Genomic DNA, 44,511 nt, shown 5'->3' with positions numbered 1-44,511 from the left:
GTTCACGCGCTTGCCGCACCCCAGTTACGGCGGCGAAGAAATTCCCGCGTACGATGTCGTCAAACATTCGGTGCAAATTATGCGCGGCTGCTTCGGCGGCTGCACGTTTTGCAGCATCACGGCCCACGAAGGGCGCATCATTCAAAGCCGCAGCCAGGAATCGGTGCTGGCCGAAATCGAGCGCATGCGGCAACAGCAGCCCGACTTCACCGGCGTGGTCAGCGACATCGGCGGACCCACGGCCAACATGTACCAAATGAAATGCAGCCGCCCCGAGGTAGAAGCAATGTGTCGCCGGCTGAGCTGCGTGCATCCCACCATTTGCAAACTGCTGGGCACCGATCACGGCCCGCTCATCGACCTGATGAAACAGTCGCGCGAGCTTCCCGGCGTGAAAAAAGTGCTGGTCGCCTCCGGCATTCGTATGGATTTAGCCCGCCGCGATCCGAACTACATGCGCGAACTGGCCCAGCATCACGTGGGCGGGCATCTTAAAGTCGCCCCGGAACACACTGACCCCGGCGTGCTCGACTTAATGAAGAAGCCTTCGAACGATGATTTCGAAAAATTCGGCGACCAGTTTCGACGCCAATCGAAAGCCGCCGGCAAACAGCAGTACCTCATTCCGTATTACATTTCCAGCCACCCGGGCAGCGACTTGAACGCCATGATCGACCTGGCCCTGTTCCTCAAGCGAAACCATTACCGCCCTGACCAGGTGCAAGATTTTATTCCCAGCCCATTCGACATTGCCGCCTGCATGTACCACACCGGGTATGATCCGTTCACGATGAAGCCGGTGTACATTGCCAAGCACCTGCGCGATCGGCGGCTGCAACGGGCACTGCTGCAATTTTTCAAGCCGGAAAATTATTTCGAAGTGCGCAAGGCCCTGGAGCAAGCTGGCCGGCAAGATCTTATTGGCAGCGGCTGCGATTGTTTAATTCCCCAGCGCCCACCAAAAGAAGCCCTCTCCCGCCGCCGCCGTAAAGCGAACGAAAGTTTGAACGACATCTCCGGCGACCACATTCGCGGCGGCGACCAGATCCGCGGCGGCAAGTCATTCAAACGCTCACGCGCGAGAAAATCTTCTCCCCTTGGGAGAGGGCACGGTGAGGGTGCCGATTCTCTCTTGCCCGCTGTGGGAGAGGGCCGGGGTGAGGGGAGCAGCCGAGTCCAGGGCGGTAGCGCCGCTCCTATAGCCCCCAGTTCTACCGGGGGATCGAGCGCCCGACCCGCCCGCAAGCGCAAATCCGCCGCCAACGCCGCCGCCAAGCAAAAAAACAAAGGCGTGGGTTATAGGCCAGGCAGAAAAAAAGGCTGGCGCTCCTAGAGAGCACAAAAAATGATTCGCTTTCCCGTGACTTCAACCTATGACGCTGATTGTGTAGTGGCAGAACGTTCACGTGTCGGCGAGATTTACCACGTCGCAAGAAACAGCGCGGGCGGCGCCACCATGACGCCCGTTGTACGATATTTCGCCTGGCGTCCCGAATTTATCGAAGGCTATCATTCCTATTGGCGAATTGATTGTTTTATTAGGAAGCACAAATTATCTCCAAGTCCAGTAGAGTTAGTCGACGCGATTGCTCAAGCCCTGATTAAGGCTAATCTCTGCGAAGAGCCCATTTGGGTAAGTGCGCACTCAAGCGACGAAATTCACGGCAAAGCTTTCGGGGAAGTATTCGAATTTGATTAAGCCGTGGCATCGAAACATGGACACTACTGCTGGCTAGTGTAGTGCGATCATCCGCGTGCTAAGCCGTCGGCGTTTCCGGTAACCGCCTCGCGCCGTGAATTACGGCCAAGATATCCACGCGCTCCGGCAGCACTCGATAGATAATCCGATACGGATACTCGAGTACCTCGCGAACATCGTCCCGGTCATACTCCGGCACTTTGCCGGCCATAAGGGGAAGCTGCCCGCATTGTTGCGATCGACGTGTGATTCGGTCGATCATGGCTGTGGCGTAACGAGGCGAATCTTGTGCAATATAGTCGTGGATTTGCACAAGTTGACGTAGGGCGGCCTCGGTCCAGACAACATTCATTGTGTTGACAGGTTCATTGTGTCGAGAGTCCGAATTTTGCGCGCACTTGGTCGATGCCGACAACGCGGCCTTGCTCGCTGTCTTTCAGGCCCGATTCAATTGTCTGGCGCACGTAAATTTCGCGCATTAAATCGTCCCAGGTGGCATTGTCGTTCAGCTTATCCACCAGGCGATGCGCTTCCTCTTTGAGATTTTGCTGATTCATATGTTTTTAGCACTGTAAAAGCGTAAGCCGACGTCTGCCACTTATTCTATAACAAATACGGGGAGGCGTCTAAATCAGTTCTCATCTCTTTGCGTCCTTTGCGGTTAATCTTTTCGGATAGAAGTGCATTAACCGCATTCCCCATTCCGCATTCGCCACTCCCCCTTTTGTAATTATCGCTCAGCCGTTTCTCGCTCCGCTGGCGCGTCGCGGCTAAACCATCTTTTCCCATTCCTGCATTCGCTGTTCTTGCTCACCCCATCACCTGCTCGCCTCTACATCCCATCACCCGCTCATTCCCCATTCCCCATTCCACACTCCCCATTCCACATTCTCTCCTCACCGCGATTTCGCAACTGCCGCCTGGGCTGGCCCAAAACAAGGCTTGATTGATCGCGTGAGGGTGTGATAGGCTAAGCCATGAAATGTACATATGAACAGTATTTCTAAATCCAAACTGTGTTCTACCGAGCCGGCCCAATGCACCGGCGGCCCCGATTTGCGCGGCGACCTTGGGGCTTGGCAATGATGCGGCCGCCGCGGTCGACAACAGTTACGAATCAGAGACGAATGATGATGACAACGGCCAACCAAATACGATCAACAATTCGTAAGTTCGGACGGAATTTGCCCGGCATTTGTTCGGCTTTCTTGCCCGACAGACCGCAGATTTTCCGAGCCGGGGCCGCCGCGGGTCGGACAAAACTGCTGAATTTTGTCGGGCGGAAAAAAATTCCGGACCAAACGAACAATATTCAGCGCGGGCGGCGTTTGCGGTTATTGTGCGGGGGGTTTTTCGCCCGATTGGGCCTGTTTCGTAACCTAAACTTGTGGGGCCAATTACGGACGACCCCTTCCCACCTTTCGGCATCAACCCTGGGTTCCATATGAAATCGTTCATTGCTTTTGCGAGCGTCGGATTAATTTGGATCAGCCTGGCCGTAGCGCCAGTTCATGCGCAATTGCCGGCGTATTCCGGCGGGTCGGCCAGCCAGTGGTATTCCGCCAACGACGAAGGCTCCATAAGGGTGGCCACGCTCGTGGCTAAAGCGCTGGCCCAAACCTTGTACGATCCGAATATCGACGTCCGCCAGGCGGCCATTGGCGCGCTGGAAGCCATGGAAGTGAACGCCGCCCCGGTCGTGGCCGACATTGCCCAGCGGCTGCGCGATGTGGATGCCTACCTGCGGGCAGACGCTTCTCGCACGCTCACCAAGCTTAACACCGTGGCGGTGCCCAGCGTGATTGCCGCGTTGCAAGATCGCGATCCTCGGGTGCGCGAATTGGCGGCGCGCACGTTCATCGAAATGAAAACGGTGCCGACTGATGCGATTCATCCGTTAATTCAATTGCTCTGGGATTGCAACACCGATGTGCGGCAAGCGGCAATTGAAGCGCTGGAAGCCATGGGCCCGGCCGCCAAGCCGGCGATGGAAGCGCTGGTGCAGCGAATGCGCGACCCGGACGCTTACTTGCGCAGCGACGCCAGCCGCACACTGGTAAAATTTGGTCCCGATTCATTGACCAGCTTGTTGCCGCTTTTGAACGACGGCGATCCGCGCGTGCGAGAACTTGCGGCCCGCACCGTGGAGGAGATTGAATTCAACGTTACCTCCGGCAATTACGTGACCGCCGACACACGGTAGTGGGTTTGCATCGCTTTCGCAGAAGGTGGTTCATGGAGGCGCACGCCGGTTAAAATTCGGCCACGGAAATTCGGAGCTTTGCCCGTCGCCACACCGGCCGTCGCGGTATAGGCTTCTGATAGAAAGGATGCTGCTATGATTGCTGCCGATGCTGCGACGGAACATGTCGAAACCGGTTGCTGCATTGTCGGTGGCGGCCCGGCCGGAATGATGCTGGGTTATTTGTTGGCTCGGGCTGGCGTCGACGTGATGGTGCTGGAAAAGCACGCCGATTTTCTGCGCGATTTCCGCGGTGACACGGTGCATCCGTCCACGTTGGAGGTGATTTACGAACTGGGCTTGCTCGACGACTTTCTCCAGCGACCGCATCAGGAAGTGCAAGAACTGCACGGCTTCGTCGGTAAATTTGAAACCATCGTTGCCGATTTCCGCTTCCTGCCGACGCAGTGTAAGTTTATCGCCCTGATGCCGCAATGGGATTTCTTGAATTTTTTAGCGGAGCATGCGCGCGGCTTCCCCACGTTTCATTTACGAATGCAGGCGGACGCCAAAGAACTGATCGAAGCTGACGACCGGGTCGTCGGCATCCGCGCTCAAACGCCGGCTGGATCGCTGGAAGTGCGGGCTGGCCTAACCGTCGGCTGCGATGGGCGGCATTCGATCATCCGCCAACGAGCCGGCCTAACGGTGCGCGAATACGGTTCGGCCATTGACGTGCTGTGGATGCGCATTTCCCGCCACGCAGATGATCCGTTTGTTCCGCTCGGTCGCTTCAACAACGGGCAAATTTTTGTGATGCTGTACCGCGACCAGTATTGGCAATGCGCGTATGTGATTCCCAAAGGTGGCTACGACGAAATCCGCCAGCGCGGCTTGGAAGCGTTTCGCCAACAGATTTTGGAAATTTCGCCGTTCCTGGGGGAGCGCGTGAACGAGCTGCGCAGTTGGGACGACATTCGGCTGCTGACCGTGAAAGTTGACCGCCTGGAACGTTGGTACCGGCCGGGCTTGCTGTGCATTGGCGATGCCGCCCATGCCATGTCGCCCATTGGCGGCGTGGGCATCAACATGGCCATACAAGATGCCGTGGCTGCGGCCAATTTGCTGGCCCAACCGCTGCGCGAAAAAGCCCTGAAGAACATCGATTTGCACCGTGTGCAACGGCGGCGCGAGTTTCCCACCTGGGTCACGCAACGGGCACAAGTGTTTGTGCAAGATCGGGTGATGAGCCGGGCGCTATCCGCTCAGCAAGCGCTTAAGCCGCCGCGGATTGTGCGCTGGCTGCGGCGTTGGCCTCGTTTGCGCCGCATTCCCGCTCGGTTAGTTGGCCTGGGCGTACGGCCGGAGCACGTTCACACGCCCGATGCATTTGCGTAACGCTATCAGTCGATCTCGAAATTCACTGCATGAACTGGCGATATTGCTGATCGAGCTGTTCGAACTTCTGGCCGGTCAATCGTTCCAGCGTATCGGGACTAGCACGTCCGGTGTACACGGCCAGCAAATAGTTCATCAGGGCCGGGCGATACCGCGCCCCGTCGGCATGCATGAAAAACAACGCCTGTCCGGCAATTTGGCTGTAAATCGACTTGATTTGGGGCTGGTGCTGAAAATCGAGCATGCTCAGCGAGGCCAGTTCTCGCAGAGGCACGTAAAAACCGTCGTCGACTACATGCACATGTGCCAAGGAAGCCCGACCGGCATCTTTGCCGCCGACGGTGATGTATGATCCATACGATTCGCCTTCCAACAGCCGATGCTCGGCGAACGATTCCATGTACACCGCAATGCTCTCGACTATCCAAAAATTGTTTTTTCTTCCGGGATCGACCGTGGCGGGCGGAGTTTCGCGGAACAATTGATGCGTGGCTTCGTGATACAACGTGCCGGGGTACGGATCGTCGCTGGCAAAAAAGTACGCGGTCCTGGAGTTGTCGGAGTAGAAGCCAATGGACAACTGAATTTGCGGCTGCGATGGATGCAGCGCTTCGATGTACTGCTGCCGGTCGTGGAAATAAAGTACCTGGTGCAATTTGTGGGAGCCCACGCCTTCCGTCGTAGGCGAAATGAAATATTCGCCGCCGGAAGATGTAGGCGAAGCGGTCGGTTGTGGTTCATCCGTGGGATGCGCTGCCGTCGGCGACGCCGCGGGAGGTTGTATTGCCGCTGCAAACCAGTGTTCCACTTGCGCCGGCGTAGCGTAATATCCGACGAACGCTTGCCGCCACACTTGATACAGCACTTCCAAATGGGCAGCCAACTGTGCGCCGCTTTCTAAGCTATTGTTGGTGACGACCGAGTAATGATCGCTTTCGATGGTCCAACCGTTGCGAATGTTGCTGTGGAAGCGGGCGTCATCGGCCGCGCTGATCCACTCGCCTCGATAAAACCGTTCGCCGCTTTGGTACTGCTTTAACCGCTCGGCCGGCAACCAACCAAACTGCTCGCTCCACACCTGGCCGGCTTCCAACCGCCGGGCTGCCTCGGGCGAAACCCAACCGTCGCCTGCTTTGCGATCGCCCAGCACATGCCGGGCGGCTGCGTGATCGGGATTTTCGCGCACGGTTTCGCGTGCCAATTCAAAGGCCAGGGCATATTGCTTTGCCGTCATAGCCGCTTGTGCCAGCGAGAACAGTTTTTCCGCCTCGGCCGCGCGCGCTTCCATGAACTTTTGCCACCACTTTTGGGCAAGCGACGATTGCACTAGCGAAGCCGGCGCTGCGCTACTGGCCGGCAGCGTGAAGACGTAGAGCATTGTGGAATCGCGCTCGGGCAGCCATTGCCGTGTGAATTCCGCCTGCTTCGGCAACCCTTGTGCATCACATTGATTGGCTAAAACACGGAGCTGCGCCGAATACGCCGTGTAAATTTGCTCGCGGGCTGCAGAAAGTTTGTCGCCGGTCGGCTCTGCAGCGGCTAAGTTCAACGCTGCAAACAACGCCAGCAGCAAACCGACAACGGCCACGCCGCATCGGCAGCCCGAAGGAATCGCACGAATCTGTTCCATACTTCTAGTTTACTCTGCCCTTGAAGCACGACAAAAGTTAGCCCAACGGGGAAACACTCGGGCGAAGTGCATTAATCCGCGAAAGATTTGCTTACTTCTTTTCAAACGCCGCGTCGAATTGCAGCTTGCTGGGTGTGAAATCAAGCTTTTTCACAAATTCGCAGGCCTCGCGCGCGCCGTGTTCGCGATCCATGCCACTGTCTTCCCATTCAACCGAAAGTGGTCCGTTGTAACCGGCCTGATTGAGCGCGCGAATAATTTCTTCAAAGTTCACGGCGCCTCGTCCCGGCGAGCGGAATTCCCAGCCGCGCCGCGGATCGCCAAAGTTCAAGTGGCTTCCAAGAATTCCTGTGCGGCCGTCGAGCAGCGTGATGGCGTCTTTCACATGCACGTGATAAATCCGATCGGGAAACGCCCGAATAAATTCCACCGGATCAATTCCTTGCCACAGCAAATGGCTGGGATCGAAGTTGAAGCCAAACTCCTCGCGCTTGCCAATGGCTTGCAGCGCGCGCTGGGCAGTGTAAATATCGAAAGCAATTTCCGTGGGATGCACTTCCAGCGCAAATCGCACGCCGCACTCGGCAAATACATCCAGAATGGGATTCCAGCGCTGTGCAAATTGCTGGAAGCCATCGTCGATCATCGCCGACGGCGTGGGCGGAAACGAATACAGCAAATGCCAAATCGACGAGCCCGTGAAACCGTTCACCACACTCACACCCAATTTTTGCGCAGCCTTGGCGGTATTTTTCAATTCGTCGGCAGCCCGGCGGTTCACCGCTTCCGGATTTCCGTCCCCCCACACGTGCGGCGGCAGGATGGCTTTGTGCCGCGCGTCGATGTTGTCGCACACGGCCTGGCCCACCAAGTGCGAACTAATAGCGAACAGTTGTAAATCGTTCTTTTCCAGCAGCTCGCGCTTCCTTTTGCAGTAGCCGGAATCGGACACGGCCTTGTCGACTTCGAAATGATCTCCCCAGCAGGCCAGCTCCAGCCCGTCGTAGCCAAACTCGCCCGCTTTGCGAGTCATGGTTTCCAAAGGCAGATCGGCCCATTGGCCGGTAAACAACGTCACAGGACGAGCCATGCAGTGCTCCTTCCGTTAAAGCGGTACGTCGGCGGCTGCGAATTGTGAACCACGCCGCCAAATCGTGCGCAAAAGCCCAATCTCGAGGGTAGGGTAACGACTAATTATTGGCGCAAACCCTTATTGTGCCGTATGTTCGTGCAGAGCAATAGGGGGCAATATTGCATCCCAATTATGGAAAAAGATTAAGAGGTGCAGCGATCCCGTTTTTCTCAACCGACGTGCGTAAATGGCCGCTCGGGCCGAAAGCAGTTTGGAAAAAACGTAAACGATTCTGTTCAAATCGTTGACGCGGTAGTAACACTCAACTAGATTTATGAGCAAGAGGTTAGACAAAGGGCAACAGAGCGGACTGGAGAAGAGAGGCAATTTTTATGCGCCTAGATTTGCACCGCCTTTCCGATCGGGGATTCGCTTATGAAGCTGCCAAAAATTCTTTCGCTAGCCATTCTATCGGCTGCTGTCGTGTCTTTCACAGCATCGGCACAAGCCACGTTGATTAGTGGCTGGGGTGCAGAGACAGGCAACAATAACGGCACCGTGAACGATACCACGGGCACGCTTGGCGCTGGAACTTTTAATACTACAACTCCCACGGGGAACTTAACTCCGCGCGCTTTGTTGCCTAGTACGCTGACTTTGACAAACGTGGGAGACGAGATTGTTCTCAGCGGTCAAGTGCAAATGGCCGCCGGCATTAATGGCAACGATTCGTTTCGTTTTTGGTTAGTGAATTCCAATGGCAATGCCACTGGCACCTTAGCTAGCGGTTTATGGAGTGGGGCCACCATCACGGGTTGGCTCGGCTACGGAGCAGAAATTGCAAATTTGGTGAACAACAATGGAAATACCATTCTTGTCCGGCGCACCAACCCGAATACGGGAGGTTGGTTTAGCGGGACCGGCGCCACCACCATTTTGACGAATGGCTCGGCATCGCTGAACGCAGCTGCCACCTACAACTTCAATCTAACGCTGACGATGGCAAGTGCCACCAGCGTCAATGTGGCTTATTCGTTTGCTGACACGGGAAGCCTCATTTCGCTTTCTGGCAACACCACAGACAGCACCGCTTCAACTTTGTCCTACAATGCGATTGGCTTCTTGGAAAACACGAGCAGCGGCGGAGCAGCGACCTACTCTAACGTCGATGTCACGTATATCGCGGTACCGGAGCCAGCTTCGCTACTATTGCTGAGCCTAAGTGGCGTCGGCTTGGGCTTGGCTGCCCGGCGGCGAAGCTGCAAGCAGGCCTGCTAAAGGTAGCCACGCACCTGGATTGCTAAATTGGTCGTCCATCTTACTTGGACGTCCGCCACCGTTTGATACAATTCTACGAGGGTTTCGCCCGCGCGCTTCGAGGCCAGCAGCAGCGGCAATTGGAACCTGCCCCGCGGACCGCTTAAGTGGCTTGAAATACGCACAAGATTTGTGAGTAAGCAGCCCATGCATCGAAAGTTCATTCCATGGTTCTTCGCCGCGATCGGTTTGTTATCGTGTAGCGACTCACTGCTGGCCCTGGCCAAGCCACATGTTGAAATGGAAGTGATTTTCGAGCCGGGATTGGCCGGCAACACGATGGCGCAAAAGTGGACGAAGGTACTCGGCGATTTGGGCTTGGGCAGCGTACGCTTTCGGGCACTGGAAAATGGCGACCAAATGGGAATCGCCACGCAAGGAACCGGCGACACGGCGGTGTATGAAGTCACGGCCCAATTAAACAGCCATGGCGCATTAATCACTCCCGGTGGGCAATTTACGCTTTCCGACACCGCCAAGCTCAAACAATGGCTCGATCAAGTGGCAGCCGGCGGCGGCAAGCCTGGCGGGCAATCCACGGCCTTTGGTCTGTCGGCCAAGCAATTCGACGACGTGAAACAGGCGCTAGCCGTCCCCATTGGTTTTTCCACCAAAGGGTTGCGGCCGGAGAAAGTAATCGAGCGCTTGCAAACCGCGTCGGCGCTGCCGTTGACCATCGATCTGCCGATTCAAAAGGCGCTGGCCGCCGATGATGCCGTGCGCGACGAACTGCAGGGTCTTTCCTTGGGCACGGCTTTGGCGGCCCTGACTCGGCCAGCCGGTGGTGCGCTGCTGCCCCGAAATGGTCGCAATGGGCTGGAGTTGAAATTGACCACAGCCACAGCCAGTGGCGAAATGTGGCCCATTGGTTGGCCGCCGGAGGAGCGCGACGAATCGAAAGTCGTGCCCAAGCTGTTCGAATTCACGCCGGTCGAAACCGACGGCTCGCTTTCGGCAGGCGCGGCGATCGATGCCATTCAAGCCAAACTGGCCGTTCCGTTTTTGTTCGATTACAACGGCTTGGTGCGCAAGCGAATCGATTTGAAAAAACCGGTCAAAGTGACCGCCGGGAAAACATACTTCCGCCGTATTTTAGATCGCGTGTTGTTCCAGGCCGGACTGAAAGCCGAAGTTCGCCTCGATGACGCCGGTAAGCCGCTCGTGTGGATCACGCCATTGTGAATCGCAGATTTCACCACAGAGACTCAGAGGCACAGGGCGGCCAGCGTTTTGAATTTAGGATTTATGATTTTCAACCACTAAATCGCTTTTCGAATTTCTCGAATCCCAAATCGTAAGTCTGACGTCATCTTCTTCGTGACTCCGTGCCTCTGTGGTTAAAGCAATTCATCCAGTTCGTCGACGAGCTTGCCGAAGTGCTTGAGGGCTGTTTCGACGGGTTCAGGTTTTTCCATGTCCACGCCGGCAACGCGGAGCAAATCGAGCGGGAATTCCGAGCAGCCTCCTTTGAGGAACCCCAGGTAGGCATCCAGTTCGCGCTGGCCGCCGTTCACCACCCGCTGCGAAAGCGCAATCGCCGCCGACAAACCGGTGGCGTATTTGTACACGTAAAACGCTCGGTAAAAATGCGGGATGCGGAAAAACTCCAGCGTCAAATCGTCGTCGATGACAAAATCGGGGCCGAAGTACAACTTGAGCAGCCCGCGGTAAATCTCTTTGAATTTTTCCACCGTCAGTGGCTCGCCGGCTTCGACCGTGGCATGGGTGATTTTCTCGAACTCAGCGAACATGGTTTGGCGGATAATGGTACCGCGAATGGCGTCAATATCTCGATTGATGAGAAATGCCCTTTCATCATCGCTTTTGGCGTTCTCCCTGAGGTGGCGGCTCAGCAGTTGTTCGTTGAACGTGCTGGCTACTTCGGCCACAAAAATGGTGTAGTTGTAATACTGATACGGCTGGTGCTTGGCCGAGTAATAACTGTGCATCGAGTGGCCCGCTTCATGCGTCAGCGTAAACACGTGATCGAGCACCTCGGGCTGGTAGTTCATCATGATGTACGGATCGCCCGTGAATGTGCCCGAGGAAAACCCACCGCTTTGCTTGCCTTGGTTGGGATAGCGGTCGCACCAGCCGTTGTTCAGGCCACGACTGAGCGCGCCGCAGTAATCGTTGCCCAGCGGCGCCAGCGACTCGAGGATCACTTTCACCGCTTGGTCCCACGTATGGTGTTTTTCCAGTTCGTTCAAAATCGGCACATAGGTATCGTAATGATGGATGTCGGGCAGTTTCATTTTGCGCCGTCGCAAATCGACGTAGCGGTACAACGCCGGCAAGTGCTTGTGGACGGCCGCGATCAAATTGTCGTACACGCTCGCCGGCATGTTGTCGTGAAACAGGGCGGCGCCCAAGGCGCTTTTGTAGCCACGGGCCTTGGCATAATAAACATCGCGCTCCATTGAGCCGGCCAAGGCGGCCGCCAGCGTGTTTTCGTGTCCTTTGTACTGGGCATAGTACTGATGAAATGCCGCCTTGCGGACATTGCGCTTGGGCGAATGCAAAAACACGGAGAACGTCGCGTTGCTCAACTCCACCTGCTGACCTTTTTCATTTTTCACCAGACCGAATTTCAAATCGGCATCGGCCAATTGGCGAAACACGTTATTGGACGTCTCCGACATTTCGGCCTGCATGGCCAGCAGTTTTTCTTCACCGGCGGTCAGCGTGTGCGGCTTGTAACGCAGCAGCCGCTCCAAGCTGACGCGATGCGGCGCTAATTCCTTGGCGGCCAGAAACTTTTTCATGGTGCCCGTGGGGATGGCCATAATTTCCGGACGAATAAAACTCGCCGCCTGACCAGCCCGGCTGGCCGCATTGCGGTACCGGCCGATCATCCGTTGATAGGTGCTGTTGGCGGTATCTTCGGCCGTTTTCAAAAAAGCGTAGGTGCCCAGGCGTTCTCCTTCGCAATCCAGGCGAATGTCGAACTCCAAGCACTCGGCCAGCGATTTGGCGCTTTCTCCCAAGCGGTCGGCGAATTTTTCATAACCGGGAATTTCACGCTCCCATTTTTTGAACGACGTTTCCCACGCCCCGTCTGATTTGCATAAGCTGCCCAAATTCCAGCAATCGGACGGTTTCACTTTGCTGCGCGGCGGAAGTTGTTTGATTTTCGACATAGGTGAACACGTAGACGAATTGAAAAATGAAAATGTTTAGCCGCGACTCGACAGAGGAGCGGTTGTGTCCTGTGGCATCACCAACGCCACAGAATGGTGCCCCACACCAAGCCGGCGCCGAAGCCGCACATCAAAATATTATTGCCGCGGCGAACGCGACCTTGTTGAACCGCTTCGTCCAGCGCGAGCGGAATACTGCCGGCGGAGGTGTTGCCGTATTTTTCCAAGTTGACGAACATTTTGCAGCGATCGATGCCTAATTCTTCCGCCGCAGCATCCAAAATCCGCACGTTCGCCTGATGTAGCACGACGAGGTCAATATCATCGGTCGAAAGCTTGGCGAAATCTAACACGTCGCGCACCGAGCGCGCAATTACCCTAACGGCCCATTTGAACACGCTGCGGCCTTCCATCCGCATGAAGTGCTCGCCGCGCTGCACGGTTTCCACACTGGCGGGACTGCGCGAACCGCCCGACTTCATATACAGCAAATCTTCGCCGGAGCCATCGGAACCCATGGCATAGGCAATTAGGCCCTGATTCTCCTCGCCGCGAGTCAGCAGCACCGCGCCGGAACCATCGCCAAATAGTGGATAGGTTTTTTTATCTTGCGGTTGGACGACGCGGGAATTGGCGTCGGCGCCAATCACCATCGCCAAGCGACTGCAACCGGTGGCGACAAATTGCGCACCGGTGACTAAGGCATACGTGAACCCGGCACAAGCAGCGGCAACATCGAACGCCGGGCAGCGCAGCTTGAGTTTGTTTTGCACTTGGGAGGCAGTGGAAGGAATCGGCAAGTCGGGCGAAAACGTGCCCAGCACCAGCAAATCGATGTCGCTGGCTGAAACGCCGGCGCGATCCATCGCTTTGCGCGCCGCCGCCACAGCCAAATCGCTGGTGCACATGCCCGGCGGTGTATGACGCCGTTCGCGGATGCCGGTCCGCTGCAAAATCCACTCCGGATCGCAGCCATACTGGGCCAAATCTTCATTCCGCACCACCAGCTCTGGCACGTAACTTCCGGTGGCAATCGCTTGCACGCCAACGAGCCGCCGTAGCGGAGCTTTCAAGTTTTGTTCAGGAGCGTCGGCCATGTGCGGATAAGTAGTACGCGGTAGGCAGTAGACGGTTGTTTAGAATAATATTGTTCAATTCGTTTACGGTTTAGCCCCGACACGAAGTGGGATGGTGCTGTCCGGCCGGTCACTTCTCCGCCATTGCCGTCTCAATCCAGCGGCGTTCCGCGTGCGATTGCAACACCGCATCGGCCACAATTTGCGAATTCAATCCGTCGTAAAAACTCGGCACGGCGTCGCGCCCCTCGACAATCGCCGACACAAACTCCCACATTAAATCGTAACGAAACACGGTGGCTGGTTCTCCTTGGCGCGGGTCGCGCGGGCTGTCTGCCGGTTTCAGGAACTCGGCCGGCACCGGCTGTGGCGCCAAGTCGCTGCCAGTTTTCCCCAAAAGAATTGTATTGGGCAAGTGCAGTTGATACACGGCGCTGGCCTCCGACCCGTTGATTTCCGCCCATTCGTGACCAAAGCCATTGCGTTCATAGCCTTTTGCTAGCGTGGTGCCTTCCCAGACGCCGGTGGCGCCGCAGGCAAATTCGCCCAACAAACTGGACCAATCGTCCACATCCGAGGGCGCACACGGCTGGCCATTAACGGTTTTCGTGCGCTCGGCAAATCGCGCCACGGCTCCGCACACACGGTCGAGGGGGCCAAGCAAGTCGATGGCAAAATCGATCCGGTGAATCGTCATGTCGAACAAATCGCCCGCGCCGGCTTTGTCTTTATATTGTCGCCAGGCCCAACTCGTCTCGGGCCAATCCAAGAATCGCTGACTGCGAAAATGCCGCGGCGTGCCTAGTGCGCCGGTTTTGACGAGCTGTCTCAAATAGCGCATGGCCGGGGCAAAGCGGTAGGTGAAAGCCGTCATGTGAACCACGCCGTTATCGCGCGCAGCCGTGTACATTTCTTTCACTTCGGCCGCATTTAGCCCCAGCGGCTTTTCGCACATGATGTGCTTGCCCGCTTTGGCCGTCGCCAGGGCAATCTGGCGATGCGTGAAGTTCGGCGTGGCGATGATGACGGCATCGATTTCCGGATCGGCGCAAATGGCTTGGTAATCGGTCGTGGTCTTGTCGATACCCCATTCTCGCTTGCGGGATTCCAGTAATTTCGGATCGGCATCGCAGGCAGCGACAAGTTTGGCGCGTGGATCCAGCCGGATGCCCGGCACATGATGGTAATCGCTCACCTTCCCCGCCCCGATAATTGCCATGCGTACCGGCGGTTTGGCAGAACGAATGGGCATGGGCAATTGGCAGTAGACGGTATGCAGCAGGCAGTAAGCAACTGATTCGCCGGCGAGCTAAATAGAATCTCGTAAGTTACGGGTTTTCCCAGCCCTTCACAAGACCCGCCACATTAATCCGGCAAAGCCCAACAGGTAGAACAAAAACGCGGCGAACACGCCAATCGCAAATCCGTTGTAGGTGTTCCGCAGCATGGTTCCCACTGCGGCTCCAAACGCCGCCGCGGCAACCGTCGAATAGACGAATCGCAGCACCATGAACGACTGCGTTTGAAATGGCTCGTACGGCGATTTAGCAAACGCCGCCACCGCGAATCCGCATCCGATGCAGAGAAAGAACACGATGACAAGCAGACGACCAAGGCTGAATTGAAACCACTTCATGACCGCACTGCTTGATCGTTTACTCTTTCTCGCTCGATTCCAGCACCGCCAAAAACGCCTTTTGCGGAATGTCGACGCTGCCGATCGATTTCATCCGTTTCCGCCTTTTCCGCTGCTGAGTGAAGTTTTCCTACAAGCCCAACGAAACTTTCAAACATTTGTCCACGTGGCCCATCATCGAAGCGGGCAACGAGCCAATTTTTCGGATGACGAACTGCGTGTCGACAGTCACCAAATTTCCGCATTGAACGGCCGAATCGAATAGCAGGCCTGACTGTGCACCGTCGCTGGTGGCAATGCTAATCAACAGTTGTGTCGGCTCGGACTGAGCGCGGACGACATTGCTCGAAATGGCCGCCACAATCGTATCGTTTAATCGTCGATTGTTGGCATCGTTCTGCACCACCAAACAGGGGCGCACTTTAGAGCCAGTTCGGTCGGAGAACAAATAATTGACCAGCACCACATCACCGCGGCGGACCTTCATGGGCATGCCTAAGAGCGATGTTCGTCATATCGATCGTAAGCGTCCATGGCCGGATCGTTCCAGCCGGCGCGCCGGCCCAATTCTTGAAGCTGAAATCGTTGTTCTTCAACACTCAGCGGTTCTTCTTCGAACAGCGGTTTTAATCTGCGATACAGGTCTTCGCTGACCAAAAAAAACATCTTGCCAGTAACGGGGTGCACCGCTTGCAGCGGCACATTTCCCTGCTCGTCGAGTGCCTTGGCAAAGTCGTCGCTTAATGGAATAGCCATACCGAAAGTGTATCACGACAGTGTGTGAAAGGCTAGCAAAAGTTGCTCATGGTTTACTCCTTATCCCCCGATTCCAGCACGGCCAAAAACGCCTTTTGCGGAATGTCGACGCTGCCGATCGATTTCATCCGCTTCTTTCCCTCGCGCTGCTTGGCCCATAGCTTGCGCTTGCGGGTGATGTCGCCGCCGTAGCATTTGGCGGTCACGTTTTTGCGCATGGCAGAAATGGTTTCACGGGCAATAATGCGGCTGCCGATGGCCGCTTGCAGCGCGATTTCGAACATGTGCCGATCGATTTCGGTCCGCAGCTTTTTCACGATGGCCCGGCCGCGCCGGTCTGCATCGCGCCGGTCGCAAATGATGGATAAAGCATCCACTTTCTTCCCGCCCACCAAAATATCCATCCGCACCAAATCGGCGGGCACGTACCCAATCAGTTCGTAATCCATGGTGCCATAACCGCGGGTTACGCTTTTCAGCTTGTCGTGCAGATCGTAGATGACTTCGGCCAGCGGCAGGTCGAAGGTGATCATCGCCCGCGTGGGGCCGAGATATTCGGTCCGTTTGTACGTGCCGCGGCGATCGGTGCACAACTGCATGACCGGGCCAATATATTCCACCGGCAGCACAAAGTTGACGCGCACCATGGGCTGGCGGAATTCCTCGATCTCGCCGGCATCGGGCACATCTTGCGGGTTGTGAATTTCCAACGTCTCGCCGGTGCGAGTCGTTAGTTGGTACGTCACGTTCGGCGCCGTTTGCACCAAATCTAAATCGGCCTCCTGTTCCAGCCGCTGCTGAATAATTTCCATGTGCAATAAACCCAGGAAGCCGCAACGGAAGCCAAAGCCGAGCGCCTCGCTGGTTTCAGGCGTGAATTCAAAACTGGGATCATTGATGGCCAACTTGCTAAGTGCATCGCGCAGCTCCTCGAAGTTTTCCCCATCGGACGGATACAATCCGCAGTAAACCATTCGCTGTGGCGGACGATACCCCGGCAGCGCCGGCGCGGCGTTGTCGCCGGGTATGGTGACGGTGTCGCCGATGTGAATATCTTTGATATCTTTGATGTTGCAGATCAAATAGCCGACTTCGCCGGCCACCAGTTTTTCCACCGCTTTGCGTTCCGGCACAAATTGGCCCAGCTCCAAAACTTCGTACGTGGCTTCGGCTTTGAGGAAGCGAATTTTTTGCCCTTTTTCGGCCGTGCCTTGCATTAGCCGCACGTAAGCAATGGCGCCGCGGTAATCGTCGTAGTGTGAATCGAACAGCATGGCTTGCAGCGGCGCGGCCGGATCGCCGGTGGGCGGCGGAACCCGGTGCACAATGGCTTCCAGCAATTCGGCGACGCCAGCACCCGTTTTACCGCTGGTGTGCAACACTTCGTCGGCCTTGATGCCCAACACTTGCTCCATTTCCAGCGTCACTTCATCGGGCCGAGCATTTTTAAGATCGACCTTATTCAGCACCGGCACGATTACCAAATTATGTTCCATGGCCGCCAAGGCGTTGGCCACGGTTTGAGCTTCCACGCCCTGAAAGGCATCGACCAACAGCACCGCCCCTTCGCAGCAGTTCAGGCTGCGCGAAACCTCGTAATGAAAATCGACATGGCCGGGCGTATCGATCAAATTCAGCTCGTACTCTTCGCCTTGATGCTTGTAGCGCATCGAAACGGCGCGGGCTTTAATCGTAATGCCGCGTTCGCGTTCAATCGCCATGTCGTCCAGCAGTTGCTCCTGCATCGCGCGCTTTTGGACGGTGCCTGTGAGCTCGATCAGCCGGTCGGCCAGCGTGCTTTTGCCGTGATCGATGTGGGCAATGATGCAGAAATTACGAATGTGGGCGTTATCGGGCATGGGGTGGATGGAGATTCAAAGGTCGATATTCAAACGTGGGAGCCGGGTTGTCCGCAGCCCGGTGCTTCGTCATTAAGCTGCGGCCGGCCGTCGCACTGGGGTGCGATCCATGGAAGGCATTACAAATTGTGTTGCCAAGACATCTTACGTGCAAACGCCGCTGGGGCCAACCCGTTTTTGCATCCCACCAGCGCTGCTTGTCTTGATCGGAGCTAGTTTATAAATCTTTGTCGCCGGTAATTGCGTTGAATGCACGGCAGGCATAAACTCAGCGTCATGAACGAAATCAAGCAACTCGAACAAGATATTCTGCAAAAAATCAACCAGCTCAACGAGCTGCACAAAAATGCCGCGCCCACTGTCGGAAACCCGCGGATTCGCCAAGGCCTTGATTGGGCCCGACGATCGGCTTCTCGGCTTTACGGTTTTTGGCGCCGAGGCCAGCGAAATGATGAACGTCGTTCAAACCGCCATGCTCGGCAACATGCCATACACTGCGCTCCGTGATGCCATTTTCACGCATCCCACCGCCGCCGAAGGCCTGATTGGCATGTTCTCCAATCCGCCGATTGTCCCATAGCGCAATTGAATTGCCGTCCGTCCACGATCATTGCGGCGCGAGAGGCTAACACAAAATCGAGTGCCGCATCGCCCCCACATTTCGCAAAGGCAGTATCGCGGCGAAATAATTTCATGGCGGATTTACTGGCTCCGCAATCGCACGCTGGTTGAGCTGACCCACTCATCGCTCGCAGAATCGTATCCATCATATTGGACTAGTTCCAAGCCGTACCAGGCTTTGAGTACCAGGGCGGGATACCACTGGCCGTCGGTTTGCCATTGCACGTCAACCTTGTCCCCTTGTGCGAATTGCGCCGGCTGGTAGGGACGGGTTTGTTCACGGCTAATCCATTCGTCTGCGGAATCGTCGAAGTGAACGTAATGCACCTCCACCTGATCTTCCTCGAGGTCGATGACTTTCGCCTTATACCACTTGCCGTTTGATTCAGCTTCAATCCGCTGGCCGACGCCAGGCTTCACTTCTCCTTCGACTGCGGCCAGACGCGCGTTTCGTGGGAAATTGTCGGCCGCCGCAAACATTGCTTTTTGCCCTTCGATAAAGGCCAACTGCAGCTCGGTATAGTGGGCCAGTTCGTCTAGTTCGATCACGTGGTCATCGTTCAAATCGACTTCCGGCTCGCCGCGCAAGCCGGCCAACAGGCAATCGCTGAACGTCCAATTTCCCGTGGACGTATTGTGCGAGTACGACGAGGTAAGCGTCGCATATTTGATGCGTGAATCCCGGTGTTGCAGCACGCCATCGTACAGGGCGCCCGAATGGCAACAATCGGCCAATAACAGCGCCCGATTACCATGAAAATGTTGTTCGATGGCGGCAAAAATGCTGGGCACGCTCCAGGCGCTCTCATAAGTTTCGCCGGCATCGTAATTGGCAAACCAAGTCTCGTTGGTATCCGCGTTTCGGCAGCCATGCCCGCAAAAATAAAACATCAGCAAATCGCCATGATGGGTTGCGTCGAGCAGTTTGCAAAAAGCCTGCTGGATGCGATTTTTGGTCGCCTCGGCATCGCACAAATAGACAATGCGATCCTCCGGCACGCCGACTTCGCGAAAGTATTCAACCAACTGCTGGTCGCGGCGATCCTTCTGGCATTCCGGAAACGAACTCCAAATTTCCGGATGCTGCCATTGGAGCAGCCCCACAATAAACACACTGGTGTGCTCCGGATTCCAATCTAGTTGGGGTTCCGCGTGTAATTGGCCGGCCGTAGTCCAAGCGGTAATTGCCGTCACGAGCGCGAGCCATCGGATGCGTTTCATCGCTAGAGTTCCGTGCAGGAATTTGGCAATCTCAATTCACTGCACAACTCTAGCACGCTCCTGCCACTTGGCCTGACCTAGGATCGCTGACGGAAACAGTTGCCAAACGGCTAAGTTGGCGCAAATATGCCTGCTCGTGCTGCGCGAGTATCGCTCCCACTGGGCAGGTGTTTTAAGACCGGCTGATTTGACCCGGCGGCACAATGTGGCCGCGGCGCAACAGCTTGAGCGTATAAATAGTCGGTGGGCACAAGCGGCGACGCACGGCGTCGGCAATCGCCAGCGCCACAATCACGGGCAAAACGACGTTGTAGTCGCGCGTCATTTCGAACAGCATGACAATGGCCGTCAGCATCGCGCCAGTGGCACTGCCAACCATGGCGGCCATGCCGACGACGGCCATCGCCGGCGGCGAAAGCTGAAAGTGTGGAATCCATTGAATCGTAATCGCGCCCAGTGCTGCGCCTGCCGTTGCGCCCAAATACAACAGCGGCGAAAACACGCCTCCCGAAGCGCCCGATCCTAGCGTCCAACCTGTGGCCAGCAGCTTGGCGACGACCAAAATGCACAGCAACATCGGTGCGGTTAGCGTGCCGTGCAATACGTTGTCAATCGTGGCATAGCCAACGCCTTGCACGAAATAATGCCCACCGCCATCGAGATTCGCCGTTTTGGTCATCAGTGCGTACATCAGCACGCCCAAGCCCAGCATGCCCAGCATGTGGCGGGTGTAATAATTGCCCGGCAGCCAATCGAAGCCATCTTCAAACCAATACACACAGCGCACAAACAGGGCGGCCAACAATCCGAACAGCAATCCGGCCACGACGAGCACCGGCACCAAATCGAGGTGTTCCAGCGTAAAATCCGGCACGCGCAACTCCGGCACGTTGAAAGCTGGAAACGTGCCGAAGCACAGCCTGCCAATGTGGGTGGCCACAATCACCGCCAGCGCCACGGGAAACAACGTGGCCGCGCTAACGACGGGCAACAACAACTCCACGGCGAACAAAATTCCGCCGACGGGCGTGTTGAATGTAGCGGCAATGCCTGCCCCGCCGCCGGCCGCAATCAACGTGATGCGCTGCGTGGCCGTCATTTTGACGACTTGTCCCAGTGTCGAGCCGAAGGCCGCGCCAATTTGAATAATCGGTCCTTCGCGTCCCACCGAGCCGCCGCTGCCAATCGACAAGCCCGAAGCCAGCGATTTCACCGCCGCCACAATGGGGCGAATGATGCCTTTGTCGTAATTAATGGCGTCGATCACTTCCGGCACGCCATGCCCTTTGGCCTCGGGCGCAAACTTTTGCACCAACCAGGCCACGCCCACGGCGCCGATCACGGGCACAAAAATCACCAACCACGGGGCGTCGGAAATCCAAAACGGCGGCGTGTGTTGATTGGCGTCGTACGAGAGCGACAGTTTTCCTAAAAACAGCAAATTGTGAAACAAGCTAATGAGGGCGCGAAAGAAAACCGCGCCCAAGCCGGCAATCAGACCAACCGCCAAGGCCAACCCGGCCACCAGCGTGCCGCTACGCGGAGGCGGTTCAGGCTGCGGCGGCTGCGTAGAAGGGAGTTCAGACTTCAGCAGTTCAGATTTCGCGGGTTGAGACTGCGGAGTTGGCTGGCCGGCAGCAGCGGGTTGCGTGTGAGGTGCGTCCATTCCAAAAACTACCTGCGGCATCCTTGCGGATAAAAGCCGGGCTAGGGGGCAACGACCGGCAGGCCCTGATGAAATTCAATTTTGCTGGGTTCGCCGGACGGAGTCCAGGTGGTCCACACGCCATCCATTTGCCCATCGACAAAGCGGCCTTCCATTTCTTTTTGTCCGTCAGAGTACCAGAAAGTCCACAAGCCTTCTTCCCGACCGTGATCGTAGCTGCCCAAGCTAAGCTTGTTGCCGTTGGGATGATATTGAATCCAGGGGCCATGTCGCTGGTCATCGAGCATAACACCTTGGGTTTCCATTTTGCCATTGTGGTGCCAACTGATCCACAGGCCTTCCCGCATGTCGTTGATGTAACTCCCCACGGTTTGCAGCACGCCGTCTTCGTAGGTATATCGCCACGATTGACCGCGGGGAAACTCGCCGTAGTCGGTATATTGCCGGCCGTTCAGACCGTGGCTTTCCGCCCAGGGGCGCGGATCGTGCACAATCATTACATCGCCTGGTTGGCGAATTTTATTGAAGTACGCCTGCAAGATGCTGTGCGAAGGGGAGAGCGGAAAATTCACTTCTTCGTAACCCATGAAGCCCACCGTTTTGGGCTCCTCGCCCGGCCGATATAAAACGGCAAACGGATTGTTCGGCACATAGATGCAATAGGAAAGATACGCCGCAATGCCGTTCACATAGTACGCGGCAGGCAAGAGTAGCACCGCCAGCGTGGCAATTTTCGCCACCCAATTGCTCTTTCGGAAAGTCACCAGGCGCGATTCGCGCCACGGCAAAATCAGAGCAAACCCCGCCAGCGCCAACATCATATTCCAGCCCAGCAAATTGCAGTGCGGGCCCAAGCAATTCCAAATGATAATGCTCGTGTGCATGCCCAACGCTGCAATTGCCACCACCCAGCGAGCACGCGGCACGAAGCACAATATTCCCAGCGAAACTTCCGTGACGGCAATCACCCAACCCAGCGCCATGCCAAAGCCATGCGAAGTCCACCAATGATGCTCGCCCGGAAAAAAACGAAGCAAATCGTTGGGAATCACTTCGGAACGAAAACCGGGCATGCCGTCGGGCTTGATAAAGTCGATAATCAGTTTGTGAAAGCCGGCCCAAAACCATAGCGCAATCAAATTGGCGCGCCCCACCAACTGCGCATTCACGCCCGGCAGGGTGGCCAACATCAAAAACCATAACACGTAATGCGGTTGCAGGCGAGTTCGATCAAAAAACACACTCGCGACCAATAACGTGCCAAGCGCTGCCAGGCCCGCGCGTGGAAAAATCAAAATCGAAAGAATTGCCGCCACAATGAGCCAGCCGAAATCGATTTGCGGCAGACTGTCCCACACCGGCAGCATGGGCGCAAGCTGCGAATCACTGGGCCGTGTTTCCCAGGCGTTGGAATTGGCCGGCGTAGCAAACGACCACGGATGCCAGTTCGGATCGGAGCGATCTTGCCACACATTCCAGGTAACCGCCACCGTGTACAACGATGCCGCCACCAACAGCCAGCGATAAGCCACCAAGTACCATTGCGGCCCGCGCGGCAAGGGAATCGCCGTGGCGAAATGCGCTAGCCCAGCCGGCTTGGCGTGTGCGGAGAAAGTAGACGGCGGTTGTTCGACGACCAAAGGCATACGCAATCACACGGTCAGTGGAGTCAGGATCGGTAGCAACAAAACCAGCGCACAGAGATCGTCGCCCCACAAGCCTCCAAGGCATGGCTTTTGGACCTACATCTCTATTTTGCTCGGCAATCGCCACTCGTACATGGCTTTCAACTCAAAAATACCCTCTTTTTCTTGCTTTGCCTAAAGCCCCTTATTATGCTGGAAATTGCGTAAATTGAACGAAACTTCGTGTCTTCCTGCTCGTGATCTTCGATGCCTTCGTGGTTTGCAAGGTTCTTTGCAGCCGGGCAACATTCAGGCGCCAAGACAAGCGGCCGCTAGACACATATTCCCAAATCAAAGACACGCTCCCATCTGGGCCTCGACTTGACTTCAATCTCGCGATGTTGGGTGGGAGCGTACCGGACACTTTCGTAGCACGCCATTAGGGAGAAACGGCACATGCCTCGCTCTTGTTTGCAACGGTTTTATCGTTCGGTCTGGCTGTCGGCATGGGTGGCGGCGGGTTGCCTGCTTGTGCAGATTGAATCTGGCCATGCGCAAACCACCAGCACCACATCCACTTCCACCTCGACCACGTCCACTTCGACCAGCTCAACCAGCACCAGCACGAGCGCCAACCTCTTCGGCGCGGCGGGTGTTGTCGTCGATGCCAATGGTGTGTTGCGGACCGAAATGTTTCCCGATGTCACCGGCCAACTGGCGCGGCAGCGCATTGCCGCCGCCCGCGCCGTACTGGCGGCGACCAATCCCAACGTCGTGAAGCCCAGCCCGCTGCGCAAAATTTCGCTCAATCGCCTGGAAGCTGCCTTCAAGCAGCGGCAAGATACTGGCCTGCCTGTCAGCGAAGAAATGAAATACCTCGCCGGCCTGACGCGCCTGCAGTTCGTCTTCTACTATCCCGATACGAAAGATATCGTCATCGCCGGGCCGGCCGAAGGCTGGATGCCCGATCAAGCGGGCCGCGTGCGCGGCCTGAACTCGCTGCGCCCCGTGATCGAGCTGGACGATTTGGTTACCGCCTTGCGGGCTTTCCCGCCGCAGGGTAAGCTGACTTCGCAAATTAGCTGTTCGATCGATCCTACGCAGGAAGGGCTGGCGAAAATGCAGCAATTTCTGCGAGATGTCGGCTCGCGATTCTCCGCCGAAAATGCCCAAGGCGACGCGCAGTACATTATCTCCGGGCTGAAAGAAAACCTCGGCCCGCAGCAAATTCACATCAAAGGCGTGCCGGCCGATACGCACTTTGCACAAGTACTGGTCGAGGCAGACTACCGCATGAAGCTCATCGGCATCGGCCTGGAGCATCCACCCATAAGGCAATTGATTAGCTGGGTCGATCGCGTGAATCCCGTGGCAGTCAACCGCAATGCGTTGCAGCGCTGGTTCTTTGTGCCCGAGTATGAATGCGTGCGGGAAACCGCCGACGATTGCGCGATGGAGCTGCAAGGCAACGGCGTGAAGTTGGTCAACGCCGACGAGGTTGTTGCCCCCGATGGAACCCGCGCTCCGTCCACCACCATCGACGGCGCCAGCCGCGCCTTTACCGAAGGCTTCACGAAAAAATACGCGGAGCTGGCGGCCGTTTCGCCGGTGTATGCCCAGTTGCGAAACTGCATCGATTTAGCCGTCGCCGCCGCCTTCATTCAAGCCAAAAATTATTACGGCAAGTCTGGCTGGAACATGCCGCTGTTGGGCGAAGAAGGCGTGTATCATGTCGAAACGCTTGTCGCTCCGCAGCAAGTTGATTGCATCGTCAATGGCCTGTGGCGCGGACATACCTTGATGACTCCCATCGGCGGCGGCGTGAACATTCAGCCCCGCAAAGCTCTTGCCCCCGACAATCTGCTGCACGATGACGACGGCAAAGTCGGCCAGGCGCACGATCAGGTCGATCTGAAAAGCCTGAAGCCCGACCAGTGGTGGTGGGACTAGTGCGGGCAGAATGACGAATGGCAAAATCCCAATGACCAATGGTCGTTGGATTTGCCCACATTGGTCATTGGTCATTCTCTCCTCTGGACCAGCACCACGCGCAAATCGCACGCGTTGGTTTGCGTCGGTCCGGTTTGAATCAATCCGCCCAGCGGCTCGAAAAAGTGGTAAGCATCGTTGCGGCGGAGAAAATCGGCCGCGTTTAATTCGCGGCGTGTTGCTTCCCTGGCAGTGTGCGAATCGATCATTGCTCCCGCGGCATCGGTTGGGCCATCTTCGCCATCGGTGCCGCCGGAAAGAATGACAATTCCGTTGGCTGCCGTGTCAGTATTTTGCGCGTTCAACTCTTGCAGCCGCACTAGCGCCGCCAGCACCGTTTGCTGATTGCGGCCGCCTAAGCCGCGCTCCGCTTCCGCAACCAGTTGAACCGTCCCTTCGCCGCCGCTAATTAAACAGTTGGTTCCTGGCGTGCCGCGCATGTGTATGGCCATCTCGGCCAGGTGCCGGCCAATGGGCTCGACCGCTCCTTCCGGCTTCCGCGCGCAAGTCAGCGCCTGAATATATCCCAGCCGCTCCGCTTGTTGCCCGGCCGCATCGACCGCCATGGCATTGTTGCCGATGATGAAATTCTGCACCGTACAAGTTGGTTGATCTAGTTGGCCTTGAGCGCTCGCTTTGCGGCTTAGCGCCTCGAACACCGCCGCTGGCACGCCCGCTTGCCGGGCCGGAAATTTCTCCAGCACCGCCAGCGCTTCTTGCGGCGTGGAAGTGTCCGGCGCCGTCGGGCCAGAGGCAATTAAATCCAAAGGGTCACCCGGTATATCAGAAATGATGAGCGCAATCATCCGGCTGGCACGACAAACTCGCGCTAAGCCGCCGCCTTTAATGCGGCTGAGTTGCTTGCGGACCGTATTGAGTTCGGTGATGTTCGCTCCGGCCGCGCTGAGAAATCGCGTGACCGCTAATTTATCGGCCAGCGAAATGCCTTCCGCAGGCGCCGGCAACAAAGCCGATCCGCCGCCGGAAATAAGCGCAATGCACAAATCGTCCGGACCCAACGACGAGACCATTCGCAAAATTTCTTCCGCACCCGCCACTCCTTCCGCCGTCGGCTCATTGATTCCCGCCGGCCGCGCCGCATGCAAATGAATCCGCCGCATCACTCCCTCTCCCCTTGCGGGAGAGGGTTGAGGTGAGGGGTACTGCCGCACACAATCCGCCGGCACATTCACCCAACCCACAAGCTGCTTCTCCTCCATCAGCGATTGGCCCAAAATTTCCTCGAGCGCCGCCGCCATTCCCGCCCCGGCTTTGCCCGCCCCCACCACGGCGATCCGCCGCACTGAATTCAAATCAAGCCGCTCAAATTCTTCTGGCGCTTCATAAGCCGCATTGCCAATGACCAGCGTGCTTCCCTCCACCCGCACCGCCGTGTGCATCAGCCGCTCACTCCGCACCGCTTCCAAGCCGGCTTGCCAAATACGAAGTGCATCCGCACGAAGTTTGGAGCTGTCTTGCGTCATGGAATAAACGCCCAAAACATTTAGCCCCGGTGAACACCCCCGGGGCAATACTGCATCCATCAGGCGTGAACTGGAGCTGCTCCCGCAGCCTCACTCGTACCCATAGCGCTCAAAATAATCTCCCCAGCGACGGCGGATTTCGCTGCGCAGCTCCGGCTCGAATTCGTGCTTGTTGGTTTTGTAATCTTTCTGGGAGCCGACATGGGCTTGCATCAAGGGCGCGACCTTGTCGAAATCGCCCAAATTCAACTGCTCGTAAATTTTGCGAATTTCGCCCAGCGGATCGCGGACCAGGTCTTCGTACTTCAACTCGCAAATTTGATTGCTGGGAATGGCAGCCCGCTGCTTGTTGAACCCCCGATACATCCGCTCGAAAGTTGCCAGAATGTACTCGTCTAAATTTTTGTGATTGGGGTGTTGAAAACTTTGCGCCCAATCCAAGGCTACCCATAGCCGCCGCGTGCTGGGGAAAACATCGTAGGGGTCGCGCACAATATGAATGAATTTCGCTCCGGGAAACAGCCGGGCCAGCTCTTCGATGCGGCCCGTGTGCGGCGGCGATTTCATCATCAACTGCTTCTGTTTTTTGAAAGTCAGAATTTGAACAAATCGCCGCAGATCGAATCTCCAGCGCTCTAAATCATCCCCCGCGCAACCTTCCATGTCGAGAAACTCGTTGAAAGGCGGCGGCTCGTTCGGAAATGCACAGCGATAATACGGCGTAGGCCCACCCATCGCCACAATGGCAAACTCATCTTCCTGCGGCCGATACCAGCCCATCGGCATGTTGTCCATCGGTCGTTTGCGCGGCAATAGGGGCCACAGCAAAATGGGGGCAATCCAGCCGGAAATCAGCAGATGATTTGGCTCGTAGCATTCGTAAAAGGTGGGATACGCAAATTGCGTATCGCGGACCATCAGTTCGTGCAAATAGGTGGTTCCGCTGCGCCAATGGCCGATGATGAACACCGGCGGATGCTTAATTTCCGTGGCGGCAATGCGACGACCATAAATCAGCCGCTGCAAAAAAGCCCCCGCCGAATTGATGACGGCGCACAGCGTAATAATTAGCGCCATGGCCATCCGCAGGGGATGAATGCGGAACCGGCCCCGCGCCAACATCCGCAGCCAATCGCTCATACACATGCCGTGCCAGAACCGTGGCGACCAGAAGTGATAAGTATTGAGCTTCAGCTTTTTTTTAAGCGGCTTCGATGGTTGAATGCCTGTGGACATGGAAAGCCTCTGTAACAGAATGCGAATCGTCCATTGTAGCCCAAGCTTCGTTGCATGGCATCCGGGGATTGAAGTGCCTGCAAGCATTTGCGAAACTACAAAACTTCAAAATTCAATCGCATCTTTCTGTGCCCGGCCTATGAAGTTCTTCGCCTTCCACTTGATGCCCTGGGATCGCCTGCCGGCCGATTTTTCCACCAAGTACGAATCGGCCTGGACCTGGCTTCCCAACAGCATTTATGACCCCGAGCATGGGCACGAGCTGTATAACCGCTATCTCGACGAGCTGGTGCTGGCCGACGAGTTAGGCTTCGACGGCGTGTGCATCAACGAGCACCATCAAAACGCCTACGGCACCATGCCCAGCCCCAACTTAATGGGCGCTATTCTCGCCCGGCAAACCAAGCGGGTGAAAATTGCCGTGATTGGTAACGCCTTGCCGCTGTACAACCCGCCGACGCGCGTGGCGGAAGAGTTCGCCATGATCGATGTGATCAGTGGCGGACGATTGATTGCCGGATTGGTGGTGGGCGGCGGCCCGGAATATTACAGCTTCACTATTAATCCGACGTACGCCCGCAGCATGTATTCCGAGGCGGTCGATTTGGTGATTCGAGCCTGGACGGAGCCGGGTCCGTTTGAGCATTACGGCAAGCACTGGAAACTGAAGTACGTGAACCCGTGGCCGCGGCCGCTGCAAAAACCGCATCCGCCGATTTGGATTCCCGGCGCCGGCAGCAAGGAAACCATTGAATACGTGGCGGCCAAACGGTGGAGCTACATGGGCATTCCATATTTCCACATCGATTTCTTCCAGCGCAACTTCGACATGTTTCGCCAATGCGCCCAAAAGAACGGTTACACGGCTGATCCAGAGCAACTGGGCTGGCTGCTGCCAATTTACGTGGCCGAAACCGACGAAAAAGCCTGGGCCGAATACGAAAAACATCTCTGGTACTTCGCCCACAATCTGCTGCGCGGCCTGACGATTTTGCCGCCAGGCTATACCAGCGCTCAATCGATCGCCGTCATCGGCCGGGCGAAAGAAAAATTCTTGAGCAACGTGAAGACCCGCGAGCAAGTGGAGCAGGGAGCGTATGCCGTGGTCGGCAGTCCGGCCACGGTGCGCGATCGGCTGAAAGAGCATGTGCAACGGCTGGGCGTCGGCAATTTGCTAGGCTTATTCCAATTGGGCAGCCTGCCGGCCGATTTGACGAAGAAAAGCATGACCCTATTTGCCCATGAAGTATTGCCGGCCCTGCGCAAAGACTTGGAACCCGCTGCGATGGCAAAATAAGAAATTGAACCGCAGAGACGCAGAGAAAACAATTCAAGACTTTCATAAGGAAGCCAGGAATCCATGAAAAGCAGATTTTTCGAGTTTTGTCGAAAGAATAATTCCGTTCCTGTCTTCCTGGATTCCTAATAAAATCCTCTCTGCGTCTCCGTGTCTCTGCGGTTAACTTGATTTTCCAATGACACAAATCCCCAATCAAACCGATTTCGTGACCGTGGCCGGCAAGAAGACGCAAGTCATGCGCGGGGGCAAGGGTCCGCCATTGGTTTATTTGCACAGCGCCGGCGGCGAAATGGATTGGACCGCCTTTCACGACGGATTAGCGCAGCACTTCAGCGTGATTGCTCCGGCACATCCGGGCTTTGCGCTTTCCGAAGGGCTGGACCAAATCGACAGCATGCAAGATTTGGCCTGGCACTATGTCGATCTGTTTGAGCAATTCGATTTGCGCGGCGTGCCGGTCGTCGGCTTTTCGCTGGGCGCGTGGCTGGCAGTGGAGTTGGCGATTTTGCGGCCCGAGCTCGTTAGCAAGCTGGTGATGGTGGACGCCGCCGGACTGCACGTTCCCGATGCGCCAATGGCGGAGTGGTTTATTGACGATCTGACGAAATTGCGGAACATGTTGTTTTTCGATCCGGCTGGCCCGGTGGCGCTGGAAGTTGCCCCGCTGGAACCTTCGGAAATTCAACTGCTCATGTTTTTGCGGGCCCGGGAAGCGACGGCCCGCGTGGGTTGGAATCCGTACCTGCATAATCCGAAATTGCCGCATCATTTGCAGCGCGTGCAATGTCCGACGCTAATCATTTGGGGCCGGGACGACAAATTGATTCCGCTGGCACACGGCCGTTTTTATGCCGAGCAGATTTCCGGTGCGCGGCTGGAAGTGCTCAACGAATGCGGCCACATGCTGCCGTATGAAAAAACCGCTGACTTTGTTCGCCTGGTGGCGGAATTTGCCGGGCGTTGATCAGCTTAACCGCAGAGGCGCGGAGACGCAGAGAGGAATGGCAATCGATTTTTATCAGGAAGCCAGGAATCTATGAAAGGCAGATTTCTGAGCTCAGTCGCCAACAATAATTCCGTTCCTGTCTTCCTGCCTTCCTAATAAATTTTCTCTGCTTCTGGTGTGGTTCAAAAACGATTTCAGCGTTTGCCGTTTTTTCCACTGTCATATTTAGCGGCCAGTTGGGCGAAATTTTGAGCTTCGTTTTTGTGCCCCAGCGCTTCGTGCATGAAGGCCAGATTGCCGTACGGAATGGCGAGCGATTTTTCGTCGACCAGATTGCGCTTCACCGCCTCCTGAATGTGTTGCACGCCGGCATCGGTCAGTTGCAGCGCAAAATCATGGTTGCCATCGTTCCAGTACGAAATGCCCATGCTTACCAGCCACTCGCCATAATGGCCCTGCTGGTTGCGAAGCGTCGCTGGAAGGGGACGGTCCAACAGCGGGAATGCCTTTTCGTACCACGCGATGGCGGTCTTATGATCGTTCCGCTGCAAGGCATGCAGGGAACCCATGCGGTAATACAGCCAGCCGAGACGGAAGACATCGGCGGGCGTTTCGCGACGCCCTTTCGCGCCCGTTTCCAAATATGTGATGGTCAGCGCGGTGTTAGGTAGCGCATGCTGCACCGCGCCGTGCAATTCGTCGGCCATGAGCCCATCGGCTAGCGCAATTCCCAGAGTCCATTGCAGGGCGTCTTTCGTCCACGGATCGGTGGCAACCTGAATCAGCGGTTTTCCGGTTTTCAACGCCATCCGCGCCCAGGGGATAGAATCGACCTTGCCGTCGGCCCCGGCGCAGGCCCGCAAAGCGCCGAGAGCCAAATGCAATCGCAAGCCGGGATCTTCATCCTCATGGGCGATAAAATCGTCGACGTATGCCTGCGCCCGCCCAAGCCACTTCGGCACGGCCGTTTCTTTTTCCTGCCAAAAGCCGCAAGCAACGTCGTGGGCTACGGCCAGATGCGCGTCGATCAAAATCAGCTTGGCGGCGCGGCGCACGAGCAGCCGCTTATCAATCGACAACGGGTCGGCTAATTTAATCGCCGTCTGATGATGCTCCAGGGCCGATTTGTAATCGTGCACCGGCGAATCCGCCTCAATGTCGCCCAGCTCGCACAGCGCCCGGGCCTTGATTTCGTTGGCCAGGTTGGTGGCGGCCATCACATTCTTGATTTCCTGCGCCGCATCGTTGTAATGCCCTTGCTGACTCAAAATTTCGGCGTGCGTGAGATGATATAACGGTTGCTTTGGGCTGATTTCTAACGCCGCTTCCACGTCATCGGCGGCTTCATCGTAGCGTGCCAAAATGGCCATCAGCCGGCCACGCAGCCATAGTGCTCTGGCGTTTTTGGATTGATGTGCAAGCACGTAATCCAAATCGGCCAGGCTGGCGCGCGTGTGAGATTGCAATTCCACTTCCGCCCGCAAGGCAAAGGTAGAGAGGTCGATTTTATCCAGCACGACGTGCGAAACCCGCTTGCCGTCGGGCGTAATGCTAAACAGCACGCCTCGTTCCGGATAAGCCTGGCCCAGCAGTTCGCCGGAATCGTCGGGAACATCCACGGGACGGACATCGGTTAATTGCAGTTGCTGCGCCAGAACATCGGTGGGCACCGCTTGATCCAGATCGATGACAATCGAACGCACTTTGCCGTCGGCCACGGTCACTTCCACGTGCGGAAATGTCGGCCGTGTGAAATGGAGCACGGTTTGATTGTCGTCATGCGAAACTTCTTCGCCCTTGCCCCACTTCTCGGTCAATTGTTCCATCGTGGTGACGCCCGGCTGCACGCCGCTAAAACTGGCGGGCTCGACCGGGCCGGTGGGCCGGGAGGGTGGATCGTCAAACGTCGTCGCGAAAATGGAAGCCGATGGATCGGAATCTGTCGCGGGCGCGCCGCTGGTGCTGGTTTCCTCTTCGGAAAATTTTCCATCGGTTGCGCTGGAAGCGTTCGCGGCCGGCTCGGCAGCATTCTTCGCCGGCCCTTGAATCGCCGGACTATGAGCTGCTGCGGGCTTCGCCGGATAATTTAGCTGGTGCGCCGAAACATCTTCCAGCGACCTTATCGACGGCGGCAGTTCTTGCGGTGTTTGGTTGCTGTCTACGGCGCCGCTAGCGCTGTCGGTGGAGGAATCCATCGCCGAACTGTCGGCGCCGCAGGCAGGACCGCCCCAGCCGAATGCCCAAACTGCTAGGAGCAAAGCCAGCAACTCGATTCCATTTTTTCTGGCGGCACGAAAGCGAGCGAAGTTATAAAACATCGCGTGTTCCTCCCTGAACACTCTCGATGAGCGTTAATCAATCGGTTTGTGTACAGTTTTCCGGCGCGCAACCCGCGCAGGCGGCAAAGGATAGCGAGGCTACCACACGCGGTCCAGAGCAGTCGTGGCTAGCCGCTTCTTCAATTCGGCGTTTCCTCCGGCGACAGCAATGCCAGCACGTGCGCTTTTGCTGTGCTCAAATTGCCCGTTTCCAACGCGTCGGCCACCGCTTGCAGCCGCTGGATTTGCTCGCTGGTGAACGGCAATGGCTCGCCAAATTTCGGCTCCTGGGGCACCACCTGGCGAATGATTTTTTCCACCAGCAAATCAAGCCCTTGCCCTGTAACTGCGCTCACTTGGATCGAATTTGGAAAGATGCTGCCAGGACGGTCGGGCGTTAACAGATCGCATTTATTCTGCACCAGAAGCGCCCTGGGCCAGGCATCCATCAATGCTCGCAGCTCCCCAGACCAGGATTGCGTGGCGTCGAACACCAGCAGCAAAGCATCGGCGGCAGAGGCTTGCTCCTGAGCCCGCGCCACTCCCGCCGCTTCCAGTGGATCGGCCGTGCTGCGCCATCCGGCGGTATCGCATAGCTCAATTGGCCAACCCGCCAGCGCGGTAAGCGCGGTCACCACATCGCGGGTTGTGCCCGGCTGATCGAACACAATCGCCCGTTGGTAACCGACCAGGGCGTTTACGAGGCTGCTTTTGCCTACGTTGGGCGGTCCAGCCACCACCACACGCCACGGTTTCGTAAGGTGCAGCCCCAGCGGCGCACGGTCCAGCAAGGTTTTGGTCAAACTTTGGGCGGCAGAAAGGCCGTCCGGGCCGTCGTTTATCGCGGCGAGAATTTTACACAGGGCGGTTTCCAGCGCGCCGTGATATTGATCGAGCAGTATTTCCGCCGTCCGAGTTGTAAGTGCTTCCACCAATGCAATTCGTGCCGCGGCGCGAATCGCAGAACTTTCGTGCTGACCGATATGCTCACGCCAGTCTTGTTCTTCCGCACCGGCGGCAATTAGATCGTCCAAAATTCGACGCACGGCTGCTGCGCCGCCATGACAATGCACTTCCAGGCCGCGTAAGTCTCGGCGGCAAACAATCACATCTTCGGCCGCTTGGCTTCCCCAGCGGCCATACACAATTTGCCCCAGCGGCCGATCGGCTAGTGCCCGCGCAGATTTTGGCTGAAAAAAACGCTGCACTATTTCCATCGCCAGCGGCCCTTCGACGGCCACCACGGCGACTGCTCCGCGGCCGGTGGGCGTCAGCATGCACGCCGTGGTTAACGTGCCGAGATCATTTCCCATGAGTTTCGTCCGGCTTCGCTAGTGCAATGCCGGCTAGCGCCAAATGTTCCACGTATTCTGCAGCCGGATCGATCTGCTCTGCCACCGATGGCGCTGCGCCGCCTGTGAGAAAAATCTGTGGCGGTTTCGCCGGGCGCGGAACCTGCTGAGATAGTTGCGTAATCAATTCGCGAATCGCCCCGACCGCGCCCCAAAACAGTCCGCTATGAATGGCGGCTAGGGTCGACGTGCCCAAGGCAGAGGGCGCGCCGGATAACTCTTTCAACGGGCTGAGTGGCAATAAGTCGGTGAATTGATCCAGTGCACGGGCCGACATGGCAATGCCCGGCAAAATGGCTCCGCCGCAAAATGTGCCGTCGGCAGCGATCAAATCGACGGTGATGGCGCTGCCTACGCCGATGGTAATTGCGGCCCGGTCCGGCTCGCGCAACTGGTTAATGGCCACCGCGCCAGCCAAGCGGTCAACGCCCACACGTTCCGGATGCTCCACCGCGGCAGAGATAGGCAAATCGGTGTTGGTCAACATCCGCACCGGCCAGCGATTTTGAATCCAGCCGGTAAGTTTCGCAGCCGCGGGGCGGTTTACGCTGGCAATCCACCAGGGCGTTCCCGTCGGCACATCGTTTAGCCATTGTTGCAGCGATTGCGGGTTCCAGTCGTCGGTGGGCATGGTGTGAGCGCGCAGCGGCGTTGGCAACCCCTTATGCGTCGTCTGCGAAGCACCAGCCAGTGCAGCAAACAGCCCCAGCTTGATGCGCGAGTTGCCAATATCGACGGCGATGAGCGATGGCATGCGAAACGGTAATCGTCAGGAGTGTGGAGTCAGTGCCGGCGTTATTTTTTCACTGCCAGCCTGTTTTTGTTCGCTCAACAGCTTTGTGATTTGCCACAGCAATTGATCCAGGCCTTCGCCGGTGACGGCGCTAATGGCCAATACCTCGCGCCCGATCTCGCCGGCGAGTTTGGCCCGCACTTCTTCAGCACCGGGGAGTTCACATTTGGTGATTACCGCAATTTCCGGCCGCGCGCCAAGCTCTGTCGAATAACGCTCCAGCTCGCTGCGGATGATGCGGTAGTTATTCAGCGGATCGGAACCGTCGACAGGCGCCGGTTCCACCAGATGCACCAAAATGCCAGCCCGCTGAATGTGCCGCAAAAATTCGTGCCCCAAGCCCACTCCTGCATGTGCGCCCTCAATCAACCCGGGCAAATCAGCCAGCACGAACGAATGATCGGACGTCAGATAAACAATTCCCAGATTCGGATACTTCGTGGTGAACGGATAATCGGCAATCTCCGGCTGAGCGCGAGACAGTCGAGCCAAAAGCGTGCTTTTGCCGGCGTTGGGTTTGCCGATCAGGCCCACGTCGGCAATCACTTTCAATTCCAAAATCAATCGGCGTTGTTCTCCTCGGCCGCCAGGGGTACATTCGCGGGGAGCGCGGTTGGTGGAGGTTTTGAACGCGGCATTGCCTTTGCCTCCCTTGCCGCCATGCGCGGCAATGACTTGCTGGCCGGGTTCCACCAAGTCTTTGAGCGCAAGACCGGAGCCGGCATCGATCACCACGGTTCCCGGTGGGACTAGCAGGATTAAATCTTCCGCGCTGCGGCCGAAGCAATCGCTGGATCCGCCCGGCTGGCCATGTTCGGCGCGCCAATGCTTGCGGTGCGCAAGCGCAGCCAAACTGTCAACGCCCGGCTGAGCGCGTAGCACCACGCTGCCGCCATGGCCGCCATCCCCGCCGTCGGGACCGCCGCGAGGAATGAATTTTTCGCGGCGAAAGCTCACCGCACCGTTTCCGCCGTTTCCGGCCGCAATTTCAATTTCTACTCGATCGACAAACATCAGTGCTGGGAGTCTTGTTTCAAAGTGATTGTGAGCCCGTAATTAGGCCGCTGGTGGTGCAACCATGAGGTAGTTATAGTCGAGAGACTTGCCGGTGTCTGCCCGCCGTATTTGGCCGGCCCGCCCGGGCGTTCTGTCCACAGTTTGCCGTTTGCCCAATCATGCTCCGAATTCGTTTCGTATGGTTTGCGTTGGTTGTTCTGGCTCTGTCGGGCTGCAGCAAAAATTCTTCTGCCACGCCGTCCGAAAATGCCGCGGCCGATCAGCTTCGCCAAATGCAGGCGGTCGCCATCGAGCAAGGCAATGCCGACTGGGGCTACTGGGGCCCGCAACCTTCAAAATACACCGGCTGGACGACGCACTCCAACCGCCTCATTCCCGTTTACATCTTTGGCATGGATCTTAACAGTGTGCGGGGCGAACACAGCGTGTACCGCAATTCGGAGCGTTTGCAGCAATTATACGGCTATCTTCCGGCCGAAACACTGAATCCGCAGGCCGAATACTTTGACGAAACCGACATTTACCACTTGCAGGAAGCGGCCGTCGCCCAGGGGAAACAGCGAATTATTTTATTTATTTTCGACGGCATGGATTGGTTTAACACCTGGGCGGCCGCTTGCTACAAAACCGGTACGGTGCCGTATCACGAAGGCCGCGGCAGTGGATTGCACTTTCAAGATTATCGTGGCGCGCCGACTGACTTTGGTTACATGGTCACCAGCCCGCACAACGAGGGCACCAAAACCGACGTGAACGCCCAAGTGGTTAACAACGTAGGCGGCAAAACGCGGAGCGGGTACGATTGGAAGCTGGCCGGCGAAACACCGTGGGCGACACCGATCGATCCGGAATACCCGATCGGCAAAAGCCGCCAGCTGCCGCATCCCTATACCGATTCGGCGGCCTCAGCCACTTCAATGAATTCCGGAATCAAAACGTACAACGACGCCATTAACGTCGATTCGGAAGGGAACCACGTCGAAACCATCGCCCAGCAATTGCAGCATCGCGGTTGGAGCGTGGGCGCGGTGACCAGTGTTTCGATCAGCGATGCCACACCGGCAGCGACCTACGCCAACAACGTGTGGCGCGACGATTACCAAGATATTTCCCGCGATTTGGTCGGCCTGCCGTCGATTTCGCACCGCCAGCAGCCGTTGCCAGGGCTCGACGTAATTATCGGCACGGGCTGGGGCGAAACGACCACCGCCAAAACTTTGAAAAAAGACGTGGAACAGCAGGGCGAAAATTTTGTGTCTGGAAATCGATACATCACCACAGCAGATTTGGAAAAAATAGATGTCGATCATGGCGGCAAGTATAAAGTGGTGCAGCGTCAGTCGGGCATGAACGGCCGGCAGGCGCTGGCCGCTGCGGCAGCGGCAGCGGCGGCCACTCACGAGCGGCTCCTGGGTTTGTTTGGCGCCGGTGATCGCAGCCATTTGCCGTACCGGACGGCCGACGGGAATTACAATCCCACGGTCGGCGTCAAGAAGACGCAGGAGCATTACACGCCGGCCGACATCGAGGAAAACCCACGCTTAACCGATGTGGCGCTGGCGGCCTTGGAAGTGTTGTCGCAAAATCCAAAGGGCTTGTGGTTGATGATTGAAGCCGGCGACGTCGATTGGGCCAACCACGACGACAACCTCGATAACTCCCTCGGCGCCATTTTCGATGGGGACGATGCCGTGCGGGCTGTCACTCATTGGGTCGAAACGCACGGCGGCTGGGACAACACCGTGCTCATTGTCACCGCCGACCACGGTCATTACTTTCATATCACCCGGCCGGAAGCGATTGCCGAAGCCGGCAAGAAGTAAACTGCTTTCGCCGGTCGCCGCCTAATTTGAATTAAGAAACGGAGTAGGTGGCTGGGGTCGAACGAAGTGAGCCCCCAGCGGCTTCAATTCCGGGGGCTCGGCGGCCTCGACCCCGGCCACCCACGGCTACTAACGGAGCGATTTCAGCCACTCATGCAGCACCCAGCCGACTTTGGCGATGGAAAGCGACGAGCAATGGGCCGGATCGTCTTCCTGCGTGTGCCATTGCGGATAGCTGGTAGCGGGGCCGAAATCGCAAATGATGTCGCACGTAGGAATGCGCCCCAAATCGTGCAGCATGACGTGGTCGTCGGTCACAGGCACGGGCGTGGTTTTGGATAAAAACTCGGTGACTTTGAGCCGGGCCGCGGTATTCCAAATTTCTTCGACAATCGGGCGAGTGTCGGCCCACATGACGCCGTTCAACTCTTTGGGCAGCCGTAAATTAATGCCGGCAATCATGTCGAGCACCACGGCACAGCGGTAGCGGTACGGCGGCGGATCGATGGCGTATTGGCGGCCAAAATATTCCGAGCCCACGCAATAGCTGCCCGTATCCTTGTCTAGCGTCCGATCCCAATACACTAAATCTTCGCCGTCGACCAGCAAAAAATCGACGCCGTAGGGACTTTGGAATTGCGGCATGGATTTACCCAATTCCATCAGCAGGGCAATGCAGGCGGCGCTGTCGTTGGCGCCGACGAATGTGCCCCGTGGATTGCGCCGATCTCGATCAGGAAAGGGTCGCGTATCGTAATGGGCGCATAGCAGCACCCGCTCCTTACGATCCGGATGCCACTGCACGATGATGTTAGTCATCGGCACCGCATCGCCGGTAAGCGGGTTGCGCGCGCGGAAATCCTGCTTCGACACGGTCGCGCCCAGCTTTTGAAAATAATCGATGAGAAATGTTTTCTCGCTTTCAATGGCCTGCGATCCGCTGGGCCGCGGTCCGAAGTTGCACAACTGCTTGAGATACTCGTAAGCTTGGGCGCCGTTGAAGGGAATATCTTCCAGCTTCAAATTCGCCGGGCCCGCCGCTTGCCCCAAGGTTTCGCTGAAAAGAATGTAGCCGGCCACGATGAGGCCCGCCGCCAGCACAATGCCCAGAAATAAATTTTGTCCGGAAACGCCCTTGCCGGCAGTGGCTGCTTTTGCGCCGGCTGCAGAAGGTGATGATTTTGCAGTCATACCACCATTCTACGTGGCCGGGTTTTACAGCGATAGGGAAACCTTACCAGCAGCGACTGCGGGACTGTAGTCTCATGCCCGTCGCCTGGGCAACGATGCCAGCGTTTCGGCGCAGCCGATTCTGACGTGCGCGGGGTGATAATCGTTAATTTTCCATACGTCGCAGGCCGATGAGATTCGGAAAACCCGATTTTCTACGACGTAAGGAACTGACTGCATGCGGACCGAAGACAACGTTCGACAAGAAATCAAAAATCGTACGCTGACCCACATGCTGCGGACGATTCGGACCACACCGGCCGAGACCAACCCATTTCCGCACTTTATTGCCCAGGGGATTTTCCCCGGCGATGTTTATCAGGAAATTTTGAAGCTGTTGCCCGACAGCGCGCTGTATGAAGCCTTCGACTACGACAAATTCATGACGGCCGGAAAGAGCAACCGGGGGCGATTCAAGCTGACTAGCGCCAGCATCGAACGGTTGAGCGCGCGGCAGCGCTCGCTATGGCTGGCGGTGCGCGACGCCTTGGGCGCCCCGGAATTCAAAGCCAGCGTGTTCGATCGTTTGCAGCCGGGCTTAACGTTCCGCTTTGGCGTGAAGGAAGCCCGCAAGCTCGCCGCGTACCCGTTGCCGGAGCTGTTTCGGGAGACCTCGGGTTATCGGATCAAGCCGCATCCAGATACCCGCCGGAAAGTGGTGACCATGCAAATTGCGTTACCTGCCGACGATCGCCAAAAAGATTTGGGCACGGAATTTTATCGCCGCAGCCTCAATCCATTGCACTTGCTGCGCGAGCCGCGTGGATTTGAAGTTGTGAAGACGACGCCATTTTTGCCAAACACATGCTATGCGTTCAGCGTGATCAATTCGCTCAAGCTGAAGAGTTGGCACGGCCGCACGCTGCTTATAGGAGAAGTGGGCACGCGCAACACGATTCTTAACATTTGGTATGCCGATCCGGCCGATGCGAATCAGGACCTGGTCGAGCAGTATTACCAGCGCGCGGCGGCAAAAGCCGCTTGAGCCGCCGCCGGCGCGGCGGATTCGCCGGGCAACTCAACGTTTCCGGTCGTTTGCGCGCCGCGCTGAAAGGGATTGAACCGCTTGAGCAAAGCCGAAAGTCCGTGCCGGCGGGCTGCAGCCTGGGCGGCCGCTTCGCTCACCACCCAATTCAATTGCAACACGCGCCGCTGCCCAATGAAGGTTTTATGGCCGTGCCAGGCGTTGGGCCCATTGCGAAAGCACAGCAGCGTTCCCTGCTCCGGAGGCACTTCGGCAAAGTAGTTATCAATATCATGCGCCGAGCACAATAAGCGCAATCGACCGCCTGCGGCTTCCCACGGCGAGTTGAGATACAGCAGCACGGTGATCAGCTTGGTCTTACTGTCGACATGAATTTGGCCATCTTTGGCGCGCGATTGTCCCCGGACCGTCAGTGTGGCCGGGCGGCCGGTGAGATCGATTTGGAATTTTTCGGCAAAGACAGCCTGCATTTCAGGACCGAGCAGTTCTTGGCTGAGCGCTTGAAACGCCGGTCCAAATCTCAATTTCGAGAGCGGAAAACTCCCGCCTTGCGGGATCTCGGGATAATCGGACTGAATGCGATTCAGCGCCTCCGGCCTGATGAACCAGGGCATAATGCAATGCTCGAATGGCTCGCGCACCAGCTGTGTGCGGCGAAAGACATCGAGATTCAGCATCGACATAAAATTCTCTGTGCCTTGATAAAACGGTGTGGGGATGAAATTAAAGCGCGCCGTGGCAGCGGGCTTTTACGCGGCATCGCGCGAGTGCCAATGTTGATCGATCCACGCGACTGGTCGGATCAATCTCAATTTGCTCCGTATGCCACGAGCGGCCTCCGGCGGCTTCGGCTTGCCGTGGAACACAATGACTTTGGCTGCCGGCGATAATTTCGCCGTCGTGAACCATTGAATGGGCCACTTCGGCAAGCAATGCCGCTTGAAGCTGCAGCACCAAGAATCAGGCCAGTAGTGCAGCAGGCCCGCTTGAATCAGCCGCTCGGAAAGGAAGCACTGATCGGACCGGTAGCTGCGACGCACTTCGTCCGCATGGGCCAGAAAATTGTCTAACAAATCGGCGTGCTTGCCCACTTCAAAACGAAAGACCGACGAATTGCCTTCCTGCCGCCGCGACCAATCGTGGATGATGCAAAAGTCTCCCGGCCGGTATTCAAACAGGCTATCAATGTTTCCGACCACCAACAGGTCGAGATCCAAAAACAGCGTGGGTCCGGCCAAATCGGCCAACTGCGGCGCGAACAGCGCCATTTTGTTCCACGATCCGTAGCGCCCGCCTCCCATTAAATCGGCGGTTGGCAACGGGAAGCTTTCTACGGCGGGGAGAAATCCTTCGTCGTTGTCGGTGAAGCAGACGAAGCGGTGCGGAATGGTCAAATTACGCTGAACCATCGAGTACAAGTTGTTCACGTAGGGGCCGTTGTACATGGTGCCCCATTTCATGCACACCACATTTACTTTCGCGGTTGGCACAGTTCAGTTCCTCGCCCGAATGAAATTCCTTGATTGCAGCCGTAAAGGTGCGGTTCGTATCGACTTGTCTGGGGACCTCAAAAAGCGGTCATCATCATGCCGCGTGCAACCATTGCGGCGCAGTGGTTGGAACGATTGCCGGCTTCGCGGGCTTGGTGCGGAGCACAGAAATTGTGGCCACCACATACCACGCTGTAGCGCCTAAGCCCAAAACGCCCACGCGGCCGGCCCATTCCAGCAGCAAGTAATGCGTCCAAGTGAGCGCACAAGCGGCAACCGCCAGCGAAATCGCCAAATGCGTGTGCTGGTTACGCCAACTGTAAAGCGACAACAGCCACGCCGCGGGCAACCACATCACGTAATAATGACCGCGAAAAACCGGCGACAGGGCCGACATCAACAAGCACGCCAACGAAAATACCACGGCCGTTCCCAGCGCGTCGTTATAGCGCGCGGCAACCCAGCCTGCGGCCAACAACAGCGCCAAAAAGCTGATCTGCAACAGCCGCAAGGTCCACACGGCCCAGCGGCTATCCATGGGCATGGCGGCATCGCGGGTGGCGAACGCGTCAATCAATTGATCATTGGGGGCGCCGCCGAAAACATGCGCCGTCCAATTTCCCAAGCGGTAAACCGCATTCGTTAAGCTCTGATTCCGCTTGCTGTGAACGCTGAAATCGTCATCCAATTTGCCGCCGTCGTCCAGCAGCACGTTGTTGACAAACGTGTTCAAATGCTTGATGTTCGCCGCCGGTCCTATCGCCAGGCTGGGAATGACAAGCAGAAACAGCGCCATGCCAACTGTGGTTCCCAGCAACACGCCGACGGCACGCTGAATCCAATCGCTCGCCCAGCGATGCAGGGCGGCGGTCGCCAGCAGTTGCAGGCATAAAATTCCCACCGGAAGCGCGGGAATTACTTTAACGACTACCGGCAGCGCCAAAATGATGCCGGCCGCCACCGCGCTTTTCCAGGTACGGCTGCTCACTACACAGCGGAATCCCCACAGCAGCAAATACGCCAGCAGAATGCCCACTTGCCCGCGCTGCAGGCAATTCAACACGGGCAATACTACCGTTGCGCCGGCCAGCCAGAAGAAATAAGCAGGCAGGGTGGAGGAATCGCCGGAAGGCAGAACATCTTTCTTCCCGCGGATATTTTCCACTGCGCTCGATGGATTGGTCGCGCTCAGCCATTTCCAAATGCGGCGACACTCGACGTAGCAACCCCACAGTGTGAACAAACTAATGGCGTACCAAATGACCGCCTGCCACTGCGAATTTAACCCTGATAGCGGCGCCACCAAAATTGCAAACAGCGGCGGGTACAAATAATGCCAGCCTCGCGGATTGGTCACAGCATACGGATCGCGGCCATCGAACATCGCCGCTCCGGCCACGGTATACACGGTAAAATCGGAACGATGGTTGCCCAAATTGTGCGCATCAATTTGTGCTCGCCAGCGGACGTCGGTGAGTCCCCACACGACCAGTGCGACACCCAAGATCGCCCACCAAACCGCTCGTCGATTCAAGCGCGGCCGCATAGAATTTCTCTCAGCACAAAATCGCTGCCAGGAAGAACAGAGGAAGTGGCAGTTTCAGCAGGGGGCAAACTATACGAATGCCGTAATGCCCGTGCAATAGCATGCACCACAGGCAAACTGCTCCTACGGTGCTAGCATCAAGAATTGAAAGTCCGATTTTCCAGCCGGCCGCAAGCGTTTATGTTAGCGGCATCCCACGGTTTTATCGAATGGCACTGGAATCTACCAAATGAAAATGCCGCTGCCCGCCGCCGTCCGATTTGCCATCGCTCTCTGGCTGGCGATGCTGGCCCCGCATTCCGCCCGGGCGGAAGAAGCGAAGGTGCGCACCGGGGAAGTGCGGTTTGAACCTACCGGCCAGGAAGAGCACGCCGTTCCGGAGCCGTTTCGCCTGCCGGCCAGCACGTTTTCCTTCCAGCAAATTCCGCAGCCGCAGTCGACCGCGAACATTTCGCTGTCGTTGGTTACCTTTCCTTCGCCGGTGGTAACGGCGGAAGTGAACAACAACACGGTGCATTGCGAGTATTTTCGTCCAGCCAGGCCGGGCAAATATCCGGCCTGCGTGGTGTTGCATATTTTGGGAGGCGATTTTCCCCTGGCCCGATTGTTTGCCAGCAATTTAGCGCAGCATGGCGTGGCGGCGCTGTTCGTTCACATGCCGTATTACGGCGATCGGCGGCAGCCCGGCTCCAGTGCGCGGATGATTTCCACCGATCCGCAAGCCACGGTGCGCGGCATGATTCAGGCCGTGAAAGATATTCGCTACGCCGCCGCGTGGCTGGCCGCGCAGGATGAAGTCGATCCGCAGCAACTGGGCATCTTCGGCATCAGCCTGGGAGGCATCACCGCTTCCCTGGCCGCGGCGGCGGAGCCGCGTTTCAACAAAGTTTGTCCGGTCTTGGCCGGCGGTAATTTAAGCGTGGTGTTGCGCGATTCGCAAGAAAAGCATCTGGCCGCCGCTCGGCAGCAGTGGCTGGCGCAAGGACATTCCCTGGACGAACTGACGGAGCTGATGAAAACCGTCGATCCTTGCTCGTACCGCGCATGTCTGCAGGGTCGAAAAATCTTGATGCTCAATGCCCTGCACGACGAAATCATTCCCCGCGCTTGCACCGACAGCCTGTGGGACGCTTTTGGCCGGCCCAGCATCGAGTGGTACAACTGCGGACATTACACGGCCGTATTGCACGTGCTAGACGCGCTCGATAAATCGGCGGCTTTCTTTAGCGGCGAGCCGAAAAAAACGGACGGTCCGGCGTCGAGTGTGGAAGTTCCGCTGCCGAAAGCCGAATGACCTCGTTCCCAAAGCATCAGCTAGTGGGGCAAATCTACTTTACGGCTGGCAAATTCTGAGCAGGCGGATTCTGCTGCGGCACTGACTGCGGGGGCACTGATTGCTGGGGCACTGCCGGCTGGGGCACTGCCGGCTGGGGCACAGTTTGCGGCATGATTTGCGGCACCTGAATTTGCGGCAACGGAATTTGCATCCCGGGCATGCGAGAATTGCCGTGGAAAGTGACGGGCAGGTCAGATTGCCACTCGCCCAAGGTTACTTTCTTCTTCAGCACTTCGTTTTCGCGGCGAACTTGCAAATCGATTTGATCGCCGCCGGTTTTATTGGAAACCAATATCGTGAATTCCTCGAAATTGTGCACCGGTTGACCGTCGAAGGTAATAATTTCGTCTCCTTCGTGAATTCCAGCCGCGGCTGCCGCCGAGCCTTCCCGTACCTCGCTGATTAAACAGGTGTTCAATCCCGGCGAGCCCCCCACGCCCAAAAACGCGCCATTGCGGCGATCGACTGCCGCTTGCGGAATGGCCGCGGCCAGTTTTTGAGCCGCTTCGACCGTCACTCCAGCGCCGAACAAATCCACTTCCGTCACCTGCGGTAATTCGGCAATTGTCGACAACTCCGCTTCACTCAGCGGCCGGTTGATGACACGCAGCCAGGTCAAATTGCGAACTTCCTTCAACACGCCCAAGTCGCTGGGTTTTCCCTTCCAATTTTTGTCCAGGGTAATTTGCAGTTCGCCGGAATCCATCATCGGAAGATCGCTGGCGACTGTTGCACCCAGCCGACGTAGCGTGGCCAAGGCTTTGTCTT

General features: G+C 57.0%; 38 protein-coding genes. 13 read left to right on the top strand and 25 right to left on the bottom strand.

Features of this window, described 5'->3' with window-relative positions:
• Both VFE46_05865 and VFE46_05860 read left to right on the top strand, forming a co-directional pair.
• Positions 1 to 1,333 (top strand): DUF3362 domain-containing protein (locus tag VFE46_05865; protein HZZ27517.1); only part of this gene is annotated, 1,333 nt, incomplete at its 5' end.
• Between the two features lie 12 nt (positions 1,334 to 1,345).
• Entirely contained in the window at positions 1,346 to 1,699 is a 354-nt protein-coding gene (locus VFE46_05860; GenBank protein HZZ27516.1) for a hypothetical protein, read from the top strand.
• Positions 1,700 to 1,757: 58 nt separating this feature from the next.
• Here VFE46_05860 and VFE46_05855 read toward each other — a convergent pair whose 3' ends face one another.
• Both VFE46_05855 and VFE46_05850 read right to left on the bottom strand, forming a co-directional pair.
• Positions 1,758 to 2,051: a type II toxin-antitoxin system RelE/ParE family toxin gene (locus VFE46_05855; protein ID HZZ27515.1), complete on the bottom strand. Its 294-nt coding sequence runs from the start codon at positions 2,049 to 2,051 to the stop codon at positions 1,758 to 1,760.
• Positions 2,052 to 2,064: 13 nt separating this feature from the next.
• Positions 2,065 to 2,256, bottom strand: coding sequence for a hypothetical protein (locus VFE46_05850; protein ID HZZ27514.1), 192 nt, complete (start codon positions 2,254 to 2,256; stop codon positions 2,065 to 2,067).
• An 887-nt stretch (positions 2,257 to 3,143) separates the two neighbouring features.
• On the opposite strand from VFE46_05850, the gene VFE46_05845 reads away from it, so the two are divergent.
• Together VFE46_05845 and VFE46_05840 are read left to right on the top strand one after the other, a co-directional pair.
• Positions 3,144 to 3,902 carry a HEAT repeat domain-containing protein gene (locus VFE46_05845; GenBank protein HZZ27513.1) on the top strand — a complete coding sequence of 253 codons (759 nt, stop codon included), beginning with the start codon at positions 3,144 to 3,146 and terminating at the stop codon, positions 3,900 to 3,902.
• Positions 3,903 to 4,037: 135 nt separating this feature from the next.
• On the top strand, positions 4,038 to 5,279 hold the full coding sequence (locus tag VFE46_05840) for an FAD-dependent oxidoreductase (GenBank protein HZZ27512.1): 1,242 nt from the start codon (positions 4,038 to 4,040) through the stop codon (positions 5,277 to 5,279).
• A 22-nt stretch (positions 5,280 to 5,301) separates the two neighbouring features.
• Here the strand turns inward: VFE46_05840 and VFE46_05835 are convergent, their stop codons facing one another.
• Together VFE46_05835 and VFE46_05830 are read right to left on the bottom strand one after the other, a co-directional pair.
• A complete protein-coding gene (locus VFE46_05835) occupies positions 5,302 to 6,909 on the bottom strand; it encodes a hypothetical protein (protein ID HZZ27511.1) in 1,608 nt (535 codons plus the stop codon).
• A 91-nt stretch (positions 6,910 to 7,000) separates the two neighbouring features.
• Entirely contained in the window at positions 7,001 to 7,999 is a 999-nt protein-coding gene (locus VFE46_05830; GenBank protein HZZ27510.1) for a sugar phosphate isomerase/epimerase, read from the bottom strand.
• Between the two features lie 417 nt (positions 8,000 to 8,416).
• Between VFE46_05830 and VFE46_05825 the strand changes: the two genes are divergently transcribed.
• Together VFE46_05825 and VFE46_05820 are read left to right on the top strand one after the other, a co-directional pair.
• Positions 8,417 to 9,259: a PEP-CTERM sorting domain-containing protein gene (locus VFE46_05825; protein ID HZZ27509.1), complete on the top strand. Its 843-nt coding sequence runs from the start codon at positions 8,417 to 8,419 to the stop codon at positions 9,257 to 9,259.
• A gap of 186 nt (positions 9,260 to 9,445) precedes the next feature.
• On the top strand, positions 9,446 to 10,480 hold the full coding sequence (locus tag VFE46_05820) for a hypothetical protein (protein HZZ27508.1): 1,035 nt from the start codon (positions 9,446 to 9,448) through the stop codon (positions 10,478 to 10,480).
• Between the two features lie 155 nt (positions 10,481 to 10,635).
• On the opposite strand, the gene pepF is transcribed toward VFE46_05820, so the two are convergent.
• From pepF to lepA, 7 genes are all read right to left on the bottom strand, one after another.
• On the bottom strand, positions 10,636 to 12,438 hold the full coding sequence (pepF, locus tag VFE46_05815) for an oligoendopeptidase F (GenBank protein HZZ27507.1): 1,803 nt from the start codon (positions 12,436 to 12,438) through the stop codon (positions 10,636 to 10,638).
• Between the two features lie 77 nt (positions 12,439 to 12,515).
• A complete protein-coding gene (locus VFE46_05810) occupies positions 12,516 to 13,535 on the bottom strand; it encodes a beta-ketoacyl-ACP synthase III (protein ID HZZ27506.1) in 1,020 nt (339 codons plus the stop codon).
• Positions 13,536 to 13,644: 109 nt separating this feature from the next.
• Positions 13,645 to 14,766 (bottom strand): Gfo/Idh/MocA family oxidoreductase, encoded by a 1,122-nt coding sequence (locus tag VFE46_05805; protein HZZ27505.1) that lies wholly within the window; start codon positions 14,764 to 14,766, stop codon positions 13,645 to 13,647.
• A 96-nt stretch (positions 14,767 to 14,862) separates the two neighbouring features.
• On the bottom strand, positions 14,863 to 15,150 hold the full coding sequence (locus tag VFE46_05800) for a hypothetical protein (protein HZZ27504.1): 288 nt from the start codon (positions 15,148 to 15,150) through the stop codon (positions 14,863 to 14,865).
• Positions 15,151 to 15,280: 130 nt separating this feature from the next.
• Positions 15,281 to 15,637: a type II toxin-antitoxin system PemK/MazF family toxin gene (locus VFE46_05795; protein HZZ27503.1), complete on the bottom strand. Its 357-nt coding sequence runs from the start codon at positions 15,635 to 15,637 to the stop codon at positions 15,281 to 15,283.
• Between the two features lie 8 nt (positions 15,638 to 15,645).
• Positions 15,646 to 15,906, bottom strand: a complete 261-nt coding sequence (locus VFE46_05790; protein HZZ27502.1) for a hypothetical protein — start codon at positions 15,904 to 15,906, stop codon at positions 15,646 to 15,648.
• A gap of 53 nt (positions 15,907 to 15,959) precedes the next feature.
• Complete coding sequence (lepA, locus tag VFE46_05785) at positions 15,960 to 17,765, bottom strand: translation elongation factor 4 (protein HZZ27501.1); 1,806 nt, start codon at positions 17,763 to 17,765, stop codon at positions 15,960 to 15,962.
• Between the two features lie 346 nt (positions 17,766 to 18,111).
• Between lepA and VFE46_05780 the strand changes: the two genes are divergently transcribed.
• A complete protein-coding gene (locus tag VFE46_05780) occupies positions 18,112 to 18,345 on the top strand; it encodes a hypothetical protein (GenBank protein ID HZZ27500.1) in 234 nt (77 codons plus the stop codon).
• A gap of 122 nt (positions 18,346 to 18,467) precedes the next feature.
• Here VFE46_05780 and VFE46_05775 read toward each other — a convergent pair whose 3' ends face one another.
• The 3 genes from VFE46_05775 to VFE46_05765 form a co-directional block, all read right to left on the bottom strand.
• Positions 18,468 to 19,607: an agenet domain-containing protein gene (locus VFE46_05775; protein HZZ27499.1), complete on the bottom strand. Its 1,140-nt coding sequence runs from the start codon at positions 19,605 to 19,607 to the stop codon at positions 18,468 to 18,470.
• Positions 19,608 to 19,779: 172 nt separating this feature from the next.
• The gene (locus VFE46_05770) at positions 19,780 to 21,273 is read right to left on the bottom strand and encodes a chloride channel protein (GenBank protein HZZ27498.1); all 1,494 of its coding nucleotides are present in this window, start codon (positions 21,271 to 21,273) and stop codon (positions 19,780 to 19,782) included.
• 41 nt (positions 21,274 to 21,314) lie between these two features.
• Positions 21,315 to 22,919 carry a toxin-antitoxin system YwqK family antitoxin gene (locus VFE46_05765; protein ID HZZ27497.1) on the bottom strand — a complete coding sequence of 535 codons (1,605 nt, stop codon included), beginning with the start codon at positions 22,917 to 22,919 and terminating at the stop codon, positions 21,315 to 21,317.
• A 435-nt stretch (positions 22,920 to 23,354) separates the two neighbouring features.
• Between VFE46_05765 and VFE46_05760 the strand changes: the two genes are divergently transcribed.
• Complete coding sequence (locus VFE46_05760; GenBank protein ID HZZ27496.1) at positions 23,355 to 24,848, top strand: DUF1598 domain-containing protein; 1,494 nt, start codon at positions 23,355 to 23,357, stop codon at positions 24,846 to 24,848.
• A gap of 71 nt (positions 24,849 to 24,919) precedes the next feature.
• Here VFE46_05760 and VFE46_05755 read toward each other — a convergent pair whose 3' ends face one another.
• Positions 24,920 to 26,371 (bottom strand): DUF4147 domain-containing protein, encoded by a 1,452-nt coding sequence (locus tag VFE46_05755; protein ID HZZ27495.1) that lies wholly within the window; start codon positions 26,369 to 26,371, stop codon positions 24,920 to 24,922.
• A gap of 90 nt (positions 26,372 to 26,461) precedes the next feature.
• Positions 26,462 to 27,607 carry a sulfotransferase gene (locus tag VFE46_05750; GenBank protein ID HZZ27494.1) on the bottom strand — a complete coding sequence of 382 codons (1,146 nt, stop codon included), beginning with the start codon at positions 27,605 to 27,607 and terminating at the stop codon, positions 26,462 to 26,464.
• Positions 27,608 to 27,746: 139 nt separating this feature from the next.
• Here VFE46_05750 and VFE46_05745 point away from each other — a divergent pair, with 139 nt between their 5' ends.
• A complete protein-coding gene (locus VFE46_05745; protein ID HZZ27493.1) occupies positions 27,747 to 28,904 on the top strand; it encodes an LLM class flavin-dependent oxidoreductase in 1,158 nt (385 codons plus the stop codon).
• Positions 28,905 to 29,082: 178 nt separating this feature from the next.
• Positions 29,083 to 29,871, top strand: a complete 789-nt coding sequence (locus tag VFE46_05740; GenBank protein ID HZZ27492.1) for an alpha/beta hydrolase — start codon at positions 29,083 to 29,085, stop codon at positions 29,869 to 29,871.
• 176 nt (positions 29,872 to 30,047) lie between these two features.
• Here VFE46_05740 and VFE46_05735 read toward each other — a convergent pair whose 3' ends face one another.
• From VFE46_05735 to obgE, 4 genes are all read right to left on the bottom strand, one after another.
• Positions 30,048 to 32,171, bottom strand: coding sequence for a hypothetical protein (locus tag VFE46_05735; protein ID HZZ27491.1), 2,124 nt, complete (start codon positions 32,169 to 32,171; stop codon positions 30,048 to 30,050).
• A gap of 140 nt (positions 32,172 to 32,311) precedes the next feature.
• Positions 32,312 to 33,484, bottom strand: coding sequence for a GTPase (locus VFE46_05730; GenBank protein ID HZZ27490.1), 1,173 nt, complete (start codon positions 33,482 to 33,484; stop codon positions 32,312 to 32,314).
• On the bottom strand, positions 33,474 to 34,277 hold the full coding sequence (locus VFE46_05725) for a type III pantothenate kinase (protein ID HZZ27489.1): 804 nt from the start codon (positions 34,275 to 34,277) through the stop codon (positions 33,474 to 33,476). The genes VFE46_05730 and VFE46_05725 overlap by 11 nt, the downstream gene beginning before the upstream one ends.
• A gap of 15 nt (positions 34,278 to 34,292) precedes the next feature.
• Entirely contained in the window at positions 34,293 to 35,330 is a 1,038-nt protein-coding gene (gene obgE, locus VFE46_05720; protein ID HZZ27488.1) for a GTPase ObgE, read from the bottom strand.
• A 161-nt stretch (positions 35,331 to 35,491) separates the two neighbouring features.
• On the opposite strand from obgE, the gene VFE46_05715 reads away from it, so the two are divergent.
• Entirely contained in the window at positions 35,492 to 37,156 is a 1,665-nt protein-coding gene (locus VFE46_05715) for an alkaline phosphatase (GenBank protein HZZ27487.1), read from the top strand.
• A 129-nt stretch (positions 37,157 to 37,285) separates the two neighbouring features.
• Here the strand turns inward: VFE46_05715 and VFE46_05710 are convergent, their stop codons facing one another.
• On the bottom strand, positions 37,286 to 38,347 hold the full coding sequence (locus tag VFE46_05710; GenBank protein ID HZZ27486.1) for a M28 family peptidase: 1,062 nt from the start codon (positions 38,345 to 38,347) through the stop codon (positions 37,286 to 37,288).
• A 217-nt stretch (positions 38,348 to 38,564) separates the two neighbouring features.
• On the opposite strand from VFE46_05710, the gene VFE46_05705 reads away from it, so the two are divergent.
• On the top strand, positions 38,565 to 39,371 hold the full coding sequence (locus VFE46_05705; GenBank protein ID HZZ27485.1) for a hypothetical protein: 807 nt from the start codon (positions 38,565 to 38,567) through the stop codon (positions 39,369 to 39,371).
• Here VFE46_05705 and VFE46_05700 read toward each other — a convergent pair.
• From VFE46_05700 to VFE46_05690, 3 genes are all read right to left on the bottom strand, one after another.
• Complete coding sequence (locus VFE46_05700) at positions 39,341 to 40,054, bottom strand: 2OG-Fe(II) oxygenase (GenBank protein ID HZZ27484.1); 714 nt, start codon at positions 40,052 to 40,054, stop codon at positions 39,341 to 39,343. The genes VFE46_05705 and VFE46_05700 overlap by 31 nt on opposite strands.
• A gap of 66 nt (positions 40,055 to 40,120) precedes the next feature.
• Complete coding sequence (locus tag VFE46_05695) at positions 40,121 to 40,861, bottom strand: hypothetical protein (GenBank protein HZZ27483.1); 741 nt, start codon at positions 40,859 to 40,861, stop codon at positions 40,121 to 40,123.
• Positions 40,862 to 40,955: 94 nt separating this feature from the next.
• On the bottom strand, positions 40,956 to 42,407 hold the full coding sequence (locus VFE46_05690) for a glycosyltransferase family 87 protein (GenBank protein ID HZZ27482.1): 1,452 nt from the start codon (positions 42,405 to 42,407) through the stop codon (positions 40,956 to 40,958).
• Between the two features lie 229 nt (positions 42,408 to 42,636).
• On the opposite strand from VFE46_05690, the gene VFE46_05685 reads away from it, so the two are divergent.
• Positions 42,637 to 43,701 (top strand): alpha/beta hydrolase family protein, encoded by a 1,065-nt coding sequence (locus VFE46_05685; GenBank protein HZZ27481.1) that lies wholly within the window; start codon positions 42,637 to 42,639, stop codon positions 43,699 to 43,701.
• A 34-nt stretch (positions 43,702 to 43,735) separates the two neighbouring features.
• Here the strand turns inward: VFE46_05685 and VFE46_05680 are convergent.
• On the bottom strand, positions 43,736 to 44,511 hold a 776-nt coding region (locus tag VFE46_05680), incomplete at its 5' end, for a PDZ domain-containing protein (protein ID HZZ27480.1).

It is taken from the genome of Pirellulales bacterium, assembly GCA_035656635.1.
In the GTDB taxonomy this organism is placed as follows: Bacteria; Planctomycetota; Planctomycetia; order Pirellulales; family JADZDJ01; genus DATJYL01.
This window is presented reverse-complemented; position numbering and strand designations above follow the sequence as displayed.

Bases quoted from the DNA above. Each gene is read 5' to 3' on its own strand.
- VFE46_05860 (HZZ27516.1), top strand. From the start codon at position 1,346: ATGATTCGCTTTCCCGTGACTTCAACCTATGACGCTGATTGTGTAGTG.
- VFE46_05855 (HZZ27515.1), bottom strand. From the start codon at position 2,051: ATGAATGTTGTCTGGACCGAGGCCGCCCTACGTCAACTTGTGCAAATC.
- VFE46_05850 (HZZ27514.1), bottom strand. From the start codon at position 2,256: ATGAATCAGCAAAATCTCAAAGAGGAAGCGCATCGCCTGGTGGATAAG.
- VFE46_05845 (HZZ27513.1), top strand. From the start codon at position 3,144: ATGAAATCGTTCATTGCTTTTGCGAGCGTCGGATTAATTTGGATCAGC.
- VFE46_05840 (HZZ27512.1), top strand. From the start codon at position 4,038: ATGATTGCTGCCGATGCTGCGACGGAACATGTCGAAACCGGTTGCTGC.
- VFE46_05835 (HZZ27511.1), bottom strand. From the start codon at position 6,909: ATGGAACAGATTCGTGCGATTCCTTCGGGCTGCCGATGCGGCGTGGCC.
- VFE46_05830 (HZZ27510.1), bottom strand. From the start codon at position 7,999: ATGGCTCGTCCTGTGACGTTGTTTACCGGCCAATGGGCCGATCTGCCT.
- VFE46_05825 (HZZ27509.1), top strand. From the start codon at position 8,417: ATGAAGCTGCCAAAAATTCTTTCGCTAGCCATTCTATCGGCTGCTGTC.
- VFE46_05820 (HZZ27508.1), top strand. From the start codon at position 9,446: ATGCATCGAAAGTTCATTCCATGGTTCTTCGCCGCGATCGGTTTGTTA.
- pepF (HZZ27507.1), bottom strand. From the start codon at position 12,438: ATGTCGAAAATCAAACAACTTCCGCCGCGCAGCAAAGTGAAACCGTCC.
- VFE46_05810 (HZZ27506.1), bottom strand. From the start codon at position 13,535: ATGGCCGACGCTCCTGAACAAAACTTGAAAGCTCCGCTACGGCGGCTC.
- VFE46_05805 (HZZ27505.1), bottom strand. From the start codon at position 14,766: ATGCCCATTCGTTCTGCCAAACCGCCGGTACGCATGGCAATTATCGGG.
- VFE46_05800 (HZZ27504.1), bottom strand. From the start codon at position 15,150: ATGAAGTGGTTTCAATTCAGCCTTGGTCGTCTGCTTGTCATCGTGTTC.
- VFE46_05795 (HZZ27503.1), bottom strand. From the start codon at position 15,637: ATGAAGGTCCGCCGCGGTGATGTGGTGCTGGTCAATTATTTGTTCTCC.
- VFE46_05790 (HZZ27502.1), bottom strand. From the start codon at position 15,906: ATGGCTATTCCATTAAGCGACGACTTTGCCAAGGCACTCGACGAGCAG.
- lepA (HZZ27501.1), bottom strand. From the start codon at position 17,765: ATGCCCGATAACGCCCACATTCGTAATTTCTGCATCATTGCCCACATC.
- VFE46_05780 (HZZ27500.1), top strand. From the start codon at position 18,112: ATGCCGCGCCCACTGTCGGAAACCCGCGGATTCGCCAAGGCCTTGATT.
- VFE46_05775 (HZZ27499.1), bottom strand. From the start codon at position 19,607: ATGAAACGCATCCGATGGCTCGCGCTCGTGACGGCAATTACCGCTTGG.
- VFE46_05770 (HZZ27498.1), bottom strand. From the start codon at position 21,273: ATGGACGCACCTCACACGCAACCCGCTGCTGCCGGCCAGCCAACTCCG.
- VFE46_05765 (HZZ27497.1), bottom strand. From the start codon at position 22,919: ATGCCTTTGGTCGTCGAACAACCGCCGTCTACTTTCTCCGCACACGCC.
- VFE46_05760 (HZZ27496.1), top strand. From the start codon at position 23,355: ATGCCTCGCTCTTGTTTGCAACGGTTTTATCGTTCGGTCTGGCTGTCG.
- VFE46_05755 (HZZ27495.1), bottom strand. From the start codon at position 26,371: ATGACGCAAGACAGCTCCAAACTTCGTGCGGATGCACTTCGTATTTGG.
- VFE46_05750 (HZZ27494.1), bottom strand. From the start codon at position 27,607: ATGTCCACAGGCATTCAACCATCGAAGCCGCTTAAAAAAAAGCTGAAG.
- VFE46_05745 (HZZ27493.1), top strand. From the start codon at position 27,747: ATGAAGTTCTTCGCCTTCCACTTGATGCCCTGGGATCGCCTGCCGGCC.
- VFE46_05740 (HZZ27492.1), top strand. From the start codon at position 29,083: ATGACACAAATCCCCAATCAAACCGATTTCGTGACCGTGGCCGGCAAG.
- VFE46_05735 (HZZ27491.1), bottom strand. From the start codon at position 32,171: ATGTTTTATAACTTCGCTCGCTTTCGTGCCGCCAGAAAAAATGGAATC.
- VFE46_05730 (HZZ27490.1), bottom strand. From the start codon at position 33,484: ATGGGAAATGATCTCGGCACGTTAACCACGGCGTGCATGCTGACGCCC.
- VFE46_05725 (HZZ27489.1), bottom strand. From the start codon at position 34,277: ATGCCATCGCTCATCGCCGTCGATATTGGCAACTCGCGCATCAAGCTG.
- obgE (HZZ27488.1), bottom strand. From the start codon at position 35,330: ATGTTTGTCGATCGAGTAGAAATTGAAATTGCGGCCGGAAACGGCGGA.
- VFE46_05715 (HZZ27487.1), top strand. From the start codon at position 35,492: ATGCTCCGAATTCGTTTCGTATGGTTTGCGTTGGTTGTTCTGGCTCTG.
- VFE46_05710 (HZZ27486.1), bottom strand. From the start codon at position 38,347: ATGACTGCAAAATCATCACCTTCTGCAGCCGGCGCAAAAGCAGCCACT.
- VFE46_05705 (HZZ27485.1), top strand. From the start codon at position 38,565: ATGCGGACCGAAGACAACGTTCGACAAGAAATCAAAAATCGTACGCTG.
- VFE46_05700 (HZZ27484.1), bottom strand. From the start codon at position 40,054: ATGTCGATGCTGAATCTCGATGTCTTTCGCCGCACACAGCTGGTGCGC.
- VFE46_05690 (HZZ27482.1), bottom strand. From the start codon at position 42,407: ATGCGGCCGCGCTTGAATCGACGAGCGGTTTGGTGGGCGATCTTGGGT.
- VFE46_05685 (HZZ27481.1), top strand. From the start codon at position 42,637: ATGAAAATGCCGCTGCCCGCCGCCGTCCGATTTGCCATCGCTCTCTGG.